The organism is Pseudoalteromonas sp. BMB (genome assembly GCF_001709235.1).
Lineage (GTDB): Bacteria > Pseudomonadota > Gammaproteobacteria > Enterobacterales > Alteromonadaceae > Pseudoalteromonas > Pseudoalteromonas maricaloris.
Genome location: NZ_MBQA01000035.1, coordinates 1 through 43,804, shown reverse-complemented (window position 1 = coordinate 43,804; position 43,804 = coordinate 1). Strand labels below are relative to the sequence as shown.

General features: G+C 44.8%; 48 protein-coding genes, 2 tRNA genes and 1 pseudogene. 17 read left to right on the top strand and 34 right to left on the bottom strand.

Features of this window, described 5'->3' with window-relative positions; all coding sequences use genetic code 11:
• The first annotated feature begins 378 nt into the window (after positions 1-378).
• Positions 379-564, top strand: a complete 186-nt coding sequence (locus BB427_RS03065; RefSeq protein ID WP_010378060.1) for a hypothetical protein — start codon at positions 379-381, stop codon at positions 562-564.
• Between the two features lie 17 nt (positions 565-581).
• Here the strand turns inward: BB427_RS03065 and BB427_RS03060 are convergent, their stop codons facing one another.
• The 5 genes from BB427_RS03060 to BB427_RS03040 form a co-directional block, all read right to left on the bottom strand.
• Complete coding sequence (locus BB427_RS03060) at positions 582-962, bottom strand: hypothetical protein (protein ID WP_039490952.1); 381 nt, start codon at positions 960-962, stop codon at positions 582-584.
• Between the two features lie 8 nt (positions 963-970).
• A complete protein-coding gene (locus BB427_RS03055; RefSeq protein WP_069018902.1) occupies positions 971-1,471 on the bottom strand; it encodes a hypothetical protein in 501 nt (166 codons plus the stop codon).
• A 107-nt stretch (positions 1,472-1,578) separates the two neighbouring features.
• Positions 1,579-2,955, bottom strand: a complete 1,377-nt coding sequence (locus BB427_RS03050) for a class II fumarate hydratase (protein ID WP_069018901.1) — start codon at positions 2,953-2,955, stop codon at positions 1,579-1,581.
• A gap of 8 nt (positions 2,956-2,963) precedes the next feature.
• Positions 2,964-3,374 (bottom strand): hypothetical protein, encoded by a 411-nt coding sequence (locus BB427_RS03045; RefSeq protein ID WP_010604192.1) that lies wholly within the window; start codon positions 3,372-3,374, stop codon positions 2,964-2,966.
• Positions 3,375-3,653: 279 nt separating this feature from the next.
• Positions 3,654-3,836: a hypothetical protein gene (locus BB427_RS03040; protein WP_010378070.1), complete on the bottom strand. Its 183-nt coding sequence runs from the start codon at positions 3,834-3,836 to the stop codon at positions 3,654-3,656.
• Positions 3,837-4,002: 166 nt separating this feature from the next.
• On the opposite strand from BB427_RS03040, the gene BB427_RS03035 reads away from it, so the two are divergent.
• The gene (locus BB427_RS03035) at positions 4,003-4,593 is read left to right on the top strand and encodes a DUF938 domain-containing protein (RefSeq protein ID WP_069018900.1); all 591 of its coding nucleotides are present in this window, start codon (positions 4,003-4,005) and stop codon (positions 4,591-4,593) included.
• On the opposite strand, the gene BB427_RS03030 is transcribed toward BB427_RS03035, so the two are convergent.
• The 3 genes from BB427_RS03030 to BB427_RS03020 form a co-directional block, all read right to left on the bottom strand.
• Entirely contained in the window at positions 4,573-5,703 is a 1,131-nt protein-coding gene (locus BB427_RS03030; RefSeq protein ID WP_069018899.1) for a GNAT family N-acetyltransferase, read from the bottom strand. The genes BB427_RS03035 and BB427_RS03030 overlap by 21 nt on opposite strands.
• Positions 5,696-6,970 (bottom strand): alpha/beta hydrolase, encoded by a 1,275-nt coding sequence (locus tag BB427_RS03025; RefSeq protein WP_069018898.1) that lies wholly within the window; start codon positions 6,968-6,970, stop codon positions 5,696-5,698. Before BB427_RS03025 ends, BB427_RS03030 begins: the two co-directional genes overlap by 8 nt.
• Before the next feature lie 63 nt (positions 6,971-7,033).
• Positions 7,034-7,501: an Lrp/AsnC family transcriptional regulator gene (locus BB427_RS03020; RefSeq protein WP_069018897.1), complete on the bottom strand. Its 468-nt coding sequence runs from the start codon at positions 7,499-7,501 to the stop codon at positions 7,034-7,036.
• Between the two features lie 116 nt (positions 7,502-7,617).
• On the opposite strand from BB427_RS03020, the gene BB427_RS03015 reads away from it, so the two are divergent.
• On the top strand, positions 7,618-8,805 hold the full coding sequence (locus BB427_RS03015) for a PrnB family protein (RefSeq protein WP_069018896.1): 1,188 nt from the start codon (positions 7,618-7,620) through the stop codon (positions 8,803-8,805).
• Positions 8,792-9,904, top strand: a complete 1,113-nt coding sequence (locus tag BB427_RS03010; protein ID WP_069018895.1) for an aminotransferase class V-fold PLP-dependent enzyme — start codon at positions 8,792-8,794, stop codon at positions 9,902-9,904. Before BB427_RS03015 ends, BB427_RS03010 begins: the two co-directional genes overlap by 14 nt.
• On the opposite strand, the gene BB427_RS03005 is transcribed toward BB427_RS03010, so the two are convergent.
• The 4 genes from BB427_RS03005 to BB427_RS24370 all read right to left on the bottom strand — a co-directional run bounded on the left by BB427_RS03005 (position 9,901) and on the right by BB427_RS24370 (position 11,350).
• Positions 9,901-10,650 (bottom strand): MBL fold metallo-hydrolase, encoded by a 750-nt coding sequence (locus BB427_RS03005; protein ID WP_045988067.1) that lies wholly within the window; start codon positions 10,648-10,650, stop codon positions 9,901-9,903. The genes BB427_RS03010 and BB427_RS03005 overlap by 4 nt on opposite strands.
• Before the next feature lie 127 nt (positions 10,651-10,777).
• Positions 10,778-10,870 (bottom strand) — tRNA-Ser (locus tag BB427_RS03000).
• A gap of 18 nt (positions 10,871-10,888) precedes the next feature.
• Positions 10,889-10,979 (bottom strand) — tRNA-Ser (locus BB427_RS02995).
• A gap of 224 nt (positions 10,980-11,203) precedes the next feature.
• Positions 11,204-11,350: a hypothetical protein gene (locus BB427_RS24370; protein WP_175401229.1), complete on the bottom strand. Its 147-nt coding sequence runs from the start codon at positions 11,348-11,350 to the stop codon at positions 11,204-11,206.
• Between the two features lie 285 nt (positions 11,351-11,635).
• Between BB427_RS24370 and BB427_RS02990 the strand changes: the two genes are divergently transcribed.
• Entirely contained in the window at positions 11,636-12,478 is an 843-nt protein-coding gene (locus BB427_RS02990; protein WP_069018894.1) for a diacylglycerol/lipid kinase family protein, read from the top strand.
• Positions 12,479-12,519: 41 nt separating this feature from the next.
• Here BB427_RS02990 and BB427_RS02985 read toward each other — a convergent pair whose 3' ends face one another.
• Complete coding sequence (locus tag BB427_RS02985) at positions 12,520-13,434, bottom strand: DMT family transporter (RefSeq protein ID WP_039490974.1); 915 nt, start codon at positions 13,432-13,434, stop codon at positions 12,520-12,522.
• Between BB427_RS02985 and BB427_RS02980 the strand changes: the two genes are divergently transcribed.
• On the top strand, positions 13,433-14,992 hold the full coding sequence (locus BB427_RS02980; RefSeq protein ID WP_069018893.1) for an aminotransferase-like domain-containing protein: 1,560 nt from the start codon (positions 13,433-13,435) through the stop codon (positions 14,990-14,992). The two genes, BB427_RS02985 and BB427_RS02980, sit on opposite strands and share 2 nt — an antisense overlap.
• A gap of 38 nt (positions 14,993-15,030) precedes the next feature.
• Here BB427_RS02980 and BB427_RS02975 read toward each other — a convergent pair whose 3' ends face one another.
• Positions 15,031-15,816: a DUF2884 family protein gene (locus tag BB427_RS02975; RefSeq protein ID WP_010378093.1), complete on the bottom strand. Its 786-nt coding sequence runs from the start codon at positions 15,814-15,816 to the stop codon at positions 15,031-15,033.
• 288 nt (positions 15,817-16,104) lie between these two features.
• Between BB427_RS02975 and BB427_RS02970 the strand changes: the two genes are divergently transcribed.
• Positions 16,105-16,290 (top strand): PA3496 family putative envelope integrity protein, encoded by a 186-nt coding sequence (locus BB427_RS02970; RefSeq protein WP_010604204.1) that lies wholly within the window; start codon positions 16,105-16,107, stop codon positions 16,288-16,290.
• A gap of 189 nt (positions 16,291-16,479) precedes the next feature.
• Here BB427_RS02970 and BB427_RS02965 read toward each other — a convergent pair whose 3' ends face one another.
• From BB427_RS02965 to BB427_RS02955, 3 genes are all read right to left on the bottom strand, one after another.
• Positions 16,480-16,926, bottom strand: a complete 447-nt coding sequence (locus BB427_RS02965) for a c-type cytochrome (protein ID WP_010378096.1) — start codon at positions 16,924-16,926, stop codon at positions 16,480-16,482.
• A 101-nt stretch (positions 16,927-17,027) separates the two neighbouring features.
• The gene (locus BB427_RS02960) at positions 17,028-17,492 is read right to left on the bottom strand and encodes a DUF2721 domain-containing protein (RefSeq protein ID WP_017219384.1); all 465 of its coding nucleotides are present in this window, start codon (positions 17,490-17,492) and stop codon (positions 17,028-17,030) included.
• A gap of 12 nt (positions 17,493-17,504) precedes the next feature.
• On the bottom strand, positions 17,505-18,017 hold the full coding sequence (locus BB427_RS02955) for a TlpA family protein disulfide reductase (protein WP_069018892.1): 513 nt from the start codon (positions 18,015-18,017) through the stop codon (positions 17,505-17,507).
• Positions 18,018-18,122: 105 nt separating this feature from the next.
• Here BB427_RS02955 and BB427_RS02950 point away from each other — a divergent pair, with 105 nt between their 5' ends.
• On the top strand, positions 18,123-18,551 hold the full coding sequence (locus BB427_RS02950) for a YqaA family protein (protein ID WP_069018891.1): 429 nt from the start codon (positions 18,123-18,125) through the stop codon (positions 18,549-18,551).
• A 44-nt stretch (positions 18,552-18,595) separates the two neighbouring features.
• On the opposite strand, the gene folX is transcribed toward BB427_RS02950, so the two are convergent.
• The 6 genes from folX to BB427_RS02920 all read right to left on the bottom strand — a co-directional run bounded on the left by folX (position 18,596) and on the right by BB427_RS02920 (position 25,291).
• On the bottom strand, positions 18,596-18,958 hold the full coding sequence (gene folX, locus BB427_RS02945; protein ID WP_010378103.1) for a dihydroneopterin triphosphate 2'-epimerase: 363 nt from the start codon (positions 18,956-18,958) through the stop codon (positions 18,596-18,598).
• Positions 18,959-18,965: 7 nt separating this feature from the next.
• On the bottom strand, positions 18,966-19,520 hold the full coding sequence (folE, locus tag BB427_RS02940) for a GTP cyclohydrolase I FolE (protein ID WP_069018890.1): 555 nt from the start codon (positions 19,518-19,520) through the stop codon (positions 18,966-18,968).
• Between the two features lie 6 nt (positions 19,521-19,526).
• A complete protein-coding gene (gene folM / locus BB427_RS02935; RefSeq protein WP_045988060.1) occupies positions 19,527-20,243 on the bottom strand; it encodes a dihydromonapterin reductase in 717 nt (238 codons plus the stop codon).
• Positions 20,244-20,315: 72 nt separating this feature from the next.
• Positions 20,316-21,152, bottom strand: coding sequence for an ammonia-dependent NAD(+) synthetase (gene nadE / locus BB427_RS02930; protein ID WP_069018889.1), 837 nt, complete (start codon positions 21,150-21,152; stop codon positions 20,316-20,318).
• A 60-nt stretch (positions 21,153-21,212) separates the two neighbouring features.
• Positions 21,213-21,839 (bottom strand): YceH family protein, encoded by a 627-nt coding sequence (locus BB427_RS02925; RefSeq protein ID WP_069018888.1) that lies wholly within the window; start codon positions 21,837-21,839, stop codon positions 21,213-21,215.
• Positions 21,840-21,934: 95 nt separating this feature from the next.
• A complete protein-coding gene (locus tag BB427_RS02920; RefSeq protein WP_045988057.1) occupies positions 21,935-25,291 on the bottom strand; it encodes an ATP-binding protein in 3,357 nt (1,118 codons plus the stop codon).
• Between the two features lie 195 nt (positions 25,292-25,486).
• Between BB427_RS02920 and BB427_RS02915 the strand changes: the two genes are divergently transcribed.
• On the top strand, positions 25,487-27,772 hold the full coding sequence (locus BB427_RS02915; RefSeq protein ID WP_069018887.1) for a penicillin acylase family protein: 2,286 nt from the start codon (positions 25,487-25,489) through the stop codon (positions 27,770-27,772).
• Between the two features lie 28 nt (positions 27,773-27,800).
• On the opposite strand, the gene BB427_RS02910 is transcribed toward BB427_RS02915, so the two are convergent.
• Positions 27,801-28,871, bottom strand: a complete 1,071-nt coding sequence (locus BB427_RS02910; protein ID WP_039490999.1) for a GGDEF domain-containing protein — start codon at positions 28,869-28,871, stop codon at positions 27,801-27,803.
• Positions 28,872-29,028: 157 nt separating this feature from the next.
• Between BB427_RS02910 and BB427_RS02905 the strand changes: the two genes are divergently transcribed.
• Both BB427_RS02905 and BB427_RS02900 read left to right on the top strand, forming a co-directional pair.
• On the top strand, positions 29,029-30,555 hold the full coding sequence (locus BB427_RS02905; protein ID WP_010378119.1) for a carbon-nitrogen hydrolase family protein: 1,527 nt from the start codon (positions 29,029-29,031) through the stop codon (positions 30,553-30,555).
• Between the two features lies 1 nt (position 30,556).
• Entirely contained in the window at positions 30,557-30,871 is a 315-nt protein-coding gene (locus BB427_RS02900) for a DMT family transporter (RefSeq protein ID WP_010604216.1), read from the top strand.
• On the opposite strand, the gene BB427_RS02895 is transcribed toward BB427_RS02900, so the two are convergent.
• Positions 30,858-31,727, bottom strand: coding sequence for a DMT family transporter (locus tag BB427_RS02895; RefSeq protein WP_069018886.1), 870 nt, complete (start codon positions 31,725-31,727; stop codon positions 30,858-30,860). The two genes, BB427_RS02900 and BB427_RS02895, sit on opposite strands and share 14 nt — an antisense overlap.
• A gap of 304 nt (positions 31,728-32,031) precedes the next feature.
• Between BB427_RS02895 and BB427_RS02890 the strand changes: the two are divergent.
• Positions 32,032-32,418: pseudogene (locus BB427_RS02890) on the top strand (MAPEG family protein).
• 23 nt (positions 32,419-32,441) lie between these two features.
• Here BB427_RS02890 and BB427_RS02885 read toward each other — a convergent pair.
• On the bottom strand, positions 32,442-33,134 hold the full coding sequence (locus tag BB427_RS02885) for a pseudouridine synthase (RefSeq protein ID WP_069018885.1): 693 nt from the start codon (positions 33,132-33,134) through the stop codon (positions 32,442-32,444).
• 81 nt (positions 33,135-33,215) lie between these two features.
• Here BB427_RS02885 and BB427_RS02880 point away from each other — a divergent pair, with 81 nt between their 5' ends.
• Positions 33,216-33,521 carry a DUF6482 family protein gene (locus tag BB427_RS02880; protein WP_069018884.1) on the top strand — a complete coding sequence of 102 codons (306 nt, stop codon included), beginning with the start codon at positions 33,216-33,218 and terminating at the stop codon, positions 33,519-33,521.
• 3 nt (positions 33,522-33,524) lie between these two features.
• Here the strand turns inward: BB427_RS02880 and BB427_RS02875 are convergent, their stop codons facing one another.
• The gene (locus tag BB427_RS02875) at positions 33,525-34,394 is read right to left on the bottom strand and encodes a dTDP-4-dehydrorhamnose reductase family protein (RefSeq protein ID WP_069018883.1); all 870 of its coding nucleotides are present in this window, start codon (positions 34,392-34,394) and stop codon (positions 33,525-33,527) included.
• Between the two features lie 115 nt (positions 34,395-34,509).
• Between BB427_RS02875 and BB427_RS02870 the strand changes: the two genes are divergently transcribed.
• Positions 34,510-35,850: a hypothetical protein gene (locus BB427_RS02870; protein ID WP_069018882.1), complete on the top strand. Its 1,341-nt coding sequence runs from the start codon at positions 34,510-34,512 to the stop codon at positions 35,848-35,850.
• A 29-nt stretch (positions 35,851-35,879) separates the two neighbouring features.
• Here BB427_RS02870 and BB427_RS02865 read toward each other — a convergent pair whose 3' ends face one another.
• The 7 genes from BB427_RS02865 to lptM form a co-directional block, all read right to left on the bottom strand.
• Positions 35,880-37,391, bottom strand: coding sequence for a peptide MFS transporter (locus BB427_RS02865; protein ID WP_069018881.1), 1,512 nt, complete (start codon positions 37,389-37,391; stop codon positions 35,880-35,882).
• A gap of 84 nt (positions 37,392-37,475) precedes the next feature.
• Positions 37,476-38,177 carry an HAD-IA family hydrolase gene (locus BB427_RS02860; RefSeq protein WP_069018879.1) on the bottom strand — a complete coding sequence of 234 codons (702 nt, stop codon included), beginning with the start codon at positions 38,175-38,177 and terminating at the stop codon, positions 37,476-37,478.
• A gap of 2 nt (positions 38,178-38,179) precedes the next feature.
• Positions 38,180-39,103 (bottom strand): tyrosine recombinase XerC, encoded by a 924-nt coding sequence (locus tag BB427_RS02855; protein ID WP_069018877.1) that lies wholly within the window; start codon positions 39,101-39,103, stop codon positions 38,180-38,182.
• Positions 39,100-39,726: a DUF484 family protein gene (locus BB427_RS02850; protein WP_069018876.1), complete on the bottom strand. Its 627-nt coding sequence runs from the start codon at positions 39,724-39,726 to the stop codon at positions 39,100-39,102. Before BB427_RS02850 ends, BB427_RS02855 begins: the two co-directional genes overlap by 4 nt.
• Positions 39,723-40,553 (bottom strand): diaminopimelate epimerase, encoded by an 831-nt coding sequence (gene dapF / locus BB427_RS02845; RefSeq protein ID WP_069018875.1) that lies wholly within the window; start codon positions 40,551-40,553, stop codon positions 39,723-39,725. The genes BB427_RS02850 and dapF overlap by 4 nt, the downstream gene beginning before the upstream one ends.
• Positions 40,554-40,680: 127 nt before the next feature.
• On the bottom strand, positions 40,681-41,934 hold the full coding sequence (gene lysA / locus BB427_RS02840; RefSeq protein ID WP_069018874.1) for a diaminopimelate decarboxylase: 1,254 nt from the start codon (positions 41,932-41,934) through the stop codon (positions 40,681-40,683).
• A gap of 1 nt (position 41,935) precedes the next feature.
• Positions 41,936-42,112: an LPS translocon maturation chaperone LptM gene (lptM, locus tag BB427_RS23670; protein ID WP_010604229.1), complete on the bottom strand. Its 177-nt coding sequence runs from the start codon at positions 42,110-42,112 to the stop codon at positions 41,936-41,938.
• A gap of 155 nt (positions 42,113-42,267) precedes the next feature.
• On the opposite strand from lptM, the gene cyaY reads away from it, so the two are divergent.
• The 3 genes from cyaY to BB427_RS02825 form a co-directional block, all read left to right on the top strand.
• Entirely contained in the window at positions 42,268-42,588 is a 321-nt protein-coding gene (cyaY, locus tag BB427_RS02835; RefSeq protein WP_010378141.1) for an iron donor protein CyaY, read from the top strand.
• The gene (locus BB427_RS02830; protein ID WP_010604231.1) at positions 42,588-43,244 is read left to right on the top strand and encodes an alpha/beta hydrolase; all 657 of its coding nucleotides are present in this window, start codon (positions 42,588-42,590) and stop codon (positions 43,242-43,244) included. Before cyaY ends, BB427_RS02830 begins: the two co-directional genes overlap by 1 nt.
• A gap of 45 nt (positions 43,245-43,289) precedes the next feature.
• On the top strand, positions 43,290-43,804 hold a 515-nt coding region (locus BB427_RS02825; protein WP_069018872.1), incomplete at its 3' end, for a hypothetical protein.

The window sequence follows — 43,804 nt, the reverse complement described above, 5'->3', positions numbered from 1 at the left end:
AACTCAGAAGTGAAACAAAACAGCCGAAGGGTCGGCCCCGGTCAATGATAGTGTGGATTACCCATGTGAAAGTAGAACATCCTACTTCGTAGCGAGCCAGGGCAAAATAAGAGAAACCCGTTGCAGTAATGCGACGGGTTTTTTGCTGTTTGGGGTATAGAGATTTGAGAGATATAAAACCTCGCAAGCCAATCAACACATCGCGAGGTTTTCTAAACCTAAGTAAATGCGCTCCCACTCCCACCACAGTATCAGCACAGGGCAAAATGGCAGGAGGTGGTTGGTTGCAAGCGAGAAGCTGCTATGTGGTTTTATGCAATAAGGGCTATAAGGAAGGGTCAATTAACGATATGATGGGCTAAAAACAGGGGATTTAGCGTGTCATTTCATTTAATTGCACTGTTGGTAATATTTGCATTGTTTGGTACTTCAGCCACTTACTTAATTCGCTTTATGTATAGCTATTGGATTAAGAAGCAGCTTGAAGTGAAGTATATTATTAATGCGAGTATTTGTGCGCTGTTAGTGATGGTGATCTCAGTGATCAATGAGCTTATCCGGTAACCTGAGTGCTCATCATTTTATAGAGGCACAGCCTGACAGGTATGCGCAATACATAGTGTTTGTATTGGCATCACAGGTTCACAGCTAACCGCTGGCGCTTTTCCTTTGTTATTCAGCTTTTCTTGCTCTGTAATGGCGCTAACGACAGCTTCTACATCTTGCTCATCAGTATGCTTCGTTGAATAGATCAGGTATTCTCTTGGTCCACCGCAGGTTAATCGCTCACCTACTCCAATTACTTTACACTGATAGCTTGCATCACATCCTATATTTGCTCTTATATCGCTGAGTGTATGCGCAGTATTAGAGCGACTTGCTGCATCGCCTGATGTCATTTCACAGCCAGATAACGCTGCAATTAGTGTGCCGATGCAAGCGAGAGAAATAGCTAACTTCATTATTGCCTCTAGTATGTAGGACGACTATTTTCTAGTTTAACACACTTATTTTCAACGCATTGTGTTGCGGGTTCAATTAAATGCTGACAGATACTCATCATCTGATTTTGCATATTATAGGCGCGCTCTAATGTAGTAATTTGCTCCGCTAGCTGCTTAACTTGGGCCTCATCTGCTGATCTTGTTGAATACACTAGATAAGAAGAAGGGCCACCACAGGCACGATCGCCAACGGCAATGACTTTACACTGGGTATCGTTATCACAGCTTTTGTCGGCCACGATGTTTTCCAATGATTGTTTATGGGTTTTGATATCAGAGGTATCGAGCTTTTTACCATCTTGTTGAATAGGCAAGCTTGCTTCTTTTGATTCTTTAATTTCTGTGTGCTTTTCGCTTACAGTTTTGGTTTCCTGTGCTTTTTGTTCTGTGGTTTCTTTTTTAGTTACTTCTTCTTGGCAACCAAACAGCAAAAAGGTTGTCAGTAAAGTTGGGATCATCTTGTTCATTATATGCTCTCCTAATGTTTGCTAATTAAACTACGCAAGTCCTTAAGGAATAGCAAGCTCTGCAGCCTGCATACACTATATGTGATTGCAGGCTATGAAGGACGGCGCTATAGACCGCCTTTGGTGAGTTTTTGCGGATCGAGTAATGATTGAAGTTCGTCTTCACTCAGATCGGTTTGCTCAGCAGCGACCTCAATGATTGGACGTCCTTCTTTGTAGGCAAGCTTGGCAATTTGTGCTGCTTTTTCATACCCGATCACAGGATTTAACGCGGTAACTAAAATCGGGTTTTTAGCCAGTGCCTTTTGAATATTCTGCTCATTTACTTTAAAGCTTGAGATAGCTTTGTCCGCAAGTAGCCTCGCAGTATTTGAGAGGATCTCAATGCTTTGCAAAATATTTAATGCAATCACCGGCAACATAACATTCAGCTCAAAATTGCCAGACTGGCCTGCAACACTAATCGTTGCATCATTACCTATCACTTGAGCACTGGCCATTGCAGCCGCTTCTGGAATAACAGGGTTTACTTTACCTGGCATGATTGAAGAGCCTGGTTGTAGTGCCTCAAGCTCGATTTCACCTAGGCCAGCAAGCGGTCCTGAATTCATCCAGCGTAAGTCATTGGCTATCTTCATTTGTGCTACTGCAAAGGTTTTAAGTTGGCCTGAAAGTCCCACTATCGCGTCTTGTGAACCGATATGATAGAAAAAGTTATTGCCTTTACTGAAGCGGATCCCGATGTTAGTGCTCAGGTTTTGGCTAAATAACTTAGCGAACTCTGGATCGGCATTAATACCTGTGCCTACCGCTGTTCCACCTTGACCTAACTCGTAAACTTTTTCTAAGGAATGAACAATGCCCTGACAGGCGTTATCTACTTGCGCTTGCCAGCCACTTAATGTTTGTGCAAAGGTCACCGGCATTGCATCCATCAAGTGCGTACGGCCAGTTTTGACGTGATGGCCAACTTGCTCTGCTTTTTGTTCAATACTACTAGATAAGTGTTTTAGTGCAGGCAGAAGGTCATACACTGCTGTGATTGCACTACTTACGTGAATCGCTGTTGGGATCACATCGTTTGAGCTTTGGCCCATGTTAACGTCATCATTAGGATGAATTGCGACACCGCTTAATTCAGTCGCTAGAGTAGCTATCACTTCGTTGGCATTCATATTTGAACTGGTACCAGAGCCAGTCTGAAAGACATCCACTGGAAATTGATCTAAGTGTTTACCATCAATTAGCTGCTGACAGGCACTCACAATTGCTTTTGCTTTATCACTTGATAGATGGCCAAGGGATTGATTGGTTTCTGCTGCGGCTTGTTTGATGTAGGCCAAGGCTTTGATAAAGCTACCTGGCATTGTGATCCCGCTAATAGGAAAGTTGTTTACAGCACGCTGTGTTTGCGCCTTGTAGAGCGCATGCTCAGGAACATCTAATGTTCCCATACTATCGGATTCTTGACGAAATGTAGTCATCGTTGCTCCTAATAAAAAGGGTTAAACTGCTGGCAGGTTTGGCACGCATCTCGCTGTAGCTTCAAAAATTGCCGTGACGAAGTATGGTGATGTTTATAAAACCGTTTTAGTGCCAACAAAGGTTTAAATAATTGATCCATGCATTGTTTACGTATGGCGGTATCAACGAGTGGATCGGCAATCTGTTCTAACAGTTCGGACAATGTATTTTTAAGATAAAGCTCTTGCAGCAGCGGGTTATTATGGCGTTCGTACCATTTCGCCATGCCTATGCCTGCCGAAATATATTCCGCAACCAAGAGCGGCGCCTCGAGTTGTGGTCGCTGGCAGTGGCGATTAAGCTTCGCACGATAAGTTTGTAATAAAGTAGCTAGCTGCATAAATACAAAACCAAACGATGTAATGATAATGGTTATCATTACATCGTTTGGTTGGCAATTCAAGCTTTAGTATTCGCACTGCCAAACAATTTGTTTAGCATTCACCATAGCAGCTCACTATGAGTCTGAAATGAATTTAAGAAAGTGTGATTGAGCTTATACCAATTGCACTAAGTCTCCAATCAATTTGAAGGGTGAAATACCATATTAGCGTCGTTAAAAATTTCTCATTTAGAACAACTAAATAGCAAAATTTTTGCCTAGCTACTAAAGTTATTTCTCCGCTTCAATTAGCTCATTTACCTAATACAATTGGTATTAATTATAGCCGAGGAGATATTGCTGTTCTGAATGCTCTTTCTCTTGTTCTTCGAGTTGCATCAGGTTGGCGACTTCTTGTCGGTAAGCGCGACTTTTCGTGAAGGTATTTTTACGCTTCTTCAGAACAAGTCCTTCGCTTTTAAGTTGGCTTGGCATTTGGGTGATCTCTGAAATTTTCATGCTCGCTTCTCCTCTTAGTACTCTTTAAACTTAGCAGAAGTTGTACCAAAATAAATTTCTTTTCTAATTTTAATTGCTTAGTGGAAGTTTTAGCTATTTGCCTTGCAATTGAGATAGATTCTTGCCTCAATGGGGCGCATAAATCGATCAAAATAGTGCAAACGAGATGACAAAACCATACTCTCAAGCGTGTGAAAACAATAAACAGCCAATATTAGAAAAGCTCACTCCCTATCTAAATAAACCGTTGGAAGTGTTAGAGGTAGGCTCTGGTACGGGTCAACATGCGGTGCACTTTGCTGCGGCGTTACCGCATTTAACGTGGCAGACGGCGGACAGGGAGGTTAATCACGTAGGTATTCAAGCGTGGCTTGATGATGCAGAGTTAGAGAATGTTTTACCGCCACTCGCACTAGACTTACACCATGCGTGGCCTGTTAATCAGCATTATGATGTGATCTATACTGCTAATACCTTGCACATTGTGTCATCAACGCTCGTTGAGCGCTTAATCGCAGGAGTAGGACGACACCTTAAAGAAAGCGGCTACCTGATAGTTTATGGGCCGTTTAATTATCAAGGTGAATTTACCAGCGAGAGTAACCGAGAGTTTGATGCTTATTTAAAATCGCAAGACAAAGAGAGTGGCATTCGCGATCAAGAATGGGTATTGGCGCTTGCAGCAGAGCAAGGACTTACACTACAGCAAGACTATGCGATGCCGGCTAATAATCGCTTATTGGTGTTTAAACGGTAGTTTTGCTTGGCACTCGGTAAAGTAATGCTCGAGTGCGTCAGCTTCGCGCTTGGTAAAATCCTCAAGCGCTTGTTGAAAGTCAGGTTGAAATAAGCGGTGATACGATTGCCTCCACACCGGCTCAAAACCCCTCACTAACTTGTGCTCACCTTGAGCGCCCGCGTCAAAGACTGCAAGCTGATTAGCAATGGCGTACTCTATGCCTTGATAGTAACACAGCTCAAAATGCAAAAAGTCGTAACTATCCTCAATTGCGCCCCAATAGCGACCATACAAGGTATCACCATCCACAAGATATAAACTGGTGGCAATAATTTCGTGGTTTAAGTAAGCGCAGCAAAGAAGAAGCTTATCTGGCATTGAGGTGATAACTTGCTGAAAAAAGTCGCGAGAGAGATAGCCGTGGTGCCGCGAGCGTTTAAGATAGGTGAGCTGGTAACTGAGAAAAAAGGCATCGAGTTGTGCTGTGCTTATTTCTCTGCCAACAGTCCAGCTTATGTTAATACCTTGGGCGGTCACAGCTTGGCGTTCTTTCATGACCATTTTACGCTTTCTTGATGTGAGTCGTGCGAGAAAATCAGCGAACTCGGCGTAACCTTGATTATGCCAATGAAATTGCACATTGCGGCGCATCGTTAAATGACTTTGAGTGAGAAAATCGCTTTCACGACAAAAATTAATATGGACTCCACTAATGCCTTGTTGGGCGAGGCTCGTGAGCGTAGCGTCAATATATTCAAGCAAGCAAGAAGATAGACGTTTCGTTAATATTCTTGGTCCTTGAGTTGGCGTAAAGGGGACGCCACACAGCCATTTCGGATAGTAATCTAATCCATGGCGCTCGTAAGCTTCAGCAAAAGCCCAATCAAAAACGTACTCGCCATAAGAGTGCGATTTAATATAGCCTGGTAAAATGGCAATCAACTCGCCTTGGCGTTCAATCATTAGGTGATGCGGTATCCAGCCAGTCTCTTTGCTGGTGCAGCCGCTCAACTCTAATGCAAGCAGCCAAGCGTAGCTCGTAAATACATGTGATGGTGAAACACAGTCCCACTGTGCTGTTGTCACTTCAGTTAGAGAATGAATAAACCTGTGTTGGTACTCAGTCATTGTGGCCGTCAAAAAATGCGAGCAGTGCTTGCTCAAAGTTGCTGTAATCAGGGTTAAACGTGATCCGCGCAAGAGCGGTGTATTGCGTCATGCTTTTCTCGTGACGCTCGCCAAAATGGACGGTTTTACCTGTGCGGCAGTTAATGAAGGCTTGGTCTTCTAAGTGGTAACTGGTGCAATTACGATAAGGCCCTTTGCGGCCGTAAAAAATATGTTCAGGTGGCTGCAAAATACCAATATGAGACATATCGACAATGTTGTCGGCTTTCACGCTCCGATAATTCACACCTTGCTTAGTCGATGGCGTTTCCGAGTAGATAAATTGAGTCAATGTTGATTTAGGTTGCCATTTTTCTAGCAGCTTTGCCGTTGCATGATTGTCTATGGTGGTATCGACATCGCTATAGCTGATAAACATCGGTACATCTGGCAAAGTGGTGAGTGATTTTAGTGGCGCCATAGCCTGATGGGCTAACGTTGCGCCATGCCATGGGAAAGATTCATATTTGGCGAAATCCAAATCGGCGTCTTCATCTATCCAATTGACAAATGGCACGTAATCAATCCATTTGGCTAGCCAACCGTTCTTATTATGTGGTTCTGTGGCGGGTGAGATAAGTGCAACAGAGCCTAAATTATTGGGCTTGTGCTTCGCTATGCTACTCAGCACCATGGCGGCACCCGTGGAGTAACCAAGTACGGAAAAATGCTTAAAATCTTGGCTCGTCTGTGCGATGGCATAATCCGTATGGGTTTGCCAATCGTCAATATCAACTTCGGTTAAATCGCTTGGTGCAGTCGCGTGGCCTGGCAGTAACATGGTTCTGACATTATATCCCGCTTCATAGAGCGCTGCCGCAAGGTAGTGAAAAGTAAAAGGAGAATCGGTCAGACCATGGATAAGTAAAATGGCGTGATCTTTGTTGTCATGCTCAAGTGAAAATGGCGCGATTAAGTCACTTACCTTGGGGTTTTTCAGGTTGAGTAATGTTGCAGTGGGCGTCATTAACGGGCACGGCAGTGTAGCGCGAGGATTGCGGCTTTCAATAATTTGCTTGGTAGAATGAATATAATCGTTATAGTTTTTTATATTCCCTACATCGACGGTGACGGGGCCTTTATCGATTGCTTCGCGGAATAATCCCGATGCTTTGCTCTTGGTGAATAGCGACATATCACTCACTTGGGTAACACAGTCTTGTGCGATGACCAAAGGTGGGGCAAGCAGGCTAAAAGCAAATACTGTGGAGGTAAGGTAGTGGCGCATAGTCGGTCCTTATGAGCATAAAATCACATGCAGTATAGCGAGAACAGATGACGATAAAAATGGTTAGCGGATCGGTAATATGCGTTTTGCAAAAGTTTGCTTGAGGACAATCGTTGATTCAATCCCGCTAATCACCTTACAGGCGCCCAATTGATGCTTGGCAAATTGTTCATAGCTGGGCAAATCCTTTGCTACGATTTCCAATAGGTAATCATGACTTCCGGAGATCACCGAACAGCTGATCACCTGATCTTCAGATTCCACGTGTTGTTCGAATAAATGCGCTGCAGTTGCGGTATTTTCACTGAGTTTTATAAATGCATAAACCAGGATACTTAGGTCAACTTGCGCTCTATCCAGTGCTGCATGATAGCCTGAAATTACTCCTATATCTTGCAAGCGTTTTACGCGTCGAAGACAGGGAGTATCGGAAAGGTTTGCCTTTTCGGCGAGTGAGGCATTACTCAAACGTGCATTATGCTGCAAGGCGTTAAGGAGCAATTTGTCCTTGGCATCTAGATTTACCGACATAAACCAAATAAAAGAGTGATTCTTGCTAATCAGTATTAAACTTTTAGAGAAAATTGGCAAATTATGCTCGTGGTGATTTGCTAGCCTTAACTGTGGAATAATCACGAGAAGTAATAATGAGTCCATTAGCCGTACAATTTGACGCTTGGATTAGAGGTCCGTTTGTGGACCTTAACGACAAGCTTGAACATCTTTATTGGCAGCAACAGGATAAAGCAAACGTTGAAGGCGTTGGTGAAACGCTAAAAGCACAGTTATTAGAAGAAGGTAATCAACTGATCCAAGCCTTGCTAGAAGAAGGCAATACCGACGAAGGCTTTGAGCAAGCATTCGACTTACTCGGTAACGTTGGTCTATTTATGGCAGCATGTAGACGCCATGAAATTACCGAGCCAAGCCGTGAAAAGGTGTCTCCACTAACACAAGCATCGGCATTGGCCATGCACATTGGTGCCTCTTTGGGGGTTACGCCGCGCTTTGCAACGGCTCATCTCACCACACATAACCGCGCAATCAACGGCGTGTATAAGCGCTTTACTTCTCATCCGGCAGAGCGCTTATTCATCGACTACAATACTCAGGCCATTCTTGCCTATAAACGTGCGTCCGAATCGTTAATGAAGGTGCATCATTTGGGAATTTCTCATCCCATGTCATTGGTGCTACTGAAACAAGTTAAGCAAGCGCTGCTTGAGGTGATAGAGTCTAATCGAGAGTTATTTAAGGAACTAGATACCGAGGCATTCTTTTACGTTGTACGACCCTATTACAAACCTTACCGAGTTGGTAAAGAGGTCTATCGTGGTGCAAACGCTGGAGATTTTGCGGGTATCAATGTTATCGATATGATGTTGGGGTTATGCCCGGCTAATGATATTAGTTATGGTCAAATGCTGGTGGAAAAATTCCTCTATATGATGCCAGAAGACCAAGCAACCCTGCGTGAATGCATGCGTACGCCTAATTTAATGGATGCGTTTCTGAGCGCATTGAAAGGGCCGAAAAGTGATTGGTTTGGCCCTGCCTGTAGCTTGTTTATACAAGTGTGTAAGCTGCATGGAGATACGGCCATACAACATCACAATCAACTCGTCGAAAAGTATATCGCCAAACCTTCGCAAGCAATGCAGCAACAGCACTTAAGCAAAGTGACCGCCAGTGGTCCACCGATTGAAGTCTTACTCAAAGAACTCGCAGACTTAAGAGATAGGCGAGCCGCTGCTGAGCGCGCTGATATCTTTACTCGACATCATGATTTAAAACGATTACGTCAAGCAATAGGGGTTAAGCATGAAGCAATATAGGGATGATTTTCACTTGCCTACGGGTCGCTATTTATTGAGTCATTCCGTTGGTCGTATGTTGAAATCTGCAGCGGAAGATTTCCATCAGCAATTTATGGTGCCGTGGCAACAACAAAATCAAGAGCCTTGGCAGCAGTGGCTAAGCGGTATTGATCGCTTTACCTCAGCCCTAGCTTCCCTATTACACACTGATGCGCGCCTGTTTTGTCCGCAAACAAACCTTTCCAGTGGTGTAACGAAATGGGTGATGAGTTTGCCCGAAAGTGGCATTCGCAAAGTGCGCGTATTGATGAGTGAGCAAGACTTCCCAAGCATGGGATTTGCGTTACAAAACGCGCTGGACAATATTGAGATTGTTTATATTCCCGAAGCGATGAATATGCACGATCTAAGTGTGTGGCAGCACTATATTGACGAGCAAATTGATTGGGTATTTGTTAGTCATGTTTATTCGAACAGCGGTCAGCAGGCGCCTGTTGCTGACATCATTAGCCTTGCTAACCAATATGGTTGTCGAAGTATTATTGATATTGCTCAGTCACTTAGTGTATTACCAATAAATTTAAGCGAGTGGGGCGCGGATTGCGTTATCGGCTCTTGTGTGAAATGGAGCTGCGGTGGCCCTGGCGCAGGTTTCATCTGGGTGAATGAGGATGTCTTGCCTTATTGCGAACCAAAAGACGTTGGCTGGTTTTCGCATCAAAATCCATTCGAGTTTGATATTCATCATTTTGCGCTGAGTGAAAGTGCGCTGCGTTTTTGGGGCGGTACTCCAAGTGTGGCACCTTATATCTATGCGGGGCACAGCCTTGGCTATTTTGCCGAGCTTGGGATTGAGCAAGTAAGAGCGTACAACTTTGCTTTGTTATCTCAGTTACAAGCGGCATTGCCTGAATTTTATCGCTCTCCTACAGCACAGAGTGCTTGCTCTGGGACCGCTATTTTGCATTTTGGCTCGCAGCATGAGGCAGTGATGGAGCAGCTTAAGCACGCAGACATTGCTGTGGATAATCGTCGCTACGGTATTCGTGTCTCACCACATATTTATAATAGTCAGGAGGACATCGCGCAGTTGGTGCGGGTTATCAACGAAAGCTAGTTTCCTAATCCTAGTGCTTTTTTGGTCTTCTTCTTCACCGAGCGCCAATGTGTCATTGGTTGCTTGGGCGCGCGCGCTATCAATGCGTTAAAATCAATTTCTTCTGCAAGTACCTCTCCTTGATGCGCCAAGATCACGGAGTGGGGTTGTAGTGCCTTTACTTTGGCAAGAGATTGACGATACAAGCGTGGATAGAATACCGGAAAAGGCGCAACAAATTGCCCTTTCACTTTTACCGTCAAATCCGCCACATAGATGCGCTTACTGGGGAGATGATACAAGCTCAAATCTCTATCCGTATGACCGGGGGTGTGTATCGCTTGCCATTCGTTAAAGTAGGGTAAGTTATCACCGTCGGCTAGGTAAAAGTCTGGTGATAATTGTCTTGGATACCAAAGGTTACGCTTGGCCTTGCGCTTTCTCCCTGCAACCCAAAGTGCCAGCGCCATATCGGAGAGGTGCATCATGACACCATCAATACCACGATACCACTGACTGGGGGCATTTGCGGCCGCAATCTTTGCGCCCGTGAGTTTTTTGAGTTTGTGCGCGCCACCGGCATGATCTGGGTGCATATGCGTGACCACAATCAGCTTGAGTGCGCTTAGTGGCTTTTGCAGTTGCAGGATGTAGTTGCAGACCAACTCAACATCGGCACGACAGCAACCGTCGAGTAACAGCAGGCCCGTTTCGTGCTCAACCAGATAAATATGTTGAATATAGCCTTCTAAGACATGGATTTTCATTCGTCACACTCATTTCCCCAATCAGATCTCAACATAGCATAGGTTGAAGACATCTGACCAGTTGTGTGTGGAAGTGATAAATCGCAGACATAAAAAAACCGCAATTAAGCGGTTTTCTTATAAGTGATGGCGGAGAAGGAGGGATTCGAACCCTCGATAGGGCTACAAACCCTATACTCCCTTAGCAGGGGAGCGCCTTCAGCCACTCGGCCACCTCTCCGGCGCAATACTTTAAAAATGGCGGAGAGATAGGGATTTGAACCCTAGATACGCTATTAACGTATGCCGGTTTTCAAGACCGGTGCTTTCAACCACTCAGCCATCTCTCCATGGGCAAAGATAATACTTAGCGATTTAGGCGCTGTAAACCGTTTTTAAACTGTTTGCTTAAAAAATGTGCTAAAAGTAAGGTTTTTTTAAAATTGTGCTAGAAATTAGCGGTTTGACGAAGAGGTTTTGTACAAAAATGCTGGTTGAAGTGGTGCTTTTATGGTCTATTGAAACAAATGCTGACGAGAGCATGGCGGGTTGGGACGCCATGCTCTGTGCAGACTTACTTATACATAATCACGTCTTTTAACGCTAAGTGTTGACCACATACTGCCAACCACTTCGTCCAATTGATATGACGTTGTTTAGTTGGTTGTGTTTGGTTAAACGTGTTTTGTGATGGGCTGCAAGGTGCAGCTGAATTAAGCATGTCTGGCTCCTAATAAGCTATGATTGAAAACAAGGCTATTTTGCACGCAATTTGTTTAAATTTAAAACGATAAAAATTGATGTTTTCGGATAAAAATAACTAATGAATTAATGGTTTGTTCATTTTTATTTTAATGGATTTTTTGCATGGTTATGCATAAGTGTGATTGTCTTTATTAGGCTGCATCCCAATTAATATGGGTGTTTGTGGTTTTTGTTTTTTATTTTTGGTTTTAGTTTTGGTTTTTTATTCATATAAGTTGAGCTTTTGTATTTAAGGGTTTTTATGCTGGTGGTAGTCAACCCTTTAGCGGGTGCTGAGGGGAAAGCGCAAATTGCATGGTTAAAGCAACAATTAAAACAACAACAGTTGACGGCAACGTGGTTTAATACCACTGGAAACTTTGTCGCAGATAGGGACGCAATTGCTCAAGCAGCTACGGCGGAAGTGAGCGTGGTGGTGATTGGGGGGGATGGCACTTTGCACCTAGTCGCCAATGCCATTGCTGAACGGGATAACACGCTTGCGCTGCTGCCAGCGAGGACGGGCAACGATTTTGCTCGGCAGTTTCATTATTCCAAAGCACAGTGGCGAGCAGCTGTATTTTCAGACAAGATCTCGAGTATTGATTTGGGTAAAGTGGACGGGCGCTGGTTTGTCAATGTTGCTGGGATTGGCTTTAACGCGCATGTCATGAATAACTTAGGACAGACCAAACGGCTAGGAAAGCTGAGCTATACCTATGCGGGATTAATGTCGCTGTTTACTGCCAAGCTCATTCGCTATCACAGCAATGCGTGGCCTGAGCAGGGTATGATGTTGTTACTTGCGAATGGCAAACACTTTGGGGCAGGGTTAACTCCTGCTCCTATGGCTTGTCTTGATGACGGTCAGTTGGAGCTGCTGTGGTTCACGCCGCAAACGCATTGGCAGCGGGTGGTATTGTTTGTCAATATGCTACTTAAACGTCATATGGGCACAAGAAATGTGCACCACGGTCGCATTACAGAGCTTTATATCGCACAAGAGGGATATGACATCGAGGCTGATGGTGAGATTGTTGGGCGCACGCCTGCGACGATAACTTGCTGCCGCCGAGCTCTGAACATAAAAAAAGCGCCATTATAAAATGGCGCTGAAAAGTAAGAAGCTAAAGCATTGGTAAGACTTCAACTTCTAACTGGGGACCGAATGGACAACCAAGCGTAGATGCGATCTAAAGGCGTGAGTACAATCGCATTACCTAGGATGACCAAAATAAATCCAATAAAGGTGTTTTGCTGCCACTCAAAGCCTTCAAATAAGGTACTCAAGGCCACGGCAACAAAAGGAAATAACACTATCAAATAACTCGCTTTCTCAGGACCAATATTCTTGAGTAGTGAGAAATAACAACCAAAGGCAATAACGGTGCCAAACACGCTGAGGTAAATCAGAGACCACCAATATGATGCCGGCGCTTGGTTGATAAACTGATGTTCACTAAAGGCGACATAGGTTGCTAACATGACAGCGCTGTAAAGCATACCCCACGCATTTCCCGCCATAACATCAATTTGCTGATTGGAATTGCGTACGCTCACCATATTACCGAGTGACGCGACCACTGTTCCTAATAGAGCTAATGATAATCCCAAGAAGGCCTCGCTTTGCAAATCAAATGCGACCAAATCGTGCCAAAACAAGCTGACTATCCCAAGCGTGCCCAGTGATGCGCCAAAGTAAATTCGCTTTGCAATAGGTTTGGCAAAAAATAACTTAGTATTGACGATGTTAACGACCAATAATAATGAAAACGCAATTGAGGCCATCGCTGACGTTAAATGTGCCTGAGCCCAATACAAGAAGAGATAGTTAGCACCAAAATTACACAGCGCTAAGAGGATGAAAAAGCCGTGATCTCGGCGAGAAAATCGCATTGGCACACGCTTATAGATGACAAACGCCCACATACAAACCGCGGCGAGGCCAAAGCGGTAAAACAGCGACACAAACTCGTTGATGCTGCCAAGTTGGTATTCAATGGCAAGCCATGTTGATCCCCAAATCAACACAGTGATGGCGTAAAGAAATAGATTTTTCATGATCGGCTCTAGATTCAAACAGCAGTGGAAGTCTGTAGTTTACGCTGTTATTCTGTATAAGCTATATACAGAATTTGCTAATTTATACCTATACAGATTATTGCTTATGAGTACCGTTATTCAACGCCAACATTCCGCCTTTCTCTATCAGCAGGTGATCCAAATGATCTTGTCGATGGCAGAACAAGAGTCTATTTTACCGGGCGAAAAGCTTCCCTCATTGCGTGTTATGGCGCAAAACTTAAATGTCAGTATCCCAACGGTAAAGCAGGCCTATCAAGCACTTGAAGATCAAGGAAAAGTCATTGCCAAAGAGAAGTCCGGCTACTTTTTATGCCACAGAGCTTCGCACAACGACTCACCGAAGCGTGCACGATTGCCCGCCAAACCTGTGGTGGTTAACAAGCAGGCGTTGATTGAACAAGTGTATAAGGGGATCCATCAGCCACATGCAATCCCCTTAGGTATCGCCAACCCCATCGCCATTGCTGGTACCGAGCAGGTTCTTGCCAAAATTATGCGCCGCGCAATGAAAGAAGCAGGGAATGAACTCATTAATTATGGTCCTATGGATGGTTTAGATAGTTTAAAAAAGCAAATCGTGCGGCGTTATTTGGATATGGGCTTAGCAATAGATATGGATGAAGTGGTGATCACCAATGGCGCGCAAGAAGCATTGGCGATTGCGTTACAAGCGGTGACCAAGCCCGAAGACGTGATAGCGATTGAATCCCCCTGTTATTTTGGCATTGTTGAACTGGCTGAAAACTTAGGGTTAAAGGCCATTGAAATACCTGTTTGCCCGGATGATGGCATTTGGCTGAGCGACCTTGAACGGGCACTTGAAAAGCATGATATTCGAGCGTGTGTGTTTTCTACCAGTATTAGTAACCCGCTTGGTAGCTTTATGCCAGATACGAGACGTGCGCAGCTGGTGGCACTATTAGAGCAACGTGACGTGGTGTTGATAGAAGACGATGTGTATGGCGATTTATATTTTACCGAGCAGCGCGGCATACCGGCACAAGCATTTAGCCAAAAGGGTTTAGTGATCACATGTGCGTCATTTTCAAAAACCGCAGCGCCCAGCTATCGAGTGGGTTGGATGGTCGCCAGTCAATTTAGTGCAAAAGCAAAGCGCATAAAACGTGCGTTGAGTTGCTCGTCCTCTTTAATGAACCAATGGGCATTGGCGGACTTTCTCAGCTCCGGAGGCTACGAGCGCCATTTAAAGTTGGTCCGTAAACGGTTAATTGAGAATCGAGACCGTATGATCCAAGCGGTGAATGTTGCATTTGGTAGTGAGGTAAGAGTCAGTCGCCCGCAAGGCGGTTGTGTGCTGTGGTTAGACTTAGGTAAGCACGTCGATGGTGCCTTGTTGTTCCAAAAAGCCTTGGAGTGTGGGATCAGTATTACGCCTGGTACGCTATTTAGTGCCAGCAAAAAGTATCAAAATTGTATACGGATCAGTTATGGCTTGCCGTGGGATGCGTCGGTAGAGCAAGCGATTAAAACGCTGGGGGAATTGGCTGATGCACAAAGGAAAGGGTTGGCATAACGTACCCTTAATTAAATGTAAGTTATGCCAAGGTCAGATTATTTAAATTTAAACAGTTGGTACTCTGACATGGCGGGGATAGACTTTGCGACAATGGCTTCGTTTTTCGCGATTTGTTCAAAGTCGCCACACAGTGCGTCGGCTTTTTTCTCAATAGATTCTGCCTGTTGTTCAACTTTGGTTTCGATTTGCGTTGCGAAGTTTTCCATACGTTGTTCAAAGCTGCTCATATCACCGTTTGCATCTGACATTTCGTTGCCAATCGCAACCAGTAAGCTACCTATCGATTGCATCATGGCACCTTGTACTGCGGTCTCGATTTTTTCTTCAAACTGATTATCAAAATTTTGGCCAAACTCATCAAAGGTTTGCTTGCCCATCACAAACGCACCTTGCTGATAAAACGTATTTTGCACTTCTGTTTCGAGGTCATCGATCACAGCATGGATGCTATCTAAACTAGTTAAATTAAAGGTTTGCGCCACTTCATTAAGGGCAACGCCCGCTAGTTTTATGCCTTCAAAAGCAATATCAGCCACTTGTGGTAGGCGGCCTCTTAGTTCATCACCATATTGCGTGAGCATCGTTTTTTGCTGTGTATTAAGTGCGATGCGCTCGCCATTGAGTGTCAGTTCGCCAAGGTTGTTGATCTCAGCTGTTTTGTTTTTGGCCGTTGTGATCACCAAGTTATCAGGTGTGATCCTAACGTCATTTTGAAATTCTACTTCACAATTGTCACCGCTAAACGTGATGTTATTTTTTTCGTGTGCAGCGACGGTGGTTGTCATCATTGTTGCTGCTGTTAGTAGTAAAATTTTATTCATGGTCGATCCTTATTGGCTCAGTTGCATGATTGTTGTTACAAGAACAATGCCAAATATAAACTCAAATAAAATCAATGTATTGTGTTTTATTGTTGAAAGTTAATGTGTTCTAAAAGTGATGAAATTGACTAAAATATAGTTGTTTTTGTCAAAATGAATTAGGCAATAAAAAATTTTTATTGTAAGGATAAGAAACTCTCACTTTTCAGAATGACAATTTAGCGCTAAATAGTGATCTTGAGAGACGGCTCTCATTTTATTAATGACTATTTTATTTTGGAGTTAGTTGTGGGTAAGACATTCTCTTACGATGCGCTTGATGATGATTTTGCAGACGATGAATTTGAAAAGTTGGGTCGTAACCAACATGACAAGCAAAAGCGTAAAGTCAAAAGAAAGCTAGACGACTACTTAGAGCAAAAACGCCTACGTAGAAATCTAGGCGATGATGATTTCGACTATATTGATGATTGATCACTAGACGTCATCTACGAGTCTAGCACTGACAGTAATTCAATTTGGCTGTGTGATTAAGCAGGGCTGTGGGTTACTCAGTGCGATGTCTGAGTTACTGTGTCGTTGGTGATAGCCAAGCAAGTGATGAGATATCCAGATAGTAAGCAGCCGCAAATATGCGGCTGTTTTGTTTTTATACGATTGGTATTAATCTTTAAAAGATTTATGGCAGTCTTTACAGCCTTTTGCCCAATCTTTAAATGCAGAAGCAATCAGCTTTTTGTCACCAGAGTCAGCTGCAACAGCCAGTGCTTGAGCATACTCGGCAAATTGCTTGGCTTTACCATCGAACTCAGCTCTGTTTGACCAAACGGCTGGTAGGGCATCAGTATTGCCTTTGTCAGAACCGTCGATAAATGCTTCCCAAGGCATTTGCGATAATTGCGCAGCATTGTGAGCACGTTGCTTAAATACTTCAGCATCAAATGGCACTTTGCCTTTTAGCATGTCGCCCATATTGCCAATCTGGAAACGGATCAATTGGAAAGACGCTTGGCGGTATTCAATTGCATCTTCAGCCGATTCAAACATAGTGTTAGCTTGCGCTGTTGCTGCAAGACAGCTAAATAGTGTGACGGTAAGTAGTTTCTTCATAGTAAACCCCTAATATTTTTCCCTATTTTCAATGTAAATTACAAATATAATCAAACAATTGCGATAAGTGCCCTGTGACGGAGGCAACTAGTTTTAAATAATCAACTCTCGATGTCTTTGAATATCATGCCCCTGCGCATACTGCGGGTGGCTAAAAAGATTTCTCCAAGCAAAGAGACAAACGCGCCAATAAGCAGCACCATAGCCGCGATAAAACAAGACGATAAAGTAATACCCAATGGCATACTGTACAAGTGGGACATGAACAGCAGCATAACCACTGCACACACAAGCAACGCACTGAGTACACTCATGCTAAATGCAACGTGAATAAAACGAGACCGTTTTAACAGTGCGCGCATTTCACGGCTAAAGTGCATTTTGAGTTCTTCATCTTGCGTGGTATTAATCTTACGATCGAGTAAACGCGCCCTATCCGTGATCCGTGCTAAGCGGTTTGATAGTACCCCTAAGGTCGCAGCAATACCCGTAATTAAAAATACAGGGGCAACGGCGGTTTGGATAACTTTGGCCATCGTGAGAATGCTAACGACTTCTGGATTCATATAGTTACCTCGTTAATTCCAGTTTAGTTTTGATAAGGTGTTGGGTTGCTCACCGATGAGGGTTTGCATCACTCGGTTGCGTTCATCAAGCAAGATGACTCTAGGAATGCCTTTATTGGCATACGTGTTGTACATATCTCGATTGGGATCGGCAACAAAATGGATGGGCAATTGCATGGCTTCGTTGAACTGCTCAAGTGTAGTGTTAGTTTCTTCTCGGCCAATGGCAACGATGGTTAACTCGGCCTGGGTGAGTAATTCAGATTGTTTTAGTTCACTCAATAAACGTTGCGAATCAGAGCACCAAGTCGCGAATAAAATCACCAGCTTTTTGTGATTAGCATCGAACCTAACAGCCTGGTTTTTGATATCCGTAAACTGCAAATGTTTAAAGGTGTCGCCAGTGTGGATATAGGTCTGATAGCCATTGTCTGCTTGTGGTAGCGCTTCGTTAGAGGCCTTGCAGCCGCTAAATCCGGTAGCGAGTACGGTGCTAAGTAGTAACATTTTTATTGTTGTTTTCATGCCTATCCCTTGATTCCATGTCAGTGTTTTGAAGTCTTGCGCACATTTCAGTATATTGCCCGACTTAGATGATTTCTTAAAGTCCAATTTCTTATAGCCGTTGATATGATTTATCTTTCTTTATTTGGGCTTGCTTTTATTGCCGCAACCTTATTACCTGCGTCGTCGGAGCTGGCGCTGAGTGGGCTCGTTGTGAAACAACAGGGTGAATTAGTTTGGTTATGGCTGGCTGCGACAACAGGTAATTTACTTGGTAGCTGTGTGAACTATTATCTTGGCTGGTTTATCGCTAAGTGGCGGGATAAGCGCTGGTTTCCGGTTTCTCAACAGCAATATGATAAGGCTTGTGGACTATTTAATCGTTACGGCAAGTTTTCATTGCTATTTGCTTGGCTCCCCATAGTCGGAGATCCTTTGACCGTGGTAGCGGGGTCTCTACGGACCTCTTTTGGGTGGTTTTTTGTATTAGTCGCACTCGGTAAAGGCGCTCGTTATGCACTGGTGATTTACCTTGCCTTACAGATGATTTCTTAACACCAGAAGGCAAGGAAGTGAATATCAGGGTCTTATCGCTTAGTTTAGCTTCTGTACCAATCGAGTGTGAGTGACACTGAATCAGCAAACCGTAAAGCGTGCGGTTTATCTACGGTGACTTTTGCATATGTCACGTCTTGATGTTGGTGACATTCAGCAAGTATGTCAGCCACTAATTTCTCAAGTAACAAAAAATGCCCTTCTTCTACCAGTGTGATGACAGCTTTGGTCACCGTTTTGTAGTTAAGCGCGTGAGCCACGTTATCATGATCTAAACATGCCGTATCCGCTGGGTAATGAATTTCAATATTGATCACGACATCTTGCTTTTTTTCCCGCTCCTCGGGATTAAAACCAATAAAGGTACGTAGCCTTAAATTCGTCACCTTAATAATGGCATTCGACATAGCGTGCTTATCCTTTCACTAACTGTAAAAATTCGTTGCGGGTTTTGGGGTCGCTTCTGAAGTTACCAAGCATGACAGACGTTCGCATACTAGAGTTTTGTTTTTCAACCCCACGCATCATCATACACATATGTTTGGCTTCGACGATCACGCCAACGCCTTTTGCGCCGGTGACTTCCTCAACGGCCTTGGCGATTTGATGAGTTAGCTGCTCTTGGATTTGAAAGCGTCGGGCAAACATATCAACAATGCGGGCAAATTTAGACAAGCCAAGCACTTTACCGTTAGGTATATAAGCGATGTGACAACGGCCAACGAAAGGTAGAAGGTGATGCTCACACATAGAGTACAACTCTATATCTTGAATCAGCACCATATCATCGGCATCCGAGCTGAATACCGCGTTATTGGTGATTTCATCCAGTGTTTGACGGTAGCCCTTAGTCAGATACTCCATCGCTTTCGCTGCGCGCTTTGGCGTATCTAATAATCCTTCGCGGTCTGCATCTTCACCCACGGCTTCAATAATCGTTTTATAACTCTGTTGTAATTTGTCTTGCATAATGCGTTACCTCAAATGGCGGCCACCGTCGATTTGTACCGTGCGTCCTGTCATATAGTTGCTAGAGAGTATCATGTCGACACTATTGATAACTTCTTTGCTACCAGGCTCAATTCCCATAATAGACTTTTTCAAGGTTTTTGCCTTGTACTCATCACTATCGTCTTGATTAAAGATGATAAGTGAAGGTGCAACGCTATTCACTTTGATGTTAGGTGCAAACTTAGCGGCAAATGACCGAGTTAAGTTATCTAATGCAGCTTTACTTGCGGCATAGGCAATGTGTTTTGGACTGCCTTTTTCTACTACATAGTCAGTAATATGGATCACATCGCTGACGTTATTGTTGGCTGTCAATAAGTCGCTCAAGGCATGATTGATCAAATAGGGGACTTTAGCGTGGATCCGCATCATATTGTCGAATAATGCTGAAAAATCAGGGTTGTTGGCTTCACAATCCCAGCTCGATGCATTGTGGATGATGGCACTGAGTGCGTCGGTATGGGCACGAATTTGGTGGTTGAGTTGCGTGATTGCTTCTGGCTCGTCAAAATCAGCCTTGATACAAATGGCACCTTGCGATGCTAGTTCATCGATAACTTGATGTTTAGTGCGATACGTCAATATGACGGCTTGCTGTTTAGCGAGAAAGTGTTTCACCAAAGCAAGTCCAATGCGCTGTGCGCCACCAGTAATTAAAATAGGTGCAGCTGCGGGGCTCATACGTTAATCACCTTGTGAATTGAGAAATTAAGGTTGGCAGGATGAATAATTAGTTATCTCCTGCCAACATTACTATTGTTCGTCGTATACCGTAGGAATTGGTTGACGCTTGTGTTGTGTGCGCTGATAGATGGCAATAAGTTTGTCGTTTACTTCACTGCTAACAGGCTTACCTTCGAGGAAGTCATCAATATTGTCATAGCTTAGTCCCAGCGCTTCTTCATCGGAAAGGCCTGGGCGGTCGCATTCGAGATCGGCTGTCGGTACTTTATGTACTAGTCCCGCAGGTGCCCCGAGAAAAGCCGCTAGTGAGCGAACTTGGCGTTTTGACAGGCCAAACAAGGGCGCTAAGTCGCAGGCGCCGTCACCAAACTTGGTGTAAAAGCCAGTGATGTTTTCAGCGCTGTGATCGGTGCCGACGACTAAACCGCGAGTCAGGCCTGCTATTTCGTACTGCGCTACCATGCGCTGGCGTGCTTTTACGTTTCCTTTAATAAAATCCACGCTGGCTTGTGAAGGCAGTGGCACGCTTCCACCCGCCATGGCTGCAAGTGCTTGCTCGTGCATGGCATCCGCCGCAGGCTTGATGTTGACTGTTAAGCGCTGACTCGGTTGGATAAACTCAAGTGCAAGTTGCGCTTCATCTTCATCAGCTTGAACGCCATACGGCAAGCGCATGGCAATAAATTTATAAGCCCCAGTACCATGTTCAGCATTGAGTTCATCGATAGCTAGCTGGCATAGACGTCCACAAGTTGACGAATCAACTCCTCCGCTTATGCCAAGCACAAGGGTGAAGCAGCCAGAGGCTTGTAATCGTGCTTTTAAAAATGAGACACGTCGTTTGACTTCAAATTCCGGGTCAATAATTGGCTGAACTTTCATTTCGGCCATGATTGCTTCACGCATACTGGTTCCTCAATACTATCGGGGCGATAAACTTCTATTATGTTGGTGCTGACGCGCTTTTTAAAGCCCTAAATGTGCTTTGATGGTGGCGAGCTCTTGCTTTAATTGCTCAATCTCGGCAATTAAGCTTTCGATTTCGCTGTCATTTTGGGTGCCGGTTATGGCTTCTGCAGGCGCTGTTGATTCAACGACTTGGTCACCAAACAAGTGTTGATAACGACTTTCTCGTTTTCCAGGTTCCCTGGCAAGCTTAACTACATAATCATGTTCTTGCATCGCACTTAATGTCGCTTCAACGTCCTGTACGGAGCTGAACTCTGCGAGGCGGCCGCTGCGAGTACGCAATTCACCTGGAGTTTGTGGTCCACGCAGTAACAGCAAACAGATAATCGCTTTTTGTTTCGCGTTGACTTTAAGGTGGCCAAAATCACTGTTACAAAAGCGCTGGCTGTACTTGTCGACGCGGCCAGAGAGTGCTTCGTCGCAGGTAATTAAGCGTTTTTCTTGTAGGCGAGTCAGTGTGTCTAGCACATCATTTTGAGAGAGTTCCATCACCGGCTCGCGATTCGACTTTTGATTACACGCATTGGTGAGGCCGTTGAGTGACATGGGGTATTGTTCTGGGGTGGTGACTTGCTTTTCGATTAAGCTACCCAGTACGCGTTGCTCTTGAGTATCTAATTGCATCACTTTCCTTATTTTTGTTGTTGCTGATGAGATGTATAACATCATCTTGATAGTAGCAATATAATACCAATATTTACTGTAGCAAAGTGTGTGAGCTAACTTTGTTGGGCCGTAGACGAAGGTGCTTGCATTGTTTGCTGCGGTTTTATTTGCAGAAGTTTGGCTTTTAGCTCATCAAAGTCAATGGGTTTGGTGAGGTAATCATCCATTCCAGCATCAAGGCATTTTTCTCTATCACCTTGCATCGCGTTGGCGGTGAGTGCAACGATCACGCTATGCTGATGGATTTTTCCGGCAACACCTTGGCGGATCTGCTGTGCTGCCTGATAACCGTCCATCACCGGCATTTGACAATCCATTAGAATTACATCGTAAGGTTTGTTAGTTGATTGTAAGTGTGCAAGTGCTAACTCTCCATTTTCTTGGCAGACGACTTTTGCACCTAAACGCTCTAACATCGTCATCGCAACGGTTTGGTTTATCCGATTATCTTCCACCAATAAGATTGAGCGTGCTAACAGGGGTTCAGCACTGACCTGTGAGGCGGTTTTGACGAATGTCGGCTGGTCTGGATCTTGATAATCAGCGTTGAACACCTGAAGTGCTGCATATGGCGTAATGGGATAGTACACCCGCTCACAGGAGGAAAATAGCGAGAGCGTTTCGCTACTTTGCTCTTCAACGGCAACCATATGTACGATCTGCTGCTGTGTTAGCTGCGCTTTGAGTGCTTGTTGTTTTTTCCGCGGCGTGGCATTGAGTAACTTGGCATCCAAAATAACAGCAAGATGTGAAGATGGTTGTTGCAGTTGTGTCATGAGCATATCAAGTTGCTGCACGTGCAAGCACGTGATATGCCAAGGCTTCAGTAGTTTACTGTAGTCTTCATTGATTTCGCTTAATATATATAACGTTGAGTTATCAGACTTTCCATGCACGGTAATGGGTTTAGCTGCTGTTAGTAGTACATTACAGGAAAACGTGCTGCCAACGTGTTCTTTACTAAATGCTTGTAGATCGCCACCGAGCAATTGAGACAATTGCTTTGCAATGGTGAGACCAAGCCCAGTACCACCATATTGTCGAGTGGTTGATAAATCTGCTTGGGTAAATGAATCAAAAACTTTATTGAGCTTTTCCTTTGAAATACCGATACCAGTATCTTCGACACTGCACCATAACCGAGTTTGATCGCCCGTTTGTTCGGTATGGCAGCTTAATGTCACTGAACCATCATGGGTGAACTTAATCGCATTGCTTAACAAATTATTAAGGATTTGTTTGAGGCGATTAGGATCTGTTTGTGCGGTATGGACTTTCATACCTGATAAATCGATATGTAGCCGATTATTGTTGGCATCAGCGGCGCGCACAAAACCAGACAGCATATTACTTAACATCTCGATAAGGTCGAACTCAACAAATTCGATCGTTAGTTTACCAGCCTCTATTTTGGAAAAGTCGAGAATGTCATTAATGATGGTAAGCAAGGACTTCGCTGAACTATGTGCCAAAGAGAGCTGGTGGTGTTGAGTCGAAGTGAGTTGTGAGTGCATGACGAGCTCAACCATACCCATTACGCCATTGAGTGGAGTGCGTATTTCATGACTCATACTGGCTAAAAACTCTGCTTTCATTTTAGCGGATTGTTCTGCTAAGTCTTTATCAATGATGGCTTGATTTTTTGCTTTTTGATGGGCTTTATTGATAAAGAGGCTCCCTAGCATGGCGGCGATAGACTTCATTAAACGGAGATCGCTTTGACCCCAAACTGGACTTACAACATCGTACTCTGCACAAAGAACGCCTAAGGTTTGGTTTTTATGACTGATGGGGCAGCAAAGCATCGCCTTAATTTCAAAAGGTTCAAGGTATGTTGTAGTGAGGGCCATGGTTGCAGGGTGGTTTTCAGCTTGTTCCGCCGCAATTATTTGACCACTCTCAATTTCACTAAAGAATGCAGGCGCTATTGCTTTTCGCCAAGGAGGAAAGTGCTCTAAGTTATCCATCGCTGCATTTGAAAAACACACTGGGATCAGCTGGTTTTTATCCTCATTAAATTGCCAAATGCTCACTTTATTAACCTCCACTCCTTTTCTACAGGTATCTGCACAGAGTGTGAGTGCTTTGTTGAGATGGTTATTTAAGATGGCTTCGTGAGAGCTCAAATGGGCAAGGAGCTCATTATTCTTGGCGAATTTATCGTGTTCCATTTCCATGATTTTGCGTTTATGGATGTTTTGAATGGAACCAAAAATGTGGCTAGTGCGTTTGCCATTGCGAATAGAGCGCGCTTTCACTAGCACCCATAAGTCGTCCAGATTTTGGGTTTGGATAATAAATTCTTCTTCGAACTCATGGCCTGTTTTTATAAGTTCATCCACACAGTCTTGCAAACGCTTTCTGTGCAAACCCGCTTTGAAAAACTCTGTTGTATTCATCCAAGTGGGCTGAAATTGTCTCGGCACGCAGAAAATGCTACGAGTGACGTCCGACCAAATAATATCGCGTGTTTTGACGTTAATTTCCCATGCACCAACTTCTGCGAGTATGCCCATATTGGTCAGTGACAAAGCATTCCGTTGCAGTTGCGATAGCAGTCGAGTGATGAAGATAAATGCGGCAATAAAGATGATAATCAACGCGATGATAGCTAAGCGAAAAGGCCACACTGCAGTTGCCGCTGGTTGCCAACCAATGCGAGGCACGGCGTAGAGTTCCCATTCACCTGAGGGCACGTTGACACTAAATGCAATGGGGGCAAGCGAATGAATATTACTATTGCCATAAAAGTAATCTCCGTCTTGGCCTTTACCATCAACGCCTTGAATCGCGATCAGATATTGACTTTCTAATGCGGTAAAGTTTGCTTGTTGATACAGACTATCCATATCGAGCACGACAGAGAGTAAACCCCAGAAGTGAGTTTTGTCTGTGTAAACGGGAACTCTTGCGATTAACCCTGTGCCTCCTTGCAGCAACTCTAGTGGACCTGCCATCACGATTTCGCGACTTTCTTTGGCGAGTAATGCGCCGTATTTTTGCGTTGGATGGGTTTGATAGTCCAAGCCTATGGCTTTTTCATTGCCCTTCAATGGGTAAATATAGTCGAGCCGCATATTTGGAGCTGCTCCGATATTTCGAAGGATTTGGCTACTATCGAATAGGGGTTTTGCGAGCTGTTCGAAGCGAGCTTGAGAGAGTTCGGATTGACCAGAAAGGGCAATGCCTAGTCCTCTGACAAGTTGTACATTTTTTGCCAGAATACCTTCTATTTTAGTGCGGTAGACATTCACTTCCTCGGTCGAGCGGCTCTTTTCTATCGCGATTAAGCGGCGATAGTTTACTTGATCAACATACCATGCCACTGCGATGATCACGACTAGCAAAAGCCAGAAGCTATATTTCACAAAGCGAAATTTAAGTGGTGATGTCGATAGTTCAGAGATCATGGTGCTTCTGTGTTGAAGACGATGATTTAACTATAGTTCAGTCCTCGCAAAGCGAAATCTAATTAACCAAAATAAAATGCTTTAACTTGATTGTCTTATAACTGTGACAAAGTCGAGAATATTGGTTTATTAGCCAATGACATGCTATATCTTCTAGGCATAAATTAGCACTGGATACATTGTTAAGGGATGGTCATGCTTACTTGGATTAAACGAATTGTTGTCGCTCTGCTGTTACTGGTATTGCTTGGTACTGCAAGTATATATGGCTTGCTTGCGCTGAGCCTGCCTGCACTGGATGGTAAAGGAAGTACATCGGAGATTGATAATACAGTAACGGTAGCGCGCGATGCCATGGGGCAAGCTGTGGTGTCGGCTGACACCCGAGCAGATGCGTCGTATGGATTGGGTTTTGCACATGGTCAGGACCGCTTTTTTCAAATGGACCTGTTGCGTCGCAATGCCGCAGGTGAATTGAGTGAGTTATTTGGCTCGGCGGCCATTGGCCTTGATGAAAGCATGCGTTTCCATCAATTCAGAAAACGAGCAAAGCTTATCGTGATGTCCTTACCTGAGGCGCATAGGCAAATCCTTGAGCGTTATACACAAGGGGTGAACGATGGGCGAGTACAATCTGGCTTCACCAGTTTTGAATACCTGCTTCTAGGTGCAACTCCTGCACCATGGCAGCCAGAAGACAGCTTACTCACTATTTTTAGCATGTATCTAGACTTGCAAGCAGGTACTTATGAGCGCGATGAAACCCTAATTGCGCTTAAGCAGCAATATGGTCAAGATATGCTCGATTTTATCTTGCAGCCTAGTCAATATCAGGCTGCTTTGGATAACAGTGTAGTTACGGTATCGCCAGTTACTATTCCTGCATTACAGCAACAAGTCGTGCAAGCTCAGCCATCACATATTGCTGATGTGCCGCTTTACGGCAGTAATAATTGGGCCGTAACAGGTGCGCTTACAAAGACAGGTTCGGCAATGTTATCCGACGATATGCACCTTGGCTTAAATGTGCCGTCGATTTGGTATCGTGCCCAGCTTAATTATCAGGATCAGGGCCATGCAATTCAGGTAACTGGGGTGTCGTTACCAGGCGCTCCAGCCATTGTGGTTGGAAGTAATAATCGCATAGCGTGGGGATTCACCAATGGTTATTTAGATACAGCCGATTGGATTGAGCTTGACGCAGACGCCAAGACGCAGTTCATTGCTGAAGAAATTAAATTGCCTGATGGCAAAAGCCATACCTATCAATTGGAAATGAGTACATTTGGTCCCGTTAAACAACTTGGAGATAAGAAGCTAGCGCTGAGTTGGGTTGCTCATCAACCCTATGCCGTAAACCTAGAGCTTGTGCAACTTGAGCGATTCACCGAAGTTCAGCAAGCAACAGAACATGCCAAAAAGGTAGGGATCCCTGTACAAAACTTGATGGTGGTAGACAGTAAAGGGGCAGCTGCTTGGACGCCGATGGGGGCTATTCCTGCACGCAAAATGGCTCATGACACGGCGTTGAATACAGAGCAATATGAGCAAGCGTGGCAGAACAACGAACAAGTTCGCCCGGTTGTGCAAAACCCTGAAAACGGTAAATTGTGGACGGCTAACTCTCGCGTGGTTTCAGTTGCAGATAATCAAAGGTTTGGTGATGGCGGCTATGCGTTAGGTGCACGTGCCGTGCAGATCCGCGATGGACTGTTAGGTCAGCAACAATTTACGGAAGCGGATTTCTATCAGCTGCAATTGGACAATCAAGCCAAGTTTTTAGCGCCGTGGCACGAGCACTTAGTATCTCTATTGCAAAACCAACATTCCGCATCTTTTGAAAATGATATTTCGCTCCTTAATGACTGGCAGGCTTGTGCTTGTGCCGATTCAGTCGGTTACACCTTAGTGAAAGCCTACCGCAACGCACTGATCGACACTCTTTTCGCACCCTTGGAGCAGCACTTAAACACGCAAAAATTGTCGCTGAAGCCGGTTAAGCGTTATCTTGAGCCCTCACTCTGGCAGCTCTTAACCGAGCAGCCAAATAGTTGGTTGGGCGAGCATGGTTCTTGGCTTGAGTTAGAGTTGGCTGCTTACAAGCTTGCCAAGCAGCAACTTAGCGAAAGATATGGCAGTAATATGGCCGCTTGGCGCTGGGGGGATGTTAATGCACTCAAGGTGCAGCATCCTTTCTCAAAACAAATGCCAATGCTGAGTGGTTTGTTAGATATGCCAACCGCACAAGCTTTTGGTGATACCTTTATGCCTGCGGTGCAGGGTAAATCATTCGGCGCATCGCAACGCTTTATCGCACAACCTGGTCATTTACAAAATGCAATTTTAACGGTTGCTGGTGGCCAAAGTGGACATCCGTTATCGCCGTTTTATCGGTCTGGATTTGCAGATTATGCCGAAGGGGAGAATACCCCCTTGCTACCTGGTGAATTAACTCACCAGATAGTCATTTCACCTAAGTAATGCTTTGCACTGAACGTATCGGAGGGGGTTAACTTACGCCCTCCGATACACGCAAAATCGGTGCTGCGGTAACACGGTTCCGACCTGAATGTTTGCTGTCGTAAAGTGCGGCATCCGCGTGTTGAATGACGACCTCAAAAGTTTGGCTAGGATCCCAATTTGCAACGCCAAAACTCATGGTGACCTTAAGAATGTCGTTTTCAAAACTGGTGGTCTCGACGGCTCGTCGTAGTTTTTCCATGCGCTGCATTGCTTCTCCACTAGAGCAAGGCGCGAGCACGATTAAAAACTCTTCACCACCCCAACGAACTGCAATGTCTGCAGGGTGAATATGTGCTTTGATTGTTTCGGCCACACTTTTTAAAATTTGATCTCCTTTGTCATGGCCAAAGGTGTCATTGATTTTTTTAAAGTGGTCGATATCCGCCATCACCAAACATAAAGGAGAGTGAGTAGAGATACAGTTTTCTTTAGCATGGGTGATTAACTCGCGCGCATAGCGACGGTTGAACATTTGTGTGAGCGGGTCGTGTGCAGCGAGTTCTTCTAATTTGTCTCTTTGTTGTACTGTCATTTTACGTATGTGGCTGATTGTGTAGATCATTGGAATACCACATATGAGCACATTGGCAAAATGGACATAGGGAATTAACTGTTGATAGCGATATTGATAGGCAACATCACCAAACAATAATTCTAAGACTGCGAATAGCGTGATCAACACAACGGAATAAATCACGGCATTACGTAACCTGAGTTGGTAATCTAGCAGCATGAGGCAAGACACTGTCCAGAGGTAGTACTGAAACCCGAGTGACATGCCGAGATAGGCACACACCAGCGTCGCATGGATGGCGACTTCAAGGCAGAAAACCCGCAGTGCAATCGAGGGTTTACTCGCATCAATGAGTTTAATGCCAGCGTACCACATCAGCACACTACCCACGTTTACCAAAGCAAGTATGTTCACCTCTAAATGCCAAAAGACACCAATGAGGCCTGCGTGTAGCCACATGCAATACGCGGCCACACGTCGTAATAATGCAAATTTTAATGCTTCTACTTGGTCTGGTTTGCTATAAGGGTGGTATTTAGTCAAACGTAAGCTCTTGTGGTATTCACAATAAAATAAGTATAGAAGCTCTATTGTGATTTGCCGTCTATTTGACCTAAGCTCAGGTTATTCGCTCAGCATCCAGCAAGGTTGGCTGTAGTAGAGTGAGAGATAGGTAGATAATAAAAGCTTTGGAGTTGATATGTCTGTAGAAAAAGCGCGGATCACGCTATGTAATCTAGAAAAGTCTGACTACGATCAGGTTAAATCATTAATGGATGAAGCCTATCCTGATCTCGGTGGTGCGTGGCCTAGTCATACGATATTTAGGTTGATTGACCAGTTTCCTGAGGGACAGATCGGTGTCAAAGACGGTGAGCGTCTCGTCGGTATCGCGCTTAGTGTTCAAGTTGACTATCAAACCTTTTCTAACCCGCATACCTATGAAGACATTGTTGACGCGCATAGCCGAATTTTTAGTGATAGTAATGCTGATGCGCTGTACGGGCTGGACGTAGTGATAGCCAAAAGCCATCGTGGTCTACGTCTTGGTCGACGGCTGTATGATGCTCGTAAAGAGCTTTGTCGTCAGTACAACTTACGCGCGATTTTAGCGGGTGGTCGTATTCCGCTTTACAAGCAATTCCGTGGCAGTATGTCGCCAATGGAGTATATAAACAAAGTCGACCATAAAGAATTACACGACCCCATTCTAAGCTTCCAACTTGCCAACGACTTCCAAGTAAAACGACTGCTTAAACAATATCTGCCGGAAGATCAGGACTCCGAAGGCTATGCGACCCTACTTGAGTGGAATAACATTCTCTTCGAGCCAACCGATACCGTGATCGAAAGCAAGAAAACCATCGTCAGAGTGGGGGCCGTGCAGTGGCAAATGCGCAGGGTGGAATCGGTAGAGGAGCTAATGAAGCAGGTTGAGTATTTTGTGGACACGGTCTCGGATTACCAAAGTGATTTTATCCTTTTCCCTGAGTTTTTTAACGCGCCACTAATGGGGCTCGGAAGCTATAGAAATCAGACCGAAGCAATTCGTGCGTTGGCGACGTATACCGAGCAGTTTAGAGCCGCTATGTCGCAAATGGCGATTGAGTACAATGCCAATATTATCACGGGCTCTATGCCGCTACTTGAGGGCGACAAGCTCTATAACGTCAGTTACTTGTGTCATCGCTCTGGCAAAGTGGATGAACAACGTAAAATTCATATCACCCCTCACGAAGACTATGATTGGGTTATCAAAGGCGGTGATAAAATTGAAGTGTTCGATACGGACGCGGGCCGAGTAGGGATCCAAGTATGCTACGACGTGGAGTTTCCAGAGTTATCGCGGATCATGGCTGAAAAAGGGCTGGATATTTTGTTTGTACCATTTTGGACTGACACAAAAAATAGCTATTTAAGGGTAAGACACTGTGCGCAGGCCCGTGCGGTTGAAAACGAATGCTACGTGGTTATCGCAGGAAGCGTTGGTAACCTACCACAGGTAGAAAGCCTAGATGTGCAGTACGCGCAGTCAGCAGTGTTGACGCCATCGGATTTTGCTTTCCCTCATGATGCCGCGCTAAACGAAGCAACACCAAATACGGAAATGCTGTTATTTAGTGACTTAGACTTAGATAAACTCAAAATATTGCATAGTGAAGGAACGGTGCGTAATTTACGAGACCGAAGAAAAGACCTGTATTCTGTGGAGTTGAAACAAAAATAGTATGGCGTGGGTTTATTTAATTATGGCCGGCCTGTTTGAAATAGGTTGGCCCGTTGGTCTGAAAATGGCGCAACAGGCCGATACTCGTTGGTTAGGCATAGTGATAGCCGTTGGTTTTATGGCCTTGAGCGGCTGGATGTTATGGCTGGCGCAAAAGCAAATTCCACTGGGTACCTCGTATGCGGTTTGGACGGGTATTGGCGCGGCAGGCACATTCTTAGTGGGTATCTTTTTCTACGGTGACCCAAGTAGTTTTATGCGCTACTTGGGCGTGTTACTTATCATCAGTGGGGTTGTGGTACTTAAGTTAGCATAACCAAAATAGCCGCGACTGCGATGAGTAAGAGTCCCATTGAATCGCGCTTCTTTACCGGTGCTTTGAGCCATAAGAATGAGATAAGCAAAGTGAAAAACACTTCGATTTGGCCAAGGGTTTTCACGTAGGCTACATGCTCAAGGCTCATTGCGCTAAACCAACCTATAGAACCGATGCAACTGCTAACACTAATGGCCAGCGTCAGTTTGCGGCGTTGCCACAGCACGCGCCAAGAGTGTAGTTCGCGTATCGTCAAATACATACTCAACATCACAGTTTGGCAAACCAGCACTAACAGCAACACCCAGGCTGCACTGTGGGGGAAAGGTAGGCCCGATGCGATACTGGCTTCACGCACCCAAAGAGAAGTAAGCGCGAAGCTTGTTCCACAGGCAAGTCCCACTAGTGCAGTTTTACCATTAAAAGCACGCAGACTAAAACTGCTCAATAACAACACCGCGATGGCGCCGATAAAGACACCAAACCAACCGAGTAAAGTTAAGCTTGAGCCAAAAAAGAGTACGCCCAAAATTGCCGCCACGAGTGCCTCACTCTTCGCAAGTCCAGCGCCTATGGCGTAATTATTTTGCTTAAACAGCACCACCATTAACCCCGTCGCGATGATCTGCATGACACTGGCACCCAGCACAAAGGCTAAAAAGTCATCGTTAATGACGAGCGATTCTGCAGGAGCGATCTGATAAAGGCTCCAAAGATATAGCCCCGCAAGTGGGCTGGCTAAAATAAATCTTGCGAGGGTGACGCTGGCTGTGGAGGCGCTTTCACTCAATTTGCTTTGAAAAGCATTTCGCCAAGCCTGAGAAAAAGCAGCTAGTAAGGTGAACAAAATCCACATGAGAGGTGACTCTACAATGCTCGAATGTGTATCAGCATACCGTATAGGAGCGAGTCTGAATAAATGAATTATCGTGATAGTGAAAATAATTCAATGTGTATTCAATGTGCTATGGAAGCATTCTTGTGGTTGGCGCACTGCGACAATTTGCCACATGTTCAATTTTCAGTATCACGATATGATTAAGGTCGATGCTACAAGATTGGGCCATAGGTTAGGGTATTACGTATTCACTTATGGCTTTTCTTTTTAACGCTATTCTGCTCTACTGAGTTGAATAATCAAAAGGTTGAAGGAGTATCTTGTGGGTATACTAATCATCTGTGCAATTCTTGCCATCTTACTACCTTATTTTGCCAAAATTCCTGTGGCAGTGGCGATGAATAAAGAAGGGGGCTACGACAACAAGCACCCGCGTGAACAGCAATAGAAACTAACTGGGCTGGGGGCAAGAGCGCTGGCCGCACATCAAAACTGTTTTGAGTCATTAGCCGTGTTTGCTGTCGCCTTGGCCGTTGCGTTTGGCACCCAAACCTACACTCCTCTAGTCGAATGGCTAGCGATAGGCCATATTGTCGCTCGAGCATTATATTGTGTGCTGTATTGGGCGAATATTGACGTGCTGCGCTCCATTGTCTGGGCGCTAGGACTCGGCTGTGCTATCGCCATTATTGTGGTGTGTGGTTTATAGTCGTCCTTTGCGTGACTCTACACTTAGGTCAACTGAATTAACTCTGCTGAAATCTCTTTCACTTCAGCGGAGTTAACCTCTAGCTGTGTCAATGCTAAGTTTGCGATACGCACTCGGTATAAGTCGATAACCCGATAACCACAGTAATGTGCCATTCTTCTGATCTGGCGATTGAGTCCTTGGCGTAACACTATTTTAAAGCGGTCATGTGCGATTTGCTCAACGGTACAGGGGAGGGTTATTTGGCCCTTCACTGGCACGCCGGCTGCCATTTTAAGGCAAAAATCTGGGTCCAGAGGCTTGTCAACTTGCACCTCATATTCTTTCTCTTGATGATGGTCAGGGTGGATTAATTGCTGACACAGTGCCCCATCATTGGTGAGTAGTAGTAAGCCTCGACTGTCTTTGTCTAACCGACCTATTGGATAAACACGACATGACACTGGTAGCACATGGTAGATACTCGCAGGGTCATCTGGATTCACTTTGCAGTCTATTCCCACGGGTTTATGGTAAACAAAGAGTCTTCTCGCTTGTGGCGGCGTGACCGGTTCACCATCGACCATAATGCAATCGGTCAAATTGATGTGATCTATGTGATTGGCCAAGCGGCCATTTACGGTCACTCTTGCGCTATCAATTAAGCGAGACGCTTGTCGCCTAGAGCAAACACCGCAGTGGCTGAGATATTTGGCCAAACGCATCGGATAGGACATAGACATTCACATGATCAAAAAGAGATAACAGCGCGTATTGTAGGGCAACAGACTGTTTGGATCTATGCATGGAGAATATCAATGGCCATTGCGTTTTCAAAGTTAAAACAACATCAGCCGCTGCAAAAGGTAATAGTGCATTCCATTGATTTAGCGCTTTATCAAGTCAGTGTGCTTATTAATAACGTGGAATATTATGTCACGGAAGAAAATGGCGAGTTTTTAAAAGCACATAACCCGCTGCAAATTCAAAAACGCCTGCTTGATATTAGCTACATGGAAATGGTGATTAGGCATCAAAGCGCTTATGACGAGATGGTCGGGCACCCAGTATCAGTCAATGACAATACATTAGAAGTGCCCTTTGGTCGTAATAACCTGTTTTAAACGTTATCTGTGTTTTGTGAGCACTTCACTCACCGCAGTTGCAAAATCGCGGTGGTGAGCGATCCCCATGTTAATCAATCTAGTGTCTTTTAGAGCGCAATTTTGTGGTCTTGTGGCATCGTCACTCGGTTGGCTCAGCGGCACGAGATCTTGCGTCGGTAGTTGCAAAGCCTGCGCCATGACCTGCGCCATTTCATACTTAGTGAATGCTTGATTGCCACTGATATGAATAATCCCACCAAGGCTAGGCTGTGCGATAACATCTTTGAGCGTTAGCGCAATATCATTAACATGGGTGGGGTAGCGAATGGCCCAATTATCGTGACTTGAAGCGGGGTTGGCTAACAGCTGTTTTGCAATAATGGTTACCGCAGATTCTTCCAACGTTTTTACCTCGCCGTATAATACAGGCACTCGTACAATGGTGTGTGATGCGCTGTCTGCGAGGATCGCGCGCTCCGCAGCTTGCTTGGTTTGGCCGTAGAAGTTCACAGGATTAGTGATATCTGTTTCAACATAAGGTGCTGAAGTGCCGTCAAACACATAGTCAGTACTAATAAAGAAAAACCGAATATCTCTTTCGCGACAGGCTTGGGCTAAGAACTCGGTTGCCGCAACATTGAGCGTAAGCGTTGCCGCTTGGTCTCGCTCACATTGTTCTGGCCTGCGCTCTGCTGCTGCGTGAATAAGTATCTCTGGCCCGTGATTATCTAAGAAATCTAAAACCGAACTGTGGTCAGCCAAGTCAAGTTTGTGAAGTGGCGCGGCTGCTCGGCTAAAGCCACATCCTAAAATCTCGTGGGTACTACTTAGCTCTTGGCAAAGTGCGCGGCCAAGCAAGCCCGTTGCACCAGTGATCATGACTTTAGACATAGAAAACAGCATCCTTTTTTAAAAGAGTCAGTACAGTAGCAAAGTCGGAAGAAAAACTACAGATTTGTATCGGATTACGCTAAGGTTGAGATAAGGCTAAAAAAGGGACAATAAAATGAAAAAAAATATTTTGCTAGCTGGTTTGTTTGCGGTGAGTGTGCAAGTGAGTGCGACCCAAATATTTGCGAAAAATAGTGATTGTGTCATTGATGAAAGTAAAGCGCCCATTGAAATATACAAGCAAAGCTCAAAGTCAATGCGTTTGTTGGGGGGACAAGAGGCGAGTAATGGTGAGTTATCGGATGTTGTCACAGCGCTGTTTGACGATGTTAGATTGTCACTATTTGACGCGTTATCTGAAGAAGCTAAAGCGTTTGAGAAAGGTATAATTATTAAAAATGCTTCATTCAAAAGAACAGCTGATGGGTGGTCGAAAAGAGCTGTTGTATCCGGGAAAGTTGTAGCTCAGCCCGTTTTATCTTGTCATTATACTGAAGTACTTACAGCAAAAAACACTGAGCTGATATCTGGTGCTGTTTTTTCATCCAAACCAACGACCCATTCAATTACTTATAACACAACGATTGATCCGAACAAAAGTCGACTCAAGCCAAAGCTAACAGAGGTGCTTGATACTTCTGTTACTACGGACCAAGTATTTGGTATTAAGCTCGGAGACTCTTTTTCACAAGCGGAAGAAAAAATAGGCCGTTTTACGATGCAATGGCCTATTAATGCTTATCAAAAGTTTGCATTTATTGGTCGCAATAACGCGTTTTTATTTGAACATGATAAGCTCGTCGGGTACCAATATGCATTCAATCTTCTTCCTATCAGTCTTGCAAATCTAATTGATATTTACGATGTTGCTCTTGCGACACCACTAAGTCACCCGCAAACTCAAATTGCAAACCGTGACTTGGATGAGATGACAGTTTCTGCACTTAAGGAAAAGTTTCCTGACATTAAGTTTTTTGTCGAGGGAAGATATACTACCGATCCGAAGACCAAATTATCTGCCCTAACCATAGGCAAAACAGAGATTGCGAAACCAATTGCTCCTGCATGCTGGAGTGGTCAAGAAGACATCGGAGCTTTTATTACAAAGCATCAGGGTGGCTTAATACAATGGCGTGGCATAGATAAACAAACGCTATTTTACACCGGGTGTAATCAGTTAATTGAACAAAGCCAATTTGGCCGAGTGATAGGAGTTAAGCTGTTAGAGAATTGGTCATTAAGCAATGCTAATTTATCTGGATTGAGCGTGATATCGAATGTACTTACTCCTTGGCAATTTTATGGGGTGAATTATCTTGACCCTGAAAGTCGCGCATCTCAAATAGGTTCGATTGAAAATCTATATGGCACGATAGAAGTAGTAAACTCTGATTGGGTTGGCCACTTCAAATCTTATGACGGCCAGCTTGTTTCTGCTGAGTTTGAGAAGATGTAGAAGCCATCACTCCTACATCTTCAATTCATTTAAGCCGTTTGCTCTGTGAGCGGCTTTTCAGATTGCTTTTCCCAATGCTTGGTTTTTAGACCAAGTACACCGACAAATACACCAATACCGATAGTAAATAGCGCAATTTGTAGGTATAGATTTGGTAAGTCTTCGATATTATTAGGATCAAAGCTACCAGCGAGCAGACCCGAGAAGATATTACCAATGGAGTAAGTGAGTACGAAAACCCCCATCATTTGCCCAGCAAAACGTTTGGGAGATAACTTACTTACTGCGCTCAACGCCACTGGGCTTAAACAAAGTTCACCCACGGTGTGCAGAAAGTAAGTGGTGATCAACCACATTGGTGCTACTTGTAGGCCTTGAGCTGCATATTGGGAAGCGAAAAACATCACAATAAATCCGCTCGCCATGATGATAAGGCCAATCGCACATTTCACGCTATAGGTTGGCGTGATCATACGCTTCGCCAAGTTAATCCAAAGCGCAGCAAAGAAAGGGGATAACACGATAATGAAGAAAGCGTTGGCCGATTGGAACCACGCGGTTGGAATACTAAAACTGCCGATTAATCTGTCGGTGTAATCGCGGGCAAATAGATTAAGCGATGAGCCTGCTTGTTCAAAACCAGACCAAAAACAAGTGGACGCAACGCAAACCAAAAAGAGTGCCCACATCCGGCGCTTTTCATCGGCATCAAGATCACCGCCAAAGTAGATATAACCGTAATACAAAAAGAAAGTGACAGTAAAAGCTATCGCGACATATTTTGCGAGCTCTACGGGGTTTATCACAAAAACACCTGCAAACGCCGTTGCCGTTATTGCTGCAACAGCCGCAATGACTAAAACAATCGCCCCCCAAGCTTTAGCACTTTGACTCCCCGTCATTGGGTTAGTTGGCGCATTGCCAACGGTAGCGATGTGATTGTCTGTTAGGCGATAATTGACTAAACCGATTGCCATGCCCACCGCGGCTGCACCAAAGGCCCAATGCCAACCAACGTTTTCCATAAAGTAGCCACATACCGCATAGCCGATCACAGACCCTAGGTTGATCCCCATATAGTAAATCGCGTAACCACTATCGCGGCGGTTATCTTCATCGTTATAAAGCTGGCCAACCATAGCGCTAATATTGGGTTTTAATAAACCAGTGCCACTGGCAACAAAGATAAGGCCAACAAAAAAGGAAAATTGACTTGGGATGGCAAGAATGATGTGGCCGCACATGATGATAATACCGCCGTACCAAACCGCGCGTTGGCCACCCAATAAACGGTCTGCTATCCAACCTCCCGGTAGACCTAAGAAATAAACCGAGCCAGTATAGAGGCCATATATTGCGGCAGCGGAGGCAACGGTGAAGCCAAGACCTTCTTGCTGTAAGGTGGCCGTCATGAAAAGTACTAGCATGGCACGCATGCCATAATAACTCATTCGTTCCCACATCTCGGTGAGAAACAAAGTCTGTAGGCCTTTTGGATGACCAAAAAAGCCTGTATCACTTGTTGTGTCCTGTGATGACATATTTCACTTCCATTATTATCGTTTTTTGGAAGTCAATATTAGTACGTTATTCAAGCACCGAATGCAACCGCATAAAAGGAAACATTACATCATCTTTTTTAACATTTGTATGTCATCGATTTCCACATTGGCTAATCCTTTGTACTGGTATGGCGCAAATTGATTGCGAAGCCAAACACTAGGGCAGCCGGCACGGTGTGCTCCTTGTACATCGGTATCTAAGCTATCGCCAACATGCAGAAGTTGATGTGGTGCAAGGTTAAAATGCTGGCAGGCAAGCTGGTAAAGCTCAGGGTGAGGTTTGGCGCGGCCATCAATTCCAGCGCGAAGCACTAAGTCAAAACTATCGCGAAGATTAAATTTATCTATCTCGACATTACCATTAGTGATAGCAATGATGTGATATTGACTGCGTAACTGAGCAAGCAGGTTGATGACGGCGTCGCTGACCGTGATATTACTGCGGGTATCGGCAAAGGTTTGATAGGCCTGTAGCGCGTGCTGTTTACTTGTTGCACTATCAAACCCCAGTGCTGTGAAGCCCCACTCAAGTGCCACTTGACGCCACTTTGTCACATCTTCTGCAAGCGCACTGTTTTGTTTGAGTGTTTCGTTTCGACATTGAGACCAGAATGATTGCCCCCTCGCTTGCCACTCGGGAATAGTATTCAGGTGCGCTGTCATGGCGTTAACAGCCGCAATGATAACAGGCCTGTTATCGTATAGCGTATCGTCTAAATCAAAACTGATGGCGGCAATGTCTGAAATGGGCTTATTGAATCGCATTATTACTCGTCTTTTTGCTTTTTCGCTCTTGGGTGAGCGCTATCATACACTTTTGCTAAATGTTGAAAATCTAAATGGGTGTAGACCTGAGTGGCTGATAAGCTGGCATGTCCAAGCATCTCTTGTACCGCGCGCAAGTCACCGCTGGATTCTAGCATGTGGCTGGCGAACGAGTGCCTCAGTTTATGGGGATGAATAGGTGTACTAACCCCTTGTTTCAGACCCCACTCTTTCATTCTTGCGCGGACATGGCGAGGACTGATCCGGCGCTTTAATTTGCTCACAAAAAGCGCTGGTTCTTCCAACGTTGCAAATTGCGGCCTTATTTTGAGCCAATCAGCTAGTGCGTTTAGCGCTTTACCGCCGACAGGCACAACGCGCTCCTTACCACCTTTACCAAGCACGCGTATTTCACCGTCTTTGACATCCAATAGGTTTGCACCAACCAACTCGCTTAATCGCAAACCACTAGAGTACATTAATTCCATCATGGCTTTATCACGAATGGCAAGCGCATCATCTGCCTGAATTTCGAGAAGTTGCACCATTTGGTCAACATCAAGGTTCTTTGGGAGTGGCTTTTGAAACTTAGGCCCTCGGATCCCTTGCGCGGGATTGACGACAGCCTGTTGCGATTGTGACTTGAGCTTGAGAAATTTATATAAGCTCCGAATACAACTGAGCTTAAGGTTGATGGTTCTTGGGCTGTAATTTTGACCGCGAAGCTTCATGCTGTAGCGGCGAATTTGCTCACCACTGACTTCTAGCCAACAAGAGGCGTGGTCACAAAAATACTGCGCTGCTTGAATAAGCTGAGTGTTGTATTGGGTTAGTGTATGTTCTGAGTAGTGCTTTTCGTGGCGCAAGTGTGCCATAAAGGCGGTTACTGGGTGCGTCCAATCTTCCGATAGTGGTGTTAGGCTCATGCCAGCGCTTCGAGCTTAAGCGATAATGTTTGAATAAAAGCCGTGATCAACATATTGTCGTGTTGTGGCGAAAAGTGTTCTGGTGAGCGGCTGGCAAAGGCCAGAATAAAGCGACCTTTGTCTGACGCATCAACGCGGTAAAGTGCTACCGATCCTACTTCAATATCGGCAAACAAGAGTTCAGCTTGTGTTTGACTGAGTCGTCCTAAGTAGCTGTTGTTACTGCTCAGTTTTGCTGACACTAGTTCCAAAAGCGTATCATCGATGTTGATGAGTTTACATGCTTGGATGTCCGGGTGGTCCTCAAAGCGTTGTGCTAACGTATGATTGATAGCACTCAACTCAGTACAACGCATGATAGCTAATTGGCATTCACTCAGCTGCTTGAAAACCAGCTCGTTGGCTTTTGCATAATGGACCATGTCTTTGATCTGCTGCTGTAGCGAGTTGACTTCGTCGCGGAGCATCCGCTGTTGGTGCAAAGCAAGGTTTGGAAGCCCTTGCTGCTGGTGGTGTAGCTGCAAATCCAATAGCACATAAGGGTGCCTGAGCAAAAAATCAGGATGCTTGCGCAGGTACTCAATGACTAATTGTTCAGTCGAATTTGCTTCTTTTATGGTCATATTGCGATTTGCCCATCAAAAACATGCTCCGCCGGTCCGGTCATTTTCACTACTTGACCTTGACCGCCCCAACGCACTTGAAGACTGCCACCTGGTAGGTCGACCCTAACGGTTTCTTCTAACTTGCCTAGCATTATGCCTGCAACTACGGCAGCACATGCTCCTGTGCCACAGGCAAGCGTTTCGCCAGCGCCGCGCTCCCAAACACGTAGCTTAACGTATTCACGAGAAACCACTTCCATAAAGCCAATATTGGCCTTTTGTGGGAAACGTTCATGGTGTTCAAGGAGTGGCCCGAGTGTAGCTACCTCAGCGGTTTCTAAACTATCGACAATAATCACGCCATGAGGATTGCCCATAGAAACCGCGCTACAAAACACCGTATGTTCGTCAGCTCTTAAAATATAGGTGTTTTCTTGTTTGTTTGCACGAAACGGAATGGCTTGTGGGTTAAAGTTCGGTTTGCCCATATTCACGGTAACTTGACCGTCTTTTTCGGTATACAGGGTGATATTGCCGCCCTTTGTAGAGACACAAACCTTGTGTTTGTTCGTTAAGCCCTTCATGCGGACAAAACGAGCAAAACAGCGAGCACCGTTACCACATTGCTCAACTTCGTTACCATCGGCATTGAAAATACGATAATGAAAATCTAAGTCCGGGGAATAAGGCGCTTCAACCATCAACAGCTGATCAAAGCCAATTCCAAAGTGGCGATCTGCTAACTTCTTAATTTGGTCTCGAGACAAAAACACATTTTGGGTGACATTATCTATCACCACAAAGTCGTTGCCTAAACCATGCATTTTTGAAAAGTTTATAAACATAGAGTGGTTATCTTTTGGTATAAAACCATGGCCTCACTTTACTAATACTTTGCCATGGATACCTCGACTAGGGAAGCTGCTTGGCATTAAGCCTTGCTTTGCATCCCTAGGACGTATCCAAGTCGGGTTATTGTGGCAGTAGTTGCTCAAATTGCCACAGAGATTCTAGCGGCTCTCTTTGGCGGATTAGATGGTGTTGATTGTTATCAACCATGACCTCTGCACAGCGGGGGCGTGAGTTGTAATTTGAACTCATGGTAAAGCCATACGCACCTGCACTGCGCTGTACTAGTAAGTCGCCAGCCTTAATTTTAAGTACTCGGTCTTTACCTAGAAAGTCACCTGTTTCACATACTGGACCAACCACGTCGTAATTTATCGCGTCAACGTCGTCTCGCGGTGTGACTGGTACGATATTTTGCCAAGCCTGATAAAGCGATGGTCGTAACATGTCGTTCATGCCAGCATCAACAATGGCAAAATGCTTATGCTCGGTTGGCTTAATAAATTCGACTTTAGTCACCAACACACCAGCATTGGCAGCAATCGCTCGACCAGGCTCAAAAATAAGTTCTAGATCATTGAACTGTGCCAATCGCGCTTTAATCTCTGCAGCGTAAGCACTCGGATGCGGGGGTTTTTCACCGTCATAAGGCACGCCAAGACCGCCACCGATATCGAGGTGATGCAAGTAAATTCCCGCCTTTTCGAGTTGAGAGATTAGAGCCAGCACTTTATCTAACGCCGCTAAAAATGGATTAACCTCAACCAACTGAGAGCCGATGTGGAAGTCGATCCCAACCACTTTTAAACCTGATAGGGCGTAAGCGAGCTGGTAAACATCAAATGCGGCTTTGATATCAATACCAAATTTGTTCTCTTTTAACCCGGTTGAAATATAGGGGTGAGTTTTTGCATCAATATCTGGGTTTACGCGCAATGAAATTGGCGCAATCTTATCCAGTCTGGTTGCCACTTCACTGATACGGTGCAGCTCTGCAATCGACTCAACATTAAAGCATTTAATACCAGTCTCAAGCGCAAACGCGATTTCATCTTCCGTTTTCGCAACACCAGAAAAAACGACTTTTTGAGGATCTCCCCCTGCTTTTAGCACTCGCGCAAGTTCACCCTTCGACACGATATCAAAGCCAGAACCAAGCTGAGCCAAGACGTTCAGCACGGCGATATTTGAATTCGCCTTTACTGCGTAGCACACTAAGTGGGGATGACCGGCTGCGGCATCCGTAAAAGCGTGATAATGCCGTGCTAAAGTCTTCTTCGAGTAGACATAGCAAGGAGTGCCATATTGCTCAGCGATTGTGGTTATGGCGACATCTTCAGCGAATAGTTCGCCATCTTGATAATTGAAATAATCCATTTTAACGCTCCTGTTGTTCTGCTTCAGGCTGGTTTGCTTGTGCTGCTTTCGGTTGGTTTGATTTTTTAGCCTGTTGTTCAGGCAAATAAAGCGGACCGCTTTGACCGCAACCCGATAATCCGATTAAAGTAGTAAAAACAAGTGCCGTTACGCTAAATTTATAAGGTGTCGCTTTCATTAGATAATTCGTGTCAGTGCCTTTATAATCGCAGAGTAACAGAATTGATAAAAAAAGCAGCTTTTCGCTATTGAAATTTCGTCTTCATCAAATTGCTCAAATAGCGAGTTAAGCTTAGGCACCATGCCGCAGTGCGTCAGTAAGAGGAAATCACGATGACAGAAAGTGAATATCATGAGTTAGCCGATGCGCTAATGTTGACTATTGAAGAGCAGATCGATGATTGTGACGCTGATTTAGATTACGAATCAGCATCGGGAATTCTAGAAATTATTTTCCCTGACAAGAGCAAAATTGTTATCAACAAACAAGCACCATTGCACCAAGTCTGGGTGGCGACTAAGTTTAATGGTCATCACTTTGAGTTGCGTGGCGATCAGTGGATTGATAATCGTTCTGGTGCTGAGTTTTGGCAATTTATGAGCGACGCGGCGACTAAACAGGCAAATATCGCAATAGAGTGGCAGCACGATTAATGTTGGAGTTTGTAGATTATCCTGCCAAAGGACAGCATAAAGCGAGTATTATTTGGCTCCATGGCTTAGGCGATTCAGGTAACGGCTTTTTACCCATTGCCTCTGAGTTAAATCTGCCTGACGAATTGGGTGCACACTTTATTTTTCCACATGCACCAGAGCAGCCGGTCACTATAAATGGTGGTATGGTGATGCGTGCATGGTATGACATTAAATCATTTGATCTGGATAAAAGAGCGGATGAGCAAGGTGTGCGAGACTCATCAGCTCAGGTTGAAGCGTTAATTCAGGCACAGTTAGATAAAGGTATTCCAGCTAACCGCATTATCTTAGCTGGATTTTCTCAAGGGGGCGTGATTGCGCTCCATCTTGCACCGCGTTTAACTGTTAAATTGGCTGGTGTCATGGCACTATCAACTTATATGTGTGTGCCTGAAAAGCTCAGTGCAGAAGCACAGCAAAGCGAGCTTACTATTTTTATGGCGCATGGCAGTGCTGATCCTGTCGTGCCGATGTTTGCAGGTGAGCACGCATTTAACACGTTACAACAGCAAGGCTATGAAGTGAGCTGGCAAGACTACCCAATGGAGCATCAGGTATGTCTTGAAGAGTTAAAAGCCATTCGCGCTTGGTTAATTACGAGACTGAGCGATTAATATTAAGTGGTATAAGGTACTGGTGACAGATACAGGAGCAAAGCAATGTCACAAAAGATTGTCATAAAAACGTCGGTGAGTAAGCAACCCTCAGAGCCCTCAGCGGTGACCTATCAATGGCACTGGAAACGCATTTTTATGGCAACGGCAGCATTTGCTGGCATTGCAACCGCGGGTGTTTATGGTGTCGTGGATAACGTCAACGCAGATGAAGATGATGTCCAAGTGGCAGTACCTATGCATGCCACTATTGCAAAAACCGATACATCGCTGAATGACTCCCCTCTATTAGCAGACTCTAATAAGGAGCGTGAGGGCGAGCAGCTAAGTGCGGATACCTCACCCGATAGCGTTTTAACGACGCCCGAACTCACCCCTGCTGGTGCCGCGACGACCTCAATAGAGGTCGCTCAAGTCATTGCGTTAGACCAAGTGCAACAACACATTTCTGAAGAAACAGAAACAGAAACAGAAACAGAAACAGAAACAGAAACAGAAACAGAAACAGAAACAGAAACAGAAACAGAAACAGAAACAGAAACAGAAACAAGGGCTGAAGC

Coding starts and splice junctions, on each gene's coding strand:
- BB427_RS03060 (WP_039490952.1), bottom strand. CDS start 962: ATGAAGTTAGCTATTTCTCTCGCTTGCATCGGCACACTAATTGCAGCG.
- BB427_RS03055 (WP_069018902.1), bottom strand. CDS start 1,471: ATGAACAAGATGATCCCAACTTTACTGACAACCTTTTTGCTGTTTGGT.
- BB427_RS03050 (WP_069018901.1), bottom strand. CDS start 2,955: ATGACTACATTTCGTCAAGAATCCGATAGTATGGGAACATTAGATGTT.
- BB427_RS03045 (WP_010604192.1), bottom strand. CDS start 3,374: ATGATAACCATTATCATTACATCGTTTGGTTTTGTATTTATGCAGCTA.
- BB427_RS03040 (WP_010378070.1), bottom strand. CDS start 3,836: ATGAAAATTTCAGAGATCACCCAAATGCCAAGCCAACTTAAAAGCGAA.
- BB427_RS03035 (WP_069018900.1), top strand. CDS start 4,003: ATGACAAAACCATACTCTCAAGCGTGTGAAAACAATAAACAGCCAATA.
- BB427_RS03030 (WP_069018899.1), bottom strand. CDS start 5,703: ATGACTGAGTACCAACACAGGTTTATTCATTCTCTAACTGAAGTGACA.
- BB427_RS03025 (WP_069018898.1), bottom strand. CDS start 6,970: ATGCGCCACTACCTTACCTCCACAGTATTTGCTTTTAGCCTGCTTGCC.
- BB427_RS03020 (WP_069018897.1), bottom strand. CDS start 7,501: ATGTCGGTAAATCTAGATGCCAAGGACAAATTGCTCCTTAACGCCTTG.
- BB427_RS03015 (WP_069018896.1), top strand. CDS start 7,618: ATGAGTCCATTAGCCGTACAATTTGACGCTTGGATTAGAGGTCCGTTT.
- BB427_RS03010 (WP_069018895.1), top strand. CDS start 8,792: ATGAAGCAATATAGGGATGATTTTCACTTGCCTACGGGTCGCTATTTA.
- BB427_RS03005 (WP_045988067.1), bottom strand. CDS start 10,650: ATGAAAATCCATGTCTTAGAAGGCTATATTCAACATATTTATCTGGTT.
- BB427_RS24370 (WP_175401229.1), bottom strand. CDS start 11,350: ATGCTTAATTCAGCTGCACCTTGCAGCCCATCACAAAACACGTTTAAC.
- BB427_RS02990 (WP_069018894.1), top strand. CDS start 11,636: ATGCTGGTGGTAGTCAACCCTTTAGCGGGTGCTGAGGGGAAAGCGCAA.
- BB427_RS02980 (WP_069018893.1), top strand. CDS start 13,433: ATGATCGGCTCTAGATTCAAACAGCAGTGGAAGTCTGTAGTTTACGCT.
- BB427_RS02985 (WP_039490974.1), bottom strand. CDS start 13,434: ATGAAAAATCTATTTCTTTACGCCATCACTGTGTTGATTTGGGGATCA.
- BB427_RS02975 (WP_010378093.1), bottom strand. CDS start 15,816: ATGAATAAAATTTTACTACTAACAGCAGCAACAATGATGACAACCACC.
- BB427_RS02965 (WP_010378096.1), bottom strand. CDS start 16,926: ATGAAGAAACTACTTACCGTCACACTATTTAGCTGTCTTGCAGCAACA.
- BB427_RS02960 (WP_017219384.1), bottom strand. CDS start 17,492: ATGAATCCAGAAGTCGTTAGCATTCTCACGATGGCCAAAGTTATCCAA.
- BB427_RS02955 (WP_069018892.1), bottom strand. CDS start 18,017: ATGAAAACAACAATAAAAATGTTACTACTTAGCACCGTACTCGCTACC.
- BB427_RS02950 (WP_069018891.1), top strand. CDS start 18,123: ATGATTTATCTTTCTTTATTTGGGCTTGCTTTTATTGCCGCAACCTTA.
- folX (WP_010378103.1), bottom strand. CDS start 18,958: ATGTCGAATGCCATTATTAAGGTGACGAATTTAAGGCTACGTACCTTT.
- folE (WP_069018890.1), bottom strand. CDS start 19,520: ATGCAAGACAAATTACAACAGAGTTATAAAACGATTATTGAAGCCGTG.
- folM (WP_045988060.1), bottom strand. CDS start 20,243: ATGAGCCCCGCAGCTGCACCTATTTTAATTACTGGTGGCGCACAGCGC.
- nadE (WP_069018889.1), bottom strand. CDS start 21,152: ATGCGTGAAGCAATCATGGCCGAAATGAAAGTTCAGCCAATTATTGAC.
- BB427_RS02925 (WP_069018888.1), bottom strand. CDS start 21,839: ATGCAATTAGATACTCAAGAGCAACGCGTACTGGGTAGCTTAATCGAA.
- BB427_RS02920 (WP_045988057.1), bottom strand. CDS start 25,291: ATGATCTCTGAACTATCGACATCACCACTTAAATTTCGCTTTGTGAAA.
- BB427_RS02915 (WP_069018887.1), top strand. CDS start 25,487: ATGCTTACTTGGATTAAACGAATTGTTGTCGCTCTGCTGTTACTGGTA.
- BB427_RS02905 (WP_010378119.1), top strand. CDS start 29,029: ATGTCTGTAGAAAAAGCGCGGATCACGCTATGTAATCTAGAAAAGTCT.
- BB427_RS02900 (WP_010604216.1), top strand. CDS start 30,557: ATGGCGTGGGTTTATTTAATTATGGCCGGCCTGTTTGAAATAGGTTGG.
- BB427_RS02895 (WP_069018886.1), bottom strand. CDS start 31,727: ATGTGGATTTTGTTCACCTTACTAGCTGCTTTTTCTCAGGCTTGGCGA.
- BB427_RS02885 (WP_069018885.1), bottom strand. CDS start 33,134: ATGTCCTATCCGATGCGTTTGGCCAAATATCTCAGCCACTGCGGTGTT.
- BB427_RS02880 (WP_069018884.1), top strand. CDS start 33,216: ATGGCCATTGCGTTTTCAAAGTTAAAACAACATCAGCCGCTGCAAAAG.
- BB427_RS02875 (WP_069018883.1), bottom strand. CDS start 34,394: ATGTCTAAAGTCATGATCACTGGTGCAACGGGCTTGCTTGGCCGCGCA.
- BB427_RS02870 (WP_069018882.1), top strand. CDS start 34,510: ATGAAAAAAAATATTTTGCTAGCTGGTTTGTTTGCGGTGAGTGTGCAA.
- BB427_RS02865 (WP_069018881.1), bottom strand. CDS start 37,391: ATGTCATCACAGGACACAACAAGTGATACAGGCTTTTTTGGTCATCCA.
- BB427_RS02860 (WP_069018879.1), bottom strand. CDS start 38,177: ATGCGATTCAATAAGCCCATTTCAGACATTGCCGCCATCAGTTTTGAT.
- BB427_RS02855 (WP_069018877.1), bottom strand. CDS start 39,103: ATGAGCCTAACACCACTATCGGAAGATTGGACGCACCCAGTAACCGCC.
- BB427_RS02850 (WP_069018876.1), bottom strand. CDS start 39,726: ATGACCATAAAAGAAGCAAATTCGACTGAACAATTAGTCATTGAGTAC.
- dapF (WP_069018875.1), bottom strand. CDS start 40,553: ATGTTTATAAACTTTTCAAAAATGCATGGTTTAGGCAACGACTTTGTG.
- lysA (WP_069018874.1), bottom strand. CDS start 41,934: ATGGATTATTTCAATTATCAAGATGGCGAACTATTCGCTGAAGATGTC.
- lptM (WP_010604229.1), bottom strand. CDS start 42,112: ATGAAAGCGACACCTTATAAATTTAGCGTAACGGCACTTGTTTTTACT.
- cyaY (WP_010378141.1), top strand. CDS start 42,268: ATGACAGAAAGTGAATATCATGAGTTAGCCGATGCGCTAATGTTGACT.
- BB427_RS02830 (WP_010604231.1), top strand. CDS start 42,588: ATGTTGGAGTTTGTAGATTATCCTGCCAAAGGACAGCATAAAGCGAGT.